Raw genomic sequence first — 57,671 nt, 5'->3', positions numbered from 1 at the left:
CGGAACAGGTAACGGGAGACTTTTAGCGTAGTGCGAAAGGAGACAAGATATTTCAAATTGAGCCTGGTCGTGGAAATTGCAAAACTTTGGATGCCGTTAAGGTAGCCGCAAAAATGGCAGCCCGCAACGGCAAAGAAAGAACCAGCAATTTGCTGGTGGTTACTCAGCCTGGATGACTCCAGGCATGAAGCAAAACAATCAGAACTTTTCGATAACCTTGAAGTGCATCAGCACCAGTGTCATATCTGGTGAGAACAGATCGTACTCTTCAAAAAAGCGTTTATGTTCAGTGCGCCAGTAAGCCAGCGTCCGGTCACCCTCACCTTCTGCCAAAGCATGAGCTTCATTTACCTGCTCAAAAGTGGTCATTTCCACCGTGGTCAGTTCTATCGAACAAACCGGCTTATTCTTGCCATCCACCACCACAAAGATGTCACCCGGCTGTGCAATCCCTTCACCATCAAGGTTGGCACAGGTAGCCGTTTTCACACCATCCAACACCAATTTGACCAGTTCATCTGCCTGTTGCTCTGTATCACCGAACGCCCAGCGTTCTACATCTTCATACTTCTCAGGAATTGCCATTGTTTCGCCTTATTAATTGAGCTTTAAATTCACCAGACCTGTATTCACCAGAATAGTACAGGGTATTAAAATACAAAACGCCCGATGCAATGCATCAGGCGTTTTTTAGGGTTGAAAGTGTCAACCTTTGCGACAACGAGTCATATCAAACCACAAATTCGGATTATTCGTCCGCTTCGTCGTCTGCTGCATCGTCGGTATTGTCATCACTTTCTGCTTCAGGTGCAATTTCGTCATCACCTTCAGCAACGGTGCCGTCGATGGCATCCAGTTCTTCTTCATCAACCGGTTCTGCAACACGTTGCAGACCCACAACGTTTTCATCTTCCGCAGTACGGATGAGGATAACGCCCTGAGTGTTACGGCCAACGACACTCACTTCGGAAACGCGAGTACGAACCAGAGTACCGGCATCGGTAATCATCATAATCTGGTCGGTGTCTTCCACCTGCACCGCACCAACGACACTGCCGTTACGTTCGGTAACTTTGATGGAGATAACGCCCTGAGTCGCACGCGACTTAGTCGGATACTCTTCAGCCGCAGTACGTTTACCATAACCATTCTGCGTTACGGTCAGGATAGAACCTTCACCGCGTGGAATGATCAGGGAAACAACTTTGTCTTCACCCGCCAGTTTGATACCGCGAACACCAGTTGCAGTACGACCCATGGTACGAACGGCATCTTCTTTGAAGCGCACCACTTTACCCGCAGCCGAGAACAACATGGCTTCGTTGCTACCGTCGGTCAAATCAACACCAATCAGCTCGTCACCCTCGTTGAGGTTAACGGCGATGATGCCCGCAGAACGTGGACGGCTGAAATCAGTTAACGCAGTTTTCTTCACGGTACCGCTGGCGGTAGCCATAAACACGTTAACGCCTTCGGCATATTCACGCACTGGCAGAATCGCAGTAATACGTTCGTTAGCTTCCAGTGGCAGCAAGTTCACAATTGGACGGCCACGCGCACCACGGCTCGCTTCCGGTAACTGATAAACTTTCATCCAATACAGACGGCCACGGCTGGAGAACAGCAAAATGGTATCGTGGGTATTGGCGACCAGCAGACGGTCGATGAAATCTTCTTCTTTAATACGTGCTGCAGATTTACCTTTACCACCACGACGTTGTGCTTCGTAGTCAGTTAGCGGCTGATATTTCACATAGCCCTGGTGGGACAGAGTCACAACCACATCTTCGCGGTTGATCAAATCTTCAATGTTGATATCAGAGGTATTTGCGGTGATCTCAGTACGACGTTTGTCGCCAAACTGATCGCGCATGGCTTCCAGTTCTTCGCGGATCACTTCCATCAGACGCTCAGCACTGCCCAAAATGTGCAGCAATTCAGCAATCTGTTCCAGCAACTCTTTGTACTCGTCGAGCAGTTTTTCGTGCTCAAGGCCGGTCAGTTTCTGCAAACGCAGATCCAGAATCGCCTGTGCTTGTTGCTCGGTCAGGAAATATTGGCCGTCACGAATACCGAACTCAGGTTCCAGCCATTCAGGACGCGCAGCGTCATCGCCTGCACGTTCCAGCATCGCGGAAACATTGCCCAGATCCCAAGAACGGGCGATCAGGCCAGCTTTCGCTTCTGCTGCGTTTGGAGAATGACGAATCAGTTCGATGATCGGGTCGATGTTCGCCAGAGCGATCGCCAGACCTTCAAGAATGTGCGCACGATCACGCGCTTTACGCAGTTCGAAAATGGTACGGCGCGTAACGACTTCACGACGGTGACGCACGAACGCAGAAAGAATGTCTTTCAGGTTCATGATCTTCGGTTGGCCCTGGTGCAGCGCAACCATGTTAATACCGAAGGAGGTCTGAAGCTGAGTCTGAGAATAAAGATTATTCAGGACCACTTCGCCCACTGCATCGCGTTTGATTTCGATGACAATGCGCATCCCGTCTTTGTCAGATTCATCGCGCAGGGCACTGATGCCCTCAACGCGTTTCTCTTTGACCAGTTCGGCGATTTTTTCGATCAGACGCGCTTTGTTGACCTGATATGGGAGTTCGTGAACGATGATGGTTTCACGACCCGTTTTAGCATCGGCTTCGACTTCTGCACGCGAACGGATATAAATTTTTCCGCGACCGGTACGGTACGCTTCTTCAATGCCACGACGGCCATTGATGATTGCCGCAGTTGGGAAGTCCGGGCCTGGGATGTATTCCATCAGCCCTTCAACGGTAATGTCTTCGTCTTCAATAAACGCAAGGCAGCCGTTGATCACTTCAGTAATGTTATGAGGCGGGATGTTAGTTGCCATACCTACTGCGATACCGGACGAACCGTTTATCAGCAGGTTAGGAATTTTGGTTGGCATAACATCAGGAATGCGCTCGGTGCCGTCGTAGTTATCGACAAAGTCTACCGTGTCTTTTTCGAGATCAGCCATCAGCTCATGCGCGATTTTGGACATACGGATTTCCGTATAACGCATCGCAGCGGCGGAGTCACCGTCTACAGAGCCGAAGTTACCCTGGCCATCTACCAACATGTAACGCAATGAGAATGGCTGCGCCATACGCACGATAGTGTCATAGACAGCAGTATCACCATGCGGGTGATATTTACCGATTACGTCACCAACAACACGGGCGGATTTTTTGTACGCTTTATTCCAGTCATTGCCCAATACGTTCATGGCGTAAAGTACGCGACGGTGTACCGGCTTGAGTCCATCGCGGACATCTGGCAGTGCGCGGCCGACAATAACCGACATCGCGTAATCCAGATATGAGCTCTTAAGCTCTTCCTCAATGTTGACCGGTGTAATTTCTCTGGCAAGGTCGCTCATGTATCCGCTATCCCTCTACTGTGTCCCGGATTCAAAGGTCGCAAATTATAACACAATCGCCCTACTGTGGGGAAACCAGAACACATTTGCGAATAGCTTTATTCGTCGGAATTGGCTGATATACTCCCGCCACGAAACGAGCAAGGAGTAAGTAGCCCCATGAATGCCGAAAACCAACCGGTAATCCACAACGTCGACCATGATGAAATCGCCAAATTTGAAGCCGTTGCTTCACGCTGGTGGGATTTAGAAGGCGAGTTTAAACCTCTACACCGTATTAACCCGCTGCGTTTGGGTTATATCACCCAACGTGCCGATGGTCTGTTCGGTAAAACGGTGCTTGATGTCGGCTGTGGCGGCGGGATTTTGGCAGAAAGCATGGCACGCGAAGGTGCCAATGTCACCGGGCTGGATATGGGTTTCGAACCATTACAGGTGGCGAAGCTTCATGCACTGGAAAGCGGTATTCAGGTGGATTACGTTCAGGAAACCGTTGAACAGCACGCGGAAAAATTTGCCGGAAAGTACGACGTGGTGACATGTATGGAAATGCTTGAGCATGTGCCCGACCCGAAATCGGTCGTCACCGCTTGTGCAAAATTAGTAAAACCGGGCGGCCACGTCTTTTTCTCCACTCTCAACCGTAACGGCAAGTCATGGTTGATGGCGGTGGTCGGTGCGGAATATATTCTGCGCATGGTGCCAAAAGGCACGCATGACGTGAAGAAATTTATCAAACCCGCTGAGTTACTGGCCTGGGTTGATGATACACAACTGCGCGAACGTCATATGACTGGGTTGCATTTCAACCCACTGACTAACAAGTTTAAACTCGCTCCCGGCGTTGATGTTAACTATATGTTGCACACCCAAGGTTAATTCAGAGTTTGTCATAAGCGAATTTGATGAAAATTGCGTGGTATCAAACCACGCTCTTATCAATGAAGTTTAAGAAATCAGCACTCGATCAAAAATATCATTTTTTTTGCATCCCATTGACAATTGTCACAAGCCTTACGTGGCGTGGACTTAGCGAAAACTGCATTGTCACAACCTCAATTCTGTCACGAAATCAATACTTGTTCTCAAGCGATTAGTTACTAGAATACTCACCATATAGTGATTAAGTAATCCACAACCCCCTACATATAGTATTTATCCACAAAGTTAGCCACAAGAGGCTGGCTGTGGATAAATGGGGCTTTTTTAATTTCACGGACAGGTACAAACGCACATGAATCAGAGTCTGCTGGTTACAAAACGTGACGGTCGCACTGAACGTATCGATCTGGATAAAATCCATCGAGTTCTGGATTGGGCCGCCGAAGGCTTAAATAACGTATCCGTATCACAGGTTGAACTGCGCTCGCACATCCAGTTTTACGACGGCATCAAGACTTCTGACATTCATGAAACCATCATCAAAGCGGCGGCAGATTTAATCTCTCGCGAAGCGCCTGATTATCAATATCTGGCTGCACGCCTGGCCGTTTTCCATCTGCGTAAAAAAGCTTACGGTGAGTTCGAACCACCTAAACTTTATAACCATGTTGTGAAAATGGTTGAGATGGGTAAATACGATCAACATCTGCTGGAAGACTACACGGAAGAAGAGTTCAAGCAGATGGACGATTACATCGACCATGATCGTGACATGAGCTTCTCATACGCGGCTGTAAAACAGCTTGAAGGCAAGTACCTGGTTCAAAACCGTGTCACCGGTGAAATCTACGAAAGCGCACAGTTCCTCTATATTCTGGTCGCTGCGTGTCTGTTCTCCGGCTACCCGCGTGAAACCCGTCTGAGCTACGTGAAGCGTTTTTATGATGCAGTTTCCACATTCAAAATTTCTTTGCCTACGCCGATTATGTCTGGCGTGCGTACCCCAACTCGCCAGTTCAGCTCTTGTGTACTGATCGAATGCGGCGACAGCCTGGACTCCATCAACGCCACGTCCAGCGCGATTGTAAAATACGTTTCCCAACGTGCCGGGATCGGTATCAACGCCGGTCGTATCCGTGCACTGGGCAGCCCAATTCGCGGTGGTGAAGCGTTCCACACCGGTTGTATTCCGTTCTACAAACACTTCCAGACCGCAGTGAAATCCTGCTCTCAGGGCGGTGTACGCGGCGGTGCAGCAACGTTGTTCTATCCAATGTGGCATCTGGAAGTTGAAAGCCTGTTGGTGCTGAAAAACAACCGTGGTGTTGAAGGCAACCGCGTGCGTCATATGGATTACGGCGTGCAAATCAACAAACTGATGTACACCCGTTTGCTGAAAGGCGAAGACATCACGCTGTTCAGCCCGTCTGACGTTCCAGGTCTGTATGATGCATTTTTTGCTGACCAGGAAAAATTTGAGCAGCTGTACACCAAATACGAAAAAGACGACAGCATCCGTAAACAACGTGTGAAAGCCGTTGAGTTGTTCTCGTTGATGATGCAGGAACGTGCTTCAACTGGCCGTATCTATATTCAGAACGTTGACCACTGCAATACCCACAGCCCGTTTGACCCAGCTATCGCGCCAGTGCGCCAGTCCAACCTCTGTCTGGAAATCGCGCTGCCGACCAAACCAATGAATGACATCAACGACGAAGACGGTGAAATTGCACTGTGTACGTTGTCTGCATTCAATCTTGGCGCAATCAAGAGCCTGGATGAGCTGGAAGAACTGGCGATTCTTGCGGTACGTGCTCTGGATGCGTTGCTGGATTACCAGGACTACCCAATGGTTGCCGCTAAACGCGGTGCAATGGGTCGCCGCACCTTGGGTGTTGGCGTGATTAACTTCGCTTACTACCTGGCGAAGAATGGCGTTCGTTACTCCGATGGCAGCGCCAATAACCTGACGCACAAAACCTTCGAAGCAATCCAGTACTACCTGTTGAAAGCCTCGAACGAGTTGGCAAAAGAGCAAGGCCCATGCCTGTGGTTCAACGAAACCACCTACGCTAAAGGCATCTTGCCAATCGACACTTACAAGAAAGACCTGGATGTCATCAGCAACGAACCATTGCATCTCGACTGGGAAACGCTGCGTGAATCCATCAAAACTCACGGTCTGCGTAACTCCACGCTTTCTGCTTTGATGCCGTCTGAAACTTCGTCGCAAATTTCCAACGCGACCAACGGTATCGAGCCACCGCGTGGACATATCAGCATTAAAGCGTCGAAAGACGGTATCCTGCGCCAGGTCGTGCCGGATTACGAAACACTGAAAGATAGCTACGAGCTGCTGTGGGAGCTGCCAAACAATGACGGTTACCTGCAATTAGTGGGCCTGATGCAGAAATTTATCGACCAGTCGATATCTGCAAACACCAACTACGACCCATCACGCTTCCCGTCAGGAAAAGTGCCGATGCAACAGTTGCTCAAAGATTTGCTCACCGCCTATAAATTTGGTGTCAAAACGCTTTATTATCAGAACACCCGCGACGGTGCGGAAGATGCGCAAGACGACCTGGCGCCTTCAATCCAGGACGATGGCTGCGAAAGCGGCGCATGTAAAATCTAACTTAAAATCCCCTCACTTAGCTGAGGGGATTTTTTCGACGTATTACAGGATTTGACCTCATGGCTTACACCACTTTTTCACAGACGAAAAACGATCAACTTGCTGAGCCAATGTTCTTTGGCCAGCCGGTTAACGTGGCACGCTACGATCAGCAAAAATATGACATCTTCGAAAAACTGATCGAAAAGCAACTTTCCTTCTTCTGGCGCCCAGAAGAAGTGGACGTCTCCCGTGACCGTATTGACTATCAGGCCCTGCCCGATCACGAAAAACACATCTTCATCAGTAACCTGAAATACCAGACATTGCTGGACTCCATTCAGGGCCGTAGCCCGAACGTGGCATTGCTGCCGCTGATCTCTATCCCTGAACTGGAAACTTGGGTTGAAACATGGGCGTTTTCCGAAACGATTCACTCACGCTCTTACACCCATATCATCCGTAATATCGTTAACGATCCAGCGATTGTTTTTGACGACATTGTGGAAAACGAAGAGATCCTCAAACGTGCCAAAGATATCTCTGGCTATTACGACGATCTGATCAAGATGACCAGCTACTGGCATCTGTTGGGTGAAGGTACGCATAGCGTGAACGGTAAAAACGTTACCGTTAACCTGCGCGCGCTAAAAAAACAGCTTTATATCTGCCTGATGAGCGTTAACGCACTGGAAGCAATTCGCTTTTACGTCAGCTTCGCCTGCTCTTTCGCCTTCGCCGAGCGCGAACTGATGGAAGGCAACGCGAAAATCATCAAGTTGATTGCCCGTGACGAAGCGCTGCACCTGACCGGCACTCAGCACATGCTGAATCTGATGCGCTCCGGTGAAGACGATCCTGAAATGGCTGAAATCGCACTGGAATGCCGACAGGAATGCTACGACTTGTTCGTGCTGGCAGCCGAGCAAGAAAAAGAGTGGGCAAGCTACCTGTTCCGCGACGGTTCGATGATCGGTCTGAATAAAGATATTCTTTGCCAGTATGTTGATTACATCACCAACATTCGTATGCAGGCGGTCGGCCTTGATTTGCCATTCAAAACGCGTTCAAACCCAATCCCATGGATCAACGCATGGCTGGTGTCCGATAACGTGCAGGTTGCGCCACAAGAAGTGGAAGTGAGTTCTTATCTGGTGGGTCAGATTGACTCAAACGTTAATACCGATGATTTAAGCGACTTCCAGCTGTAATTTATGAGCCGCGTTACGTTACGAATCACAGGGGCGCAGCTTCTGTGTAAAGAAGACCATCCTTCCTTACTGGCAACACTTGAGTCTCATCAGGTTGCCGTAGAATACCAATGTCGGGAAGGTTATTGCGGCTCATGCCGTACACGTCTGATTTCCGGACAGGTTAAGTGGCTCACTGAGCCACTGGCATTTATCCAACCCGGTGAAATATTACCTTGTTGCTGCCAGGCTCAAGGTGATATTGAAATAGAGATGTAAAAAAACAAAAACCTCCCGTGGGAGGTTTTTTAGTATCTAGTTCTGACCTTCTCTGGCTTTCATTTGTTGATGGTGTTTGTTCTCACTCACCATCACCACCAGCAACAGAACAACCGCCAGCACGCCGCCGCCAATCATCACCATAAAACCGCCGTCCCAGCCAAAGAAGTCAACGGTGTAGCCGACAATTGCGCTCGCCGCGACCGAGCCGCCAAGATAACCGAAGAGCCCGGTGAATCCTGCTGCGGTTCCGGCTGCTTTTTTCGGTGCCAGTTCCAGCGCATGCAGACCAATCAACATGACCGGCCCATAAATCAAGAAGCCGATGATAATCATGCACGCCATATCAACACCAGGATTACCCGGTGGGTTCAACCAGTAAACCACGGTCGCAATCGTTACCAGAATCATAAAGAACACACCGGTTGCACCACGATTCCCTCTGAATACTTTGTCCGACATCCAGCCGCAAAGTAGCGTTCCTGGGATACCTGCATATTCATAGAGGAAGTAGGCCCACGAAGACTTATCCAGCGTGAAGTGTTTCACTTCTTTCAGATACGTTGGTGACCAGTCGAGGATGCCGTAACGCAGTAAATAAACGAAAACGTTAGCAATGGCGATGTACCACAACAGACGGTTAGGGAAAACGTACTGCATGAAGATCTGTTTGGCTGTCAGCTCTTCTTCTGCCTTTTCGCTATAGTCGTCAGGATAATCGTTTTTGTATTCTTCAATTGACGGCAACCCGCAAGACTGCGGTGTATCGCGCATTAACGCAAAAGCAATCAACGCCACGAGTATCGCCGCAAACGCAGGCATATACAGAGCGGCATGCCAGTCGTTGAACCACGCCATTCCCAACAGGAACAGCAATGGCGGAAGGCCACCACCCACGTTATGCGCGCAGTTCCAGATGGAAACAATTCCTCCACGCTCTTTCTGTGACCACCAGTGCACCATGGTGCGCCCACACGGCGGCCACCCCATCCCCTGGAACCAGCCACAGAGGAACAGCAGCACAAACATCACTGCAATGCTTGATGTTGCCCATGGAACAAATCCCATAAACAGCATGACTAACGCCGCCAGAATCAAACCAGCAGGTAAGAAAACACGCGGATTAGAGCGGTCAGAAACTGACCCCATAATGAATTTTGAAAAACCGTAAGCGATGGAAATTCCTGAAAGTGCAAAGCCCAGGTCCCCACGGGAAAAGCCCTGATCCACCAGATATGGCATTGCAAGCGTGAAGTTTTTACGCACCAGATAATAGGCTGCGTAACCAAAGAAAATCCCCATAAAGATTTGCCAGCGCAGGCGCCGATAAGTTGGGTCGATGTGCTCGCTCTTCAGCCGTGGCTGGTGTGGGGTGGGTTTGAAAATGCTCAGCATAAATGCCTCCGTGGCAGGGTTTTATCAGGCAATGTTCTTTTGCGAGCGCATGTTAAGGATTATCGTGCTTAGTTAGTGTGAAACACCCCACAACATATTACATTTTTATTACAAATTATCGAAATAGTGCATGAAGTCACATTTCACTTTCGATTTATGCTCGAATTTGCTCGATATCAAACATTTAAAAAGTTATATGTGGCTGAATAGTGTTCACGCGGATCTTTCCTGGAGAAGAGCATGACAGCGGGACGCAAAGAAATGGATGTCATTATTATCGGTGGTGGAGCAACGGGCGCGGGAATTGCCAGAGACTGTGCACGGCGCGGGTTAAAAACTTTGTTGCTGGAAAGGCATGATATTGCCACCGGGGCAACCGGACGCAATCATGGATTACTCCATAGCGGTGCGCGATACGCCATGACAGATGGTGAATCTGCCAGGGAGTGTATTGAAGAAAACCGTATTCTTAAACGCATTGCTCACCATTGTATTGAACGAACAGATGGCTTGTTTATCACGCTTCCTGAAGATGATTTAGCCGTACAAAGCACGTTTATCATCTCTTGTCAGAACGCTGGGATTGACGCGCAGATACTTTCCCCCAAAGAAGCCTTACATCTGGAACCCGCCGCCAATCCTGAACTTATAGGTGCCGTTCGTGTACCCGATGGCACTGTCGATCCTTTCCGCCTTACCGCTGCCAATATGCTGGATGCCAGAGAGCATGGCGCAGAAATTTTCACCGGCCAGGAAGTTACAGGACTTATCCGTAGCGGGTCTCGGGTAACCGGTGTTCGGGTCTATAACCACAAAACCCGGCAACATCACGATTTGTACGCCAATATGGTGGTAAACGCCGCCGGGATCTGGGGACAACACATTGCAGAATATGCCGATTTGCGTGTTCGAATGCTGCCCGCCAAAGGCTCATTGCTGATACTCGGGCATCGCATCAATAACATGGTGATTAACCGCTGCCGTAAACCCGCTGATGCAGATATTTTAGTCCCCGGCGATACCATTTCGCTGATTGGTACTACCTCAACACCAATCGAGTACGATCAGATCGATAACATGCGCGTCACGCCGCAGGAGGTCGATATTCTGATTCGTGAAGGCGCGAAGCTTGCCCCAAAACTTGCTACAACCCGTATTCTGCGTGCGTATGCTGGTGTCCGCCCATTGGTGGCAAGCGATAACGATCCGACAGGAAGAAATGCCAGCCGCGGTATCGTGTTGTTGGATCATGCACTGCGCGACGGAATGGACGGTTTTATCACCATCACCGGTGGCAAACTGATGACTTATCGCCTGATGGCTGAATGGGCGACCAATTCCATATGTGAAAAACTCGGTAACACCCACCCCTGCACCACAGCAACTTCCCCGCTACCAGGTTCCGGTAGCTCGCAAGAAGAAACACTCAGTAAAGTCATCTCACTGCCGCCAACAATTAGACGTTCTGCGGTCTGGAGACATGGCGATCGTGCCGGGCAACTTCTGGCTGGTGACCGACTAAGCAATAGCCTGGTTTGCGAGTGCGAAGCCGTCACCGCAGGTGAAGTTCGCTACGCGGCCAACAATCTTGCAGTCAGCAATCTTGGCGATTTACGCCGCCGTACTCGCGTTGGTATGGGCACTTGTCAGGGCGAGCTTTGCGCCTGTCGGGCGGCAGGGTTATTACAGCGCTTTAACTCCTCGTCGTCTGCACAATCGCTCGACGAACTTTCTATTTTTCTCAACGAGCGTTGGAAAGGAATCCGACCCATTGCCTGGGACGATGCACTGCGGGAAAGCGAATTCACCGCCTGGGTTTATCAGGGATTGTGTGGATTAAAAAAAGGAACGCCACAATGAAATTCGACAACCTGATTATTGGCGGTGGCTTAGCCGGGTTAGTATGCGGTATCCGTCTGGCGGAAGCGGGTCAACGTTGTGCCATCATCAGCCGAGGGCAAAGTGCACTGCATTTTTCATCCGGCTCACTGGACTTGCTGGCGGAATTGCCCGACGGCAGCCCGGTGAATTTCCCTTTGCAGGCACTGGAAGCATTGAAACAACAAGCACCCGAGCACCCTTACAGCTTGATGGGAGCAGATAATGTATCTCGTTATGCCGCAGATAGCGAAGCGCTGCTTGCTCGTTGCAATATCACGCTACAAGGAAGCTATCAGCAAAATCATCAGCGCATTACGCCGCTTGGTACGCAACGCGCAACGTGGCTCAGCCCAGAAGAAATTCCCACCGCCCCGCTCCCCTGGAAACACATAACAGTGGTGGGCATCGCTGGGTTTCTCGATTTTCAGCCCGAACTGGTTGCCGGTTCACTGGCAGAAAACAATATCGCGGTACAAACCGCCGAGCTTACGCTCCCCGCATTAGACACCCTTCGTAATAACCCCAGCGAGTTTCGCGCCGCCAACATCGCCCGCTTATTGGATATGCCCGAGCAGCAGTTGCTACTGATTAAAGAACTTAAAGCGCTGGCGAACAAAACTGACGCCCTGTTCCTTCCCGCTTGTCTGGGAAGTCATGATGAGAAAATCTGGCAGACAATAAGTCGCGAATTACCGTGCCAGCTTCGCCTATTACCCACACTGCCACCATCAGTGCTTGGTATGAGGATGTACCATCAATTGCATCGCCGCTTCCAGCAGCTCAAAGGGATAATGATGCCTGGCGATGCGGTGCTTAACACAAAAATGGGCCAGAACAATGTCAGCGCCATTTTCACGCGCAATCACGCAGAAATCCCGCTGCGAGCCACGAGCTATATCCTTGCCAGCGGTAGCTTTTTCAGTAACGGTCTGGAAGCGAAATTTAGCGGGATACGAGAGCCAATTTTCGGCCTTGATATTCGTGGCCCATTGCTGCGTGAAGAATGGTGTAAAGAAGACTTTTTCTGCCCTCAACCATACCTACAGGCAGGCGTCGGCATAGATGAATATTTTCACCCAACACTCGCTGGGCAGCGCATCGAAAATCTTTATGCCATCGGTTCTGTACTTGCCGGATTTGACCCGCTACAGCAAGGCTGCGGTGCCGGGGTATCCATGACTGGCGCATTGCATGTCGCACAACAAATTCTTGATTCTAAGGGGGCTGGCGCATGAATCTGCTCGATGAAACTGGTTTTGAAAACTGTATTAAATGCACCGTTTGCACCACCGTCTGCCCGGTAAGCCGGGTTAATCCCGATTATCCAGGCCCAAAGCAGTCCGGGCCAGATGGCGAACGCCTACGTCTGAAAGATAGCGCGCTTTACGATGATGCCCTTAAATATTGCACCAACTGCAAACGTTGCGAAGTGGCCTGCCCGTCTGATGTGAAAATTGGCGATATTATCCAGCGCGCTAAAGCCCGCTTCGGCAAATCACCTTTCAACTTAAGAGACACCATTCTCAGCCACACCGATTTGATGGGAACGCTTTCAACGCCATTTGCACCACTGGTGAATACAGCAACGTCACTAAAACCGGTGAGAAGCTTGCTCGATAAAACCTTGGGCATCGACAGCCATCGCGAATTACCCAAATATTCAGCCGGAACTTTTCGCCGTTGGTATCGAAACCAGGCGAGCCAGCAGCAAGATTTTGCGCAACAAGTCGCGTTTTTCCACGGTTGCTACGTGAACTACAATCATCCACAACTAGGTAAAGATCTGCTGTGCGTAATGAATGCCATGGGAGTCGGCGTGCAATTGCTGGAGCGAGAAAAATGCTGCGGTGTGCCATTGATTGCTAACGGTTTTATTGATAAAGCCAAAAAGCAGGCGAATATTAATGCGGATTCCCTGCGCAAGGCCGTATTGGAACGTAATCTTCCGGTTATCGCCACCTCGTCGACCTGCACCTTTACCCTGCGCGATGAATACCCGCAAGTACTGGATATCGACACTCGTCCAATGCGCGACCATATCGAACTGGCAACACGGTTTATCTGGAAATTACTGGAAGAGGGTCGAGAGCTAAAACTAAAAGCGTTACCACTGCGTATTGCCTATCACACACCCTGCCATATGGAGAAAATGGGATGGTCATTGTATACGCTTGATCTATTGCGTCGTCTGCCGGGAGTCGAGCTGGTAATGCTGGATTCTCAATGCTGCGGAATTGCCGGAACGTATGGATTTAAAAAGGAAAACTATCAAACTTCGCAGAGTATCGGCGCACCATTATTCCAGCAAATAGAGGAAAGTGGTGTTGATTTGGTGGTAACGGATTGTGAAACATGTAAATGGCAGATTGAGATGTCCACCAGTAAAAAATGCGAGCACCCGATTACTCTGTTGGCTCAGGCACTCGCGTAATACTTAAATTTCTACGGATTCAACAACATTAATCCAGCCATGTTCTGCAGCGACATCCCAGCCATTGAGCCAGCGACGCAGCATGTTTAATGCCATCATCGCGCAGACTTCCTGGCATGTACGAAGGGCATGGCGATTAACACTGAATTTCACATGCAGGCCGTAAGTGCCTGTCGGCGTGTGCAATGCGAAATTAAGATGTTCATCATCCAGACTTCCCACCACCAGCGTTAACGCACTCCCTGCAAGTTGCGCGAAATTGCGCGCGCGCGCGGTAAGCTGCGCCAGTGTTTCAGGGCGTGATGAGAGAACTTCGCTATTGCCAAGCGGGGCTTGTGCGCTTGAAAGTTGCAAACACAGCAAACCGGCAGTGAATTGCTCGCTGACTGCAATGTTGAGTGATTGTGCTCTCAGGCGCTCGGCCAATTGCGCAGGTAGTCCTTCCGTTCCTTCAAATATCGCACTCTCACCCGCCACACGCTGCACTCGCGGCCATACAGCCTCCATTGCTTCGCGTTGACTGGCAGGCCCAGTCAGTTTCAGTTCAATAATTGGCATTGATGAGCGGTAGCCCATCACCGCACCTTCCGGTAACGGCAGCGGATCCAGGCTTTGAGCCAGCTCACTTTCAGAACGCCCGAAAGTGGTCAGACGTAGGCAAACTGGCGGTTCTGGCAGCACGAAGCGCTCACGCAGACGCGGCATGATTTGCCTATCAACCATCACTTTAAATTCTGAAGGCACTCCGGGTGTGAAGAACATCAAACAGCGGTTAAGTTGCAAAGCAAACCCGCACGCAGTGCCGACCGGGTTATCAACCATTTCGCTGGTAGCGGGAATTAATGCTTGTTTGCGATTGCTGGGAGCCATTTCGCGCCCGCGCTCTGCAAAGAAACGTTCCATGTGTGCGAGCCATTCCTGATGCATCACAAGCTCAACGCCTGCTGCGGTAGCGGCTGCTAGCGCACTAAGATCATCGCTGGTTGGCCCAAGTCCGCCGTTCACAATCAGAATATCGGCATGCTCGCTACGTTCTTTGAGCACCGCGATTAAATCATCAAGACTGTCACCCACCGTATTGCGGCGCGACATCGGTAAACCCTGGTTAAAAAAGTAATCAGCAAGCCAGGCTGCATTGGTGTCAATAATTTGGCCATGCAGAACTTCGTCGCCGGTAGACAGCATTTCCACTTTTATCATCGTTGTACTCCGCGGGAAGGGAACAGCTCACTATAACCTATACGAAATGGAAATGGATTGGGGGGCAAATAGATAGGCCGTAGCGGGCGCTACGGCCAGACGATATTAGAAACGCGCGCTCACACCTACATATGGGCCATCAGCGATGGTGTTATTACGATCGCCGTCTTTACCTTCAACGCCAATGTAACGATAACCCGCTTCAATGCTAACTGGGCGAAGAATAGCCCAACGCGCACCTGCGCTGCCTTCCTGGTAGTTTTTCACGCCACTGGACAGTGAATCCGGGGAGTAATAGTAATCACCAAACACGGTGAAGCTTTCAAAAATCGGCCAGCTCAGACCGCCACCTACAGCAACCGCATAACCTTCTTTGCTGTCGTTCGGGTTCAGATAAACCGCGCGACCACCCACAGTTGCCATCATCGGCCCCAATGGAACATTCAGACCTAAGCCAAGACCGACAGTATCGCCATCGTCATCGTTGTGCGCATAGTTACCGGTGACAGCAATACCGGCTGATTCCGTACCAAAACCAACGCCAACGTTAGTATATTTTTCACCCGCTTCACCGCTGACACTGATGGCGCTTGCAGATGCTGAAACGAGGGCTAAACCAGCAACACCCGCCATTAATAATTTGTTCATGCTTTCGATCCTTAGCAAAAAAAGGGAGATCCTTTAAAAAAGGCCGATTCTACAGCCACTAATCATTCAATCAATGCGTTAGAGATGCTTTTTGTTATTCGTTTGTAAGAAAATGAAAAAAACTGGCAATCTCGTGACAGGATCAATGAATGGCAGCGATAGAAAGTGCCAAATTGCTCATAGGCCATAACTTCCCCATAAATAAACAGAACACCTCGATCCGCTTTTGGCCGCAATTCACATTGATACATGGAGACAACAATGAGCAAGAAAGGATTAACGACTGCATCCGGGGCTCCAGTAGCCCACAATAATAATGTCGCAACCGCTGGCCCCCGTGGCCCAATGCTACTACAGGACGTATGGTTTCTAGAGAAACTCGCCCACTTTGACCGTGAAGTTATTCCGGAGCGTCGTATGCACGCCAAAGGCTCTGGTGCATTTGGTACGTTTACTGTCACACACGATATTACACAGTTCACCCGTGCAAAGATCTTCTCTGAGATTGGCAAAAAAACCGAGCTGTTCCTTCGTTTCTCAACCGTAGCAGGCGAACGTGGCGCCGCAGATGCCGAGCGTGATATTCGCGGCTTCTCCATGAAATTTTATACCGAAGAAGGCAACTGGGATTTAGTCGGCAACAACACCCCCGTGTTCTATCTTCGCGACCCGCTAAAATTCCCTGATTTAAACCACGTAGTGAAGCGCGACCCACGTACCAACCTGCGTAACGCCACCTACAAATGGGATTTCTTCTCACAGCTTCCTGAATCTGTGCACCAGTTAACCATCGACTTTAGCGACCGCGGCCTGCCACGTTCTTACCGTCATATCCATGGTTTTGGTAGCCACACCTTCAGCTTTATCAATAGCGACAACGAGCGTTTCTGGGTGAAATTCCACCTGAAAACACAGCAGCAAATCGCCAACCTGATGGACGATGAAGCAGCAGCAATTATCGCAAATGACCGTGAAAGCTCACAGCGCGACTTGTTTGATTCCATTGAAGGCGGTGATTTCCCACGCTGGAAATTCTACGTGCAAATCATGCCGGAAGCGGAAGCCTCGCAGACTTCATACAACCCGTTTGACCTGACAAAAGTCTGGCCACACGGTGATTATCCGCTGATTGAAGTGGGTGAACTTGAACTGAACCGTAACCCAGACAACTACTTTGCCGATGTTGAGCAAGTGGCAATGTCTCCGGCGAACGTGGTACCAGGCATTGGTTTCTCTCCAGACCGTATGCTGCAAGGCCGCCTGTTCTCTTACGGTGATGCGCACCGCTACCGTTTGGGTGTTAACCATCATCAAATCCCGGTTAACGCACCGAAATGCCCGTTCCATAACTACCACCGTGATGGCGCGATGCGTATTGATGGAAACAGCGGCAATGGCCCAACCTATGAGCCAAACAGCTTTAATGTGTTCCAGGAGCAGCCTGATTTCAGCGAACCGCCGTTAAGTCTGGAAGGCGCGGCGGATCACTGGAACCATCGTGAAGATACTGACTACTTCACGCAGCCACGCGCGCTGTATAACCTGTTGAGTAATGAAGAGCACCAACGCATGTTTAACCGTATTGCCGGTGATATGAAAGATGTTCCAGAGTTTATTCAGGAGCGCCAGATTGCTCTGTTTAACCAGGTGCATCCGGAGTATGGCGCGGGTGTAGCGGCAGCACTTAACGAATTGAAATAACACGTATTGTGGCGGGGTGTATCCCCGCCTTTTTAAATCGCAGCCAATTTAACTCTGACCAGTAACCCACCCAATGCTGAACGTAACAATTCAGGCCGTGTCCGATGATAACGCGCAATATCATTCACCAGTGCCAATCCAATTCCTGCGCCACTTTGCTCTGCACTGTTATCTAAACGGTGGAACGGCATCAGCGCGTGGCGAACCTGCCCGTTTTCAATGCCGGGGCCGTTGTCCTCAATCTCAAGCCATACAATTTGCGATTCATCGCGGGTCACACGAATGGTGACAATACCGTTATCTGGCGTGTATTTGAGGGCATTATCCAGCAGGTTCATGCACATTTCCCCCAGCAAAACTGGCTCGCCGGTTATCCAGGCCGTGGGCAACCCTTCATAACCCAAATCGATATTTTTGCTTCTTGCCTGCGCAAGGCTTGAGAAACAACACGCCTGCGCGATTTTCACCAAATCAACCGCTTCCATTGCCTGCCCGTCTGTCTGGTCAAGCCGGCTAAGGCGTGAGAGCTGTAATAATTGCTCGGTCAAATGAATGGTGTTATCGAGTGTGCTTTGCATCGCTACCAGGCTTTCTCGCCACTGCATTGGGTCAGAACTGCTGAGCGCTACGGATGCCTGAGTTTTTAGCACCGTTAACGGTGTGCGAAGCTGGTGAGACGCATCGGCGCTGAATCGCGCCTGGCGAGCAACCAGGCTACGCAATCGGTCGATATAACGGTTAAACGAGACAATCAGCAAGCGTGTTTCCGACCACGGTAGTAAATCCGGCAGCGGCGTTAAGTCACCTGAGTCGCGTCGGGCCATCTGCACCGAAAGCTGGCGCATCGGTTTAAGCACTCGTCTCAAAAGTAGCCAGGCAAGCGTCAGTGTCAGCAAAACCAGACCGCCTTGCGTGAGTGCTGCTGACATTAACAACCGCACCGCCAGATAGCGCCGCGACTGAATAGTTTCAGCGACAATAATTTGTGCCATGCCATTCACTCCACCCTCGTTAACGGGCTGAAGCAAACGCGCAACGCGCAACGTTTGTCCTCGATATTCGGCGTCATAGAACCATGCCAGTGCCGGATACAACTCCGTGCCCGGCGTATTTTTTGGCATATCAGGCAGGTCGTCGTATCCCGAGATAACGTTGCCGTGCGTATCAGTGACTTTGTAATACAATCTGTCGTCCATGTTGCGCTCAAAGCTATCGAGCACCACCCACGGAACATCAACCGCAAGCTTTCCGTCATGCACCACGAGCTGCTCCGCAACGGTACGCGTCGAGGCAAGCAATGTGCGATCGTAAGCTTGAGTGGCAGCATTCATGGCACTTAAATAACTACTAGCCGCCGAAAAACCCCACAAAATAAATAACGGTAAACCGAGGAAAAGCAGCAGTTGCCCAAACAAAGACTTCGGTTTAAAGGTGCGCATCACTGCACTCCAGCACGTAACCAAGCCCGCGTAGCGTGGTGATTTGTACATTACTGGTGGCTAATTTTTTGCGTAGACGATGGATATAAAGCTCGATAGATTCCGGGCTAGCTTCGTCGCTTAAACTGAACACTTGTTCATACAATTGCTGCTTGGGTACCGGACGCGTGCGGCGATACATCAACACCGTCAAAATGGCGTGTTCACGCGGCGTTAATGCCAACGGTTTGTTTTCCAGTAAGAAGTAACCTTCATCATGAAGCGTAAGCTGCCCTAATTGTTGTTGCTCGTGAATTTGGCCTTCGCTGCGCCGCACCAGTGCCCGCAGCCGCGCATCCAGTTCCTCGAGATCAAACGGTTTGGGCAGATAGTCATCGGCCCCCGTATTCAGCCCTTTAACGCGGTCACTCACTGTGCTGTGCGCTGTCAGTAACAGCACTGGCAACGTCTGCCCGCGCTTACGCAAACGCTGTAACACTTCAAGACCATCCATTCTTGGCATCCCGATATCCATTACCGCGACCGCATAGCGTTCGTTTTGTAAGAGATGGTCGGCGGCCTGGCCGTCAAACACACAATCCACAGCAAAGCCTGCTTGTATCAGGGCTTTTTCCAGCCAGTGAGCCAGCTCACGGTTATCTTCTGCGAGTAAGAGACGCATATCACATCCTGTAAAGTTTCTGCTGCCGTGAAAGGTAAATGAAAGGTTAATGCTTTAACAATCACGCAACCGAGCTACTGCAAGGCGGTTCACATAATGCGAAACATCTACCGGCTTTTTTGACGTGAGGATGAAGATAAGAATGAAACGTACTCTACTTTCTGGTTTTACCGCTTCAGCGTTGTTATTAACCGCTTTCAATACACTGGCAGCAGAAGTGCCATCGCGCACTGAATGCATCGCCCCGGCTAAGCCTGGAGGCGGTTTTGATCTGACCTGCAAACTGATTCAGGTCAGCCTGCAAGAAACCGGTGTGCTTGAGAAACCCATGCGTGTCACCTACATGCCTGGCGGCGTTGGGGCTGTTGCGTACAATGCGATTGTTGCCCAGCGTCCTGCTGAAGCCGGCACCGTTGTAGCCTTCTCCGGTGGTTCGTTATTGAACCTGTCGCAAGGCAAGTTTGGCCGTTATGGCGTGGACGATGTGCGCTGGCTGGCGAGCGTCGGCACCGACTACGGAATGATTGCCGTGCGTGCTGATTCACCCTGGACCGATCTGAAGTCCCTGCTTGCTGCGATGGAAAAAGACCCTAACAGCGTGGTGATTGGTGCCGGAGCATCTATCGGCAGCCAGGACTGGATGAAAACCGCGTTGCTGGCGCAAAAAGCCAATGTTGATCCTCACAAGATGCGTTACGTCGCCTTTGAAGGCGGCGGCGAACCAGTTACAGCACTGATGGGCAACCACGTGCAGGCGGTTTCTGGTGACCTGAGCGAAATGGTGCCTTATCTCAATGGCGACAAACTGCGCGTGCTGGCGGTGTTCTCAAACGAACGTTTACCAGGCGAGCTGGCAAAAATCCCTACCGCTAAAGAGCAAGGTTTTGATCTGGTCTGGCCGATTATTCGTGGCTTCTACGTTGGCCCGAAAGTCAGCGATGCGGAATACCAGTGGTGGGTCGAAACCTTCAACAAACTCCAGCAAACCGAAGATTTTAAAAAGCAGCGCGATCTCCGTGGCCTATTCGAATTCAACATGACAGGCCAGGAGCTGGATGCTTACGTGAAGAAGCAGGTCACTGGCTACCGCGAACAAGCCAAAGCATTTGGCCTGGCTAAGTAACCGGAGGCAATGATGAGCGATCGTATTTTTGCCGGGATCTGGATTGCTCTGTGTATTGCTGGCCTGTTTGTCGGCTGGCAAATCCAAAGCGAATACAGTTACGAACCCTTAGGGCCACGCCCGTTTCCTTTAGCCATTATTGGCCTGATGTTGATGTGCGCAGTGTTGCTGATACTGCGCCACCCAGACGTGGTGGAGTGGCCACATCGCCGGACGCTACAACGTTTGGCGGTTATGGTCATCAGCCTTGCTCTTTATGCATGGGCGTTTGAATGGCTCGGCTTCCCACTGGCAACGACGCTCCTCACCGCCAGCATTGGTCTGCTGTTTGGCGCAACAATTCCGGCTGCATTAATTTCCGGTGCCGTCATGGGCGGGGTGTTGTTCTACTCCTTTGACCGCCTGCTGGACGTCACGCTTCCTCTCGGTGTTTGGCTGAGCTAACGGAGAATTTATGGATACCTGGTTCTACTTATCACAAGGGTTCGCCGTTGCTCTGACGCCGGAAAACTTGATGATTGCCCTGATTGGTTGCTTTGTCGGCACCATCGTCGGATTACTGCCGGGCCTTGGCCCAATTAACGGAGTGGCGATTTTACTGCCGCTCGCATTCGCTCTTAAATTACCGCCGGAGTCAGCGCTGATTTTGCTGGCTACGGTTTACATCGGATGCGAATACGGGGGACGCATCTCGTCGATATTGCTTAACGTTCCGGGAGATGCAGCCGCCATTATGACCGCGCTCGACGGTTATCCAATGGCGAAACAAGGTCGTGGCGGCGTAGCATTATCCATTTCCGCGGTGAGTTCCTTTATCGGCTCACTGCTGGCCATTATCGGTATCATTCTTTTTGCACCGGCACTCGCGCAGTGGTCACTGGCTTTCGGACCCGCCGAATATTTTGCACTAATGGTCTTTGCCATTGCCTGCCTCGGTAGCATGATGGCGCAAAACCCGCTTAAATCTTTCCTTGCAGCGTTGATTGGTCTGGGTCTTGCCACTGTCGGAGTGGATGCCAACACCGGGGTATATCGCTTCACATTTGATAGCGTTCACCTCTCCGACGGTGTGCAATTTATTGTTGTCGTGATTGGTCTTTTCTCGGTTTCTGAAATTCTGCTCATGCTGGAAAGCACCAGCAGCGGTCAGGTACTGGTGCGTAAAACCGGGCGCATGATGTTTAACATGAAAGAAGCCGCACAGTGTTCTGGCGTGGCACTGCGATCTTCTGTTATCGGCTTCTTTGTGGGGATTTTACCTGGTGCTGGTGCCACCATTGCCTCCGCCATCGCCTACATGACCGAGAAGAAAATCAGTGGCAATAGCGAGACATTCGGGAAAGGCGATATTCGTGGCGTGGCCGCACCGGAAGCGGCAAATAACGCTTCTGCGTGTGGGTCGTTTATCCCAATGCTAACGCTTGGCGTACCGGGTTCAGGCACCACAGCGGTGATGATGGGAGCGCTGACCCTTTATAACATCACACCGGGTCCGGCAATGTTTACCGAACAGCCAGATATCGTTTGGGGGTTGATTGCTTCACTACTGATTGCCAACGTCATGCTGCTTATCATGAACATCCCGTTAATCGGTTTCTTCACCAAGATGCTGAGCATTCCGTTGTGGTTCCTGGTGCCTGCGATTGCCGCTGTTTCTGCGGTTGGTGTTTACGCGGTACACAGCACCACCTTCGATTTGTTGCTGATGGTTGGACTGGGTGTGCTGGGCTATATTTTGCGCAAAATGCACTTCCCAATGTCACCATTAATTCTGGGCTTCGTTTTGGGTGAAATGTTGGAGCAAAACCTGCGTCGCGCGCTGTCTATCAGCAACGGTGGGTTGAGCATTCTGTGGGAAAGTGGTGTGGCGAAAGGTCTGCTGATTATGGCGATTGTCGTGATTACCGTACCACCGGTTTTGCGATTGATTCGTCGTCAGCGTAAAGCGACTGTAGACGTGGCATAAAATTTACCGCCCTATTTATAGGGCGGTAACCCACTGAGTTAACTGCAAGCGTGAAATTTTAATCCCGCCTTGTTTTAATTCATCAGGCAAACGTAACCAACGCACCGGTTGCTGAAAACGGGCAATCTTCCCTTCCAGCCAGCCGGCAAGCAATGTGATATCAAAATCTGGTGCGGCTTCAACTACCGCTACCGGGCGCTGGCCAAATTCAGCATCATCAATCGGCACGACAAATGCTTGTTTAACCGCCGGATGTTTTTCGATAACGCGCTCGATCTCTTCAGGCTGTACCCCTTCCCCGCCGCTAAAAAACAGGTTATCGAGACGGCCAATAATCGTCAGCCGCTTCCCGTTTAACACACCGCGATCGCGAGTGGCAAACCAACCTTCAGAATTTAATAACGGCAGCACTTTCCCGGCTTTCCAGTATCCCGACGCCAGGCTACTTGCGCGTACCCACACTTCTTCGTCAATGATTGAAACTTCTCGCCCAGGCAGCGCTTCTCCGACATCAGGCAAGCCATCAGCCCGTTTAGCGCAAACTGTGGAAGCAAGTTCCGTTAACCCATAACCGCACCAGCAGTTTATGCCTTTTTCCTGCGCGGCTTGCGTAAGCTCGACAGGAATGGCCGCGCCACCCAACAGCACTTCACGCAAAGTTAACGGCGGTGATTGCTCCAGCAAACGCCAGAGCTGTGTTGGCACAAGCGATGCGTGAGTACAACCTTGCAGTGCATCACATAAAGGATGTAAATCACGCACCACAAGGCTACCGCCCGCCAATAACCAACGCCACAAAATGCCCTGGCCTGAAACGTGAAACAACGGTAGCGAAAGCAACCAACTGTCATTCGCGCCATAATTCATTACCGCAAGCACGCCTGCGGCACTCGCCAGATGTGCGTTGCAGGTATGAACCGCCGCTTTGGGTAAACCGGTGGAGCCCGAGGTCAGCGTCATCGACGCATACCGTGAAGGCTCCCAGGCAATCTTAAAATGTTCACCTTTCAACATGGTTAACGGATTGATATCCGCGATGGAGAGCGATGAACCAAAAGTTAGGCCGTGGCTGATAGTCAGATCGGGTAACAGCTGTTCGAGCAGCGATTCAGGCAACTGCGGATTGAGCGGTAAAACACGCGCACCACATTGCCACAACGCAAGAATCGCCAATAACATTTCGGGGCAGTTTTTAGAGCGCAGCGCAACACCTTGCCCTTCACGCACACCTTGTTGATAAAAGCCGCCTGCCAGTACGTCAACCTGCTGGCTTAACTCTCGCCAGCTCAAACTTCTATCACCTAAAGTAAGAGCTGGCTCTGTACCCCGAATTTGCGCCCAGTGCTGCCAGGGAAAATCTTGAAAACTCATAACACTCGCTCAAGCGATTCCAAAGACCAGCACGGCAATGGACTGTCTGGCCATTCGCGAACCAGTTGTGCCTGCATCAACGACAGCGTATCAAGCCCAGGTAAAGTTTGCGGAGTCAACCACGCAGCAATTCGCGCCAGTTGTGTCAAACCGAGGCTGGACTCAATTGACGAGCTGATGACCGCCGTCAAACCCAACGAATGAGCCTGTTCTACCTGCTGGCGAACTTTGGCGAGGCTTCCGGTCAACGTTGGCTTGATAACAACCGCGCTTAGGCCAGACTCGGCGACAAACTCAAAATCCGGCTCGCGCAAGCTTTCATCCCAGGCAATCGCAATTCCCGTTTCACGGGCAAACTCGCGAGATTGTTCACGGGTTTTGCACGGTTCTTCGATAAACGCGATACGCGGGCGGAAGTCTGGGTTGACGTATTTGGCAAACTGTTGTGCTTTGAGCGGCGTCCATCCGCGGTTTGCATCAAGACGCAAACGTAAATCTGGCATCGCTTCCAGTAAGAGGTTGACCACCATTCCATCACGCACTGCTTCGTACAAGCCCACTTTCACCTTAGCGATTTTCTCGCCTGGGATTGCGGCAAGCATGCCGAACAGTTCGTCGGGATCGCCCGTACACAGCGGGGCGGTACGGTAATCTGCCGCCTGTGGCAATTCACCGCTGATTTCCGCCAGGGCACAACTCAGACCAAAGGCGACTGAGGGCATTTCAGGTAACTCGCCACAACCGCCCGCTTGCCAGGCTTGCAACCAAACTTGTGCCGTCTGTTGGGCATCATCGACGGTTTCAGCGCTAAATCCAGGCAACGGAGAAATTTCACCGAAGCCTTGTTTATCACCATCAGTCAGACGCACCAGAAGCCCATCGCGTGTTTTCAGGCGCCGCTCGCGCAGCACCACTCCCGCATCCATTGGCACCTGAAAGCGCCATAGTTCGACGCTACGCATTACGGATTCCGTTTAAATTTGCTGAAGTCTGGCTGGCGTTTTTGGTTGAACGCGTTGCGGCCTTCCTGACCTTCCTCAGTCATATAGAACAGCATCGTGGCGTTACCTGCCAGTTCCTGCAAACCTGCCTGCCCATCACAATCAGCATTCAGTGCGGCTTTCAGGCAACGCAGTGCCATTGGGCTGTTTTGCAGCATTTCACGGCACCAGCGAACGGTTTCTTTTTCAAGATCAGCATTAGGTACAACAGTGTTCACCAGACCCATATCCAGCGCTTCTTTCGCGTCGTACTGGCGACACAGGAACCAGATTTCACGTGCTTTTTTCTGGCCGACAATACGCGCCATGTAAGATGCTCCCCAGCCGCCATCGAATGAACCCACTTTCGGGCCAGTCTGGCCAAAGACTGCGTTTTCAGCAGCGATTGTCAGGTCACACATCATATGCAGCACATGACCGCCACCGATGGAGTAACCCGCAACCATCGCCACAACAGGTTTTGGGCAAGTACGGATCTGGCGCTGGAAATCCAGCACATTCAGGTGATGGGTACCGCTCGCATCCTGATAGCCGCCGTAATCGCCACGCACTTTTTGGTCACCGCCTGCGCAGAACGCTTTTTCGCCTTCGCCAGTCAGAATGATGGTACCGATATTGTCGTCGTAGCGGGCATCAGCCAGCGCGTTGATCATCTCTTTCACGGTCAACGGACGGAAAGCATTGCGCACTTCAGGGCGGTTGATAGTGATTTTAGCGATGCCATCGGCAGATTTGTGATAACGGATATCGGCGTAACCTTCCGAGCAATCCTGCCATTCAATCGGGGCATAGAGCATTTTTTCATCTGGGTAAATCATGGTGTATCCTCGATAGGTTTTCGCAATAAGTTGAGCACACAGGCACTGAATGCAGCAGGGTTTTCCCGGTGCGCATTGTGGCCTGCGTCAGTAATAAGATGCGGTGACAAGCCTAAGCTTTGTGCCACGGCACGGAATTTTTCATCCCGTTCACCGCAAAGATAGTAAAAAGGCAATGGCAATTGTTTTAGCCTTGCCTGCAAATCAGGCTGATTGCCCAGTGATGTGGCCTCAAGCATGGTGGCGAGAGTCAGTGCATTATTCTGACTACGCACTGCGATAAGCGCGCTGCGTTGCTCGTCGCTTAACGACTGAAATACCGCTTGTTGATACCAGTCATGCAGCACGTCTTTTAGCGGTTCAGTACGCAAGCGCTGCGCCCAAAGATGGTCATTGGCTTGCCGCTCACGACGGGCATTTTCATCAATAAGTCCCGGATGGCTGCCTTCGACAATCAGTCCGCACATACCCGCATTCTCACCCTGACAAGCATGGTACATCGCCACACGTCCACCAAGGGAATAGCCGATCATCCAGTAATTTAGAATGTTGTAACTAAGCAGCGTATCGTGCAGTAGTTTTTCGAACTGCGAAAAATTAGTCGCCGTGATATCTGCTGATTTTCCGTGACCGGGCAAATCGATGCGCAGTTGCGGCCAGTCAGTGAAATGTTCGCTAACCACTTCCCACTCCTGCTGACTGCCTAAGAAACCATGCAACCAGACCAGGCATGGCAAGTTTGCATCGCGCCCTTCGCGGAAAATTGCATGCAAAATCATGCCTGGCTAACCTGCGCCAACAAATTCTGCAAAGTTTGTGCGCCATCAGTTTCAGCAACCGTTAGCTCTATAATGGTCGCTTGCGGGCTCCGCCAGGCATTATTAACGGCTTCCTGTAATGCTTCCCAGCTTGTGGGGTTGTGATACGCGAGGCTAAACATCGCTGCTGCGTGGGAAAAATTAACGTTCTGCGGCATGGTGTAGAAGCGTTCGCGTTCCGTTGCAGGCGTCGGCAATAGAGAGAAAATTTGCCCACCGTTATTATTGACGATCAGCAGAACAAACGGCGCAGAAACCTGGCGTAATAATGCCAGCGAGTTGATGTCATACAGTGCGGAGAGATCGCCGACAATTGCCAGCGTCGTGCGTGCGGTAGCCCGTTGCACACCTGCGGCCGTTGAAAGCAAACCATCAATACCGCTGGCACCGCGGTTACTAAACACCGGATAACCCGCAGGCATTTGCGCAAAGGCATCGACCAGGCGAACAATCAGGCTATTACCGACAAACAGTTGCCCGGCGTCCGGTAACAGCTCTGGCAGACGAGCAGCAACCTGCCCCTCGCCAAATTCGGTAGTGCCTTTTTTCACTGCCTGCTGTGCGATTTTTGCTAGTGTGGTTAATTTCTCAGCCCAAACCCCACGCTTTTCAGCGGGATGAAGCTCCAGCCACAGAGAAATATCACAAGATAAACGACGACCGCGATGATTAGCAGGATCAAGCCGGTTTGGCAGGTTATCCACCAGCCAGTATTCTTCCGGTTCGCATGTCGCCTGCCATTGCAGTACACGTTTCCCCGTAAGGCTGCTGCCAAACTGGATAATAATTTGCGCTTCGGCAAGTTCAGTGACCGCCTGGCTGTTACTTAGCCATAGATCAGCGCATGGCAGCGGCTGCCCGGTTTGCGATAGCACATCGCCAATCAGCGGCCAACCCAATGTTTTTGCCCATTCAGCGACCTGTTTACCTTCATCCGCACTCAAACGTCCTGCAACAACTACGCCGCGTTTTTGCCGCCAGAAAAACCAGTCTCGCTGTTTAATGGCTTCCTGAACTGAGCCTGTGCGCAGCCAGGGTTTATCGCCTTGCCACCAGTCACCCAGTGCCATAAGCCAGTTCATGCCGGTTTCATCTTGCTCGCCATATAACGGCTCAGCAAATGGACAATTAATGTGAACTGCACCAGCCGTTTGTTGCCCCAGCGCGTTATCAATAGTCGAAACTAACCAACGTGCAGGTATATCCTGCGTCGGACGCGGTAAATTGACGGACTGAGTGGGATGGGAACTGAATATTCCTTGCTGGCGAATCGCCTGATTAGCACCGCAATCAATAAGCTCAGGTGGACGATCGGCTGTGAGCACGACCAGCTTTTCGCCCGTGAGACCCGCTTCAATGATTGCCGGATAAAGGTTTGCGACAGCGGTACCCGAAGTAACAATAATCGCAACCGGAGCCCGACTGGCTTTTGCCAGGCCTAATGCCAGGTGCCCTAAACCACGCTCATCAAAGTGCGTATGACAAATAAAGGCCCTGTTTTCAGCCGCTGAAAGGGTAAGCGGTGTAGAACGCGAACCGGGAGCGATACACACATGGCGTATCCCGTGGCGGGTTAGCGCTTCAAGAATTACCGTAGCCCAACGGCGGTTAAATGAGCTTATCGACATGATTAGGTCCTGAGTCAATTTTGCTGACTCATTATAAATATTGCTGGAACGGTTATTTTGATATGGGTCGGTAATGTAAGAATCAGAATGTTGTTTTCATCAGCAACGTACGCAACCCGGCGGCTTTATTTTCTATTTCTTGCCATTCTTCTGCCGCGTCAGAGCCTGCGACAATCCCTGCGCCTGCGTACAGGCGCACAATATTATTGGTTACTTTTGCCGAGCGTAATGCGACGCAGAACTCAGCCTGGCGTTGTGACAAATATCCAGCGGAACCGGCATACCATTCGCGTTCAAAAGGTTCATTTCGGGCGATGAAATCACGTGCTACATCACGCGGCAAACCCGCAACAGCCGCGGTAGGCTGTAACATTGCGAGGCATGCGGCATCGTCAGGTTGAACTAAGTCAGTCCAAATACAGCGCCGCAAATGTTGTACTTTTCGCAACCGAACGATTTGCGGCGGCAGCACGTCAATAGCGCCCACCGTTTTATGCAAACGCTGGCAAATATCTTCAACAACCAACATGTTTTCACGTTGATTTTTATCATCTTTCAGTAACCACTGCCCCAGTGACCAGGCACGATGATCATCAGGATGGTTGGCCACCGTTCCTGCCAGCGCTTCAGTACGTAAAGCGGTACCAATACGCCGCCACAAACGTTCCGGGCTTGAACCAAGGAACGCATGGTTTGCATCAAACACCATCAAAAAATGATAGCAATTTAGATTCACCCGACGACTGGCAGCCATAAAACCTGCAGCAGAAACCGCAGCGGTAAATTGCAGATCGGTTGCTCTTGCTAACACGACTTTATCCAGTTCGTGTTTCTCGATTGCTGTTGTTGCACGCTCAACCATCCGCTGCCATTCAGGTTCAGCCGGAATGTGCTGTTCGCCCACGCAATTTAAACGCTGGAGTGGCAATTGCTTCGTAGGCAGTAGCTGTTCCAGAAACTGGTGGGCAGCAAGAGCATCTTCTTGTAAGGAAGATTCGCTAAACAGATTAAGGAAGATAAGTGCTTCACCGCCAGAGCGTCTCCATTCGAGGCGTGGAAGAAACAAAAAACTCGTTGTTGGCGAAAACGCATTCACGCCAGCGATACGCACCGTTGGCTTCCTGGCATAATCGTCAAGAAATGCTCTGGCGGCATCCAGGGTCTCGAACTGACGCACTGCGCCAAGGGCCGCGATTTCGTCGTGGCCATTGCGCTGTTGCCAGTAAAACTGGGGGTAAAGATGTTGGCTGGTCAACCATGCGAGGGCATCTGAGGCATCACTCAGGCTGATGGCAAAAGATAATTGCTGTAAGCCCGGCGCATCCGCAAATTCTGCGTTCAATGCATGCTGTAATTGTTGCAGCGCGACGACAACTGAATTCACGTTTACCTCACCTTCCCTGAAAACCCTTGATTATACGTGGTCATGACGGCAAAAAAAAATCCCACCCAATAGGTAAGATTTCTCTTTAATCGGCATAAGACGAATCTATACGCCGATATCACCTAGCGTCTGGCTAATAAAAGCCCTAACACTAAGCCTGCGGCCGCGCCAACACCAATGCCTTGCCATGGTTTTTCACGTACATAATCATCGGCACGATAAACGGCTTTTTTCGCACGATAGTAATAGTTATCTGACGCGTGACTAACCCGGGCTTTAACTTCACTGAGCGCAAGTTCTGCACGTTCTTTCAGCTCAATGTATTTTTGGTCAGCAGGGTCGCCTGAGGAACGCAGCACTTCTTCCAACGTTTCACTCAGCAGAGTTAAATCATCATCAAGACGAGATTCATACGGTTGCATCACTGTTCTCCGTGTTTAAAAAAATACTCGTCCGCTAACTATAGACAAGACTAATACTTTTCGCCTGAAGACTAACGATTAGCCATACCAATATGAGGGATACCATCTTCGTCATACACGTTGGTGACTGGGATAAAACCGAAGTGTGTATAGAACGATTGCAGATGCGCTTGCGCACCTAAATAAACCGTTTTTTCCGGCCAGTATTGTTGGCAGGAAGCCATCGCTTGCTCCATTAATTGATACCCGAGTTTTTCCCCGCGCACGCTTTTATCAATAATCACACGGCCAATCACTACAGGTTCAAATTCGTCGTCGCTTTTAAGGATGCGGGCATAGGCCACCAGCGTTCCCTCTAGCCTGCCGAGGATATGCCGATTCTCACCGACTAAATCGTCACCATCAATATCCTGATAAGGGCAGTTTTGCTCGACCACAAACACCGCATTGCGCAGTGCCAAAAGAGTATAGAGATCTGTCACGCTCAATTCTGAATGATGTAAATCTTGCCAAATCAACATGTTCTGCCCCTTTAACGTTACTCATGTGGTTATCTTCACGCATAAAAAAACCGCCAGCAAGTGGCGGTTTTCATTATCTGTCAGCAAACTCAGTAAAAATCACCGGATGCGGCTTCGGCTTGCGCCATCCAAACAGGTTTTTCACTGGTTTTAGACCATACGCGGTGCAGGTAGCTGTAAAAACGGGAGCGATCTTTCCAAAACAGCATCACGGGCAGGGCCAAAACACCTGCCAATACAACAAATGTGCGACGCAGGAAGACCTGATGCGCAGGGTAATCTTTATATAAAGTCATAGGCTTCTCCCTTTTTTGTGACCGGTAGCAAACACCGGGAAATTAGAACTTGTTATCTGGCTAAAATAGTATCGTATCGCCTGAAAGTTTACTACTCCTCCGACCACTCAAAGACACTTTTTGCCACTAATTTACAATCCACCGTGTAATTAAGTTACAAAATAGTTAAATAAATACTAACCATTAGTTAATTAATGGCTTTTGCCATTTTTATACTTTTTTTACACCCTGCCCCCGGACTTTTACGACATCTTTGCACCTGATTTCTTACTCTCTGTCCATATCCTTAACACCCCTGGAGGTGGATTGTGAGTGCAGGACTGATTGCTGGCGTGGTGCTGGTTTTTGTGCTGTTGGGTTATTTGATTTATGCCCTGATTAATGCGGAGGCATTCTGATGGCCGCTTCTGGATTTTTGCTGATTGCCAGTTTCCTGCTGGTACTTTTCGTACTGGCAAAACCGCTGGGCAACGTACTAACGCGTTTAATAGAAGGCGAGTCGCTACCCATCGTGCGGGGAATCGATTCGCTGTTGTGGAAAGTACTGGGGAGCGGCGCTACAACCGAAATGAGCTGGAAGCGTTATCTGGCTGCAATCCTGGCCTTTAACGTTTTGGGGTTGCTGGCGCTGTTCATCATCTTATTAACACAAGGACAGCTGCCGCTCAACCCACAACAATTACCTGGCCTTTCCTGGCACCTGGCGCTGAACACAGCAGTGAGCTTTGTCTCCAATACTAACTGGCAGTCTTATAGCGGCGAAACCACGCTCAGCTATTTCAGCCAGATGGTCGGCCTGACAGTACAAAACTTCTTGTCAGCCGCAACAGGCATTGCAGTAGTTTTTGCGCTGATCCGCGCATTCTCTCGCCAAAGTACCACCACACTCGGTAACGCGTGGGTCGATTTGACTCGTATCACGCTCTATATCTTGCTGCCGATTGCACTACTGATTGCGCTGTTTTTTATCAGCCAGGGAACGTTGCAGAATATCTCGGCTTACCAGCCTTTCACATCACTTGAAGGTGTGCAGAACGTCCTACCGATGGGTCCTGTTGCTTCGCAAGAAGCTATCAAAATGTTGGGCACCAACGGCGGCGGCTTCTTTAATGCTAACTCCTCGCATCCTTTCGAGAATCCAACGGCTCTAACCAACTTTGTACAGATGCTGGCGATCTTTTTGATACCCACCGCTCTGTGCTTTGCGTTTGGTGAAGCGGTACGAGACAGACGCCAGGGCCGCGCCATTTTATGGGCAATGACTGTGATTTTTGTTATCTGCGTGGTGGTAGTGATGTGGGCTGAAACGCGAGGAAACACGCATTTCAGCCTGCTCGGTGCTGACAGCAATATCAATATGGAAGGTAAAGAGAGCCGCTTCGGGATCCTGGCCACTAGCCTGTTTTCAGTGGTCACCACCGCCGCTTCCTGCGGGGCGGTCAACGCGATGCATGACTCCTTTACGGCGTTAGGCGGCATGATCCCAATGTGGTTGATGCAGATTGGTGAGGTAGTGTTCGGCGGCGTCGGCTCTGGCCTGTACGGCATGTTGCTGTTCGTTCTGCTGACGGTATTTATCGCCGGATTGATGATTGGCCGCACGCCAGAGTATCTGGGTAAAAAAATCGACGTGGCGGAAATGAAAATGACTGCGATGGCGATACTGGTGACGCCGACACTGGTTCTTCTCGGCACGGCGCTGGCTATGATGACCGACGCAGGCCGCGCAGGGATTTTCAACCCCGGAATTCATGGTTTTAGCGAAGTGCTCTACGCGGTTTCTTCGGCCGCAAACAACAACGGCAGCGCATTTGCCGGGTTAAGTGCCAACTCTCCTTTCTGGAACGTGCTTCTGGCGGTTTGTATGTGGTTCGGTCGCTTTGCCGTAATCGTGCCAGTAATGGCCATTGCCGGTTCGCTTGTGACGAAAAAATCGCAAGCCGCAGGCGTCGGCACACTTCCCACTCACGGCCCGCTGTTTATCGGCTTGCTGATTGGCACCGTGTTGTTAGTCGGTGCACTGACCTTTATTCCCGCCCTCGCATTAGGCCCGGTTGCGGAACATCTTTCCTTAGTGAATTTGTGATTAAGAGGCTTCCATGAGTCGCAAGCAACAGGCGCTATTTGAACCATCGCTGATTCGTCAGGCGCTAATAGATTCATTCAAAAAGCTAACGCCGCAGGTGCAGTGGCGTAACCCGGTGATGTTTATCGTATGGGTTGGCAGCGTAATGACCACTGTTCTGGCCATTGCCATGTTCAGTGGAAAACTTCAGGGTGACGCACCGTTTACTACTGCTATCAGTGTCTGGCTGTGGTTTACCGTGCTGTTTGCAAACTTTGCCGAAGCGCTGGCAGAAGGCCGCAGCAAAGCACAAGCCAATAGTCTGAAAGGTGTGAAGAAAACCAGTTGGGCTCGCAAACTGCGTGCCCCACAACATGATGCGCCAATGGACCACATACCCGCTGCTGATTTGCGTAAAGGCGACATTGTGCTGGTTGAAGCTGGCGATATTATCCCGTGCGATGGTGAAGTACTGGAAGGCGGCGCTTCGGTAGATGAGAGTGCGATTACGGGTGAATCTGCACCGGTTATTCGTGAATCTGGCGGGGACTTTGCCTCGGTGACTGGCGGGACGCGCATCCTCTCCGACTGGCTGGTTATTCAGTGCAGCGTAAACCCAGGCGAGACTTTCCTCGACCGCATGATTGCGATGGTAGAAAGTGCACAACGTCGCAAAACACCGAACGAAATCGCGCTGACTATTTTGCTGGTGGCATTGACGATTGTCTTCTTACTGGCAACCGCCACACTTTGGCCTTTCTCGCAATATGGTGGCGTTGCGGTCAGTGTCACGGTGTTGATTGCACTGCTGGTCTGCTTGATTCCGACCACCATCGGCGGGCTTCTTTCTGCTATTGGTGTTGCCGGAATGAGCCGGATGCTGGGCGCAAACGTTATTGCCACCAGCGGGCGAGCCGTGGAAGCCGCGGGTGATATCGATGTTTTGCTTTTAGATAAAACCGGCACCATTACGTTGGGTAATCGTCAGGCATCTGAATTTTTACCCGCTCCAGGGATTGAAGAAAAAACCCTGGCCGATGCGGCACAGCTTTCATCACTTGCCGATGAAACACCGGAAGGTCGCAGCATTGTGGTGCTGGCAAAACAGCGCTTTAACCTGCGCGAGCGCGATGTGCAAAACCTGCACGCTACCTTTGTGCCTTTTACAGCTCAAACCCGCATGAGCGGTATCAACATTCAGGACCGCATGATTCGCAAAGGCTCTGTTGATGCCATTCGCCGCCACGTTGAAGCCAACGGCGGCCACTTCCCACCACAGATCGATATGCTGGTAGAAGGTGTTGCTCGCACGGGTGGAACGCCGCTGGTGGTTGCTGAAGGTGCAAATGTGCTGGGCGTTATCGCCCTAAAAGACATCGTTAAGGGCGGTATTAAAGAACGCTTTGCTCAACTGCGCCAAATGGGCATTAAAACCATCATGATCACGGGTGACAACCGTCTGACAGCTGCGGCAATCGCCGCTGAGGCGGGGGTGGATGATTTCCTGTCAGAAGCGACTCCTGAAGCCAAACTGGCATTGATTCGTCAGTATCAGGCTGAAGGTCGTTTAGTTGCTATGACAGGCGACGGCACCAACGATGCTCCAGCTCTGGCGCAGGCGGATGTGGCTGTTGCCATGAACTCCGGTACACAGGCGGCGAAAGAAGCGGGCAACATGGTGGACCTTGATTCCAACCCCACCAAGCTGATTGAAGTTGTGCATATCGGCAAACAGATGCTGATGACTCGTGGCTCGCTGACCACTTTCAGTATTGCCAACGACGTGGCGAAGTATTTCGCAATTATCCCCGCCGCGTTTGCTGCCACTTACCCGCAGCTCAATGCGCTGAACGTGATGCACCTGCACTCCCCTGCTTCGGCCATTTTAAGTGCAGTCATTTTTAACGCACTGATCATTATCTTCCTGATCCCACTTGCGTTACGCGGCGTGAGTTACAAGCCGTTAAGTGCCGCAGCCATGTTACGTCGCAACCTGTGGATTTACGGTCTGGGCGGATTAATTGTGCCGTTCATTGGTATTAAAGCTATCGATCTGTTCCTGACCGTCTGCGGACTGGTTTAAGAGGAAAAACAAATGACTATCTTACGTCCCGCTATACTGTTACTGATTTTACTCACCCTGATTACCGGGGGGCTTTATCCGCTGTTGACAACATTGTTAGGTCAATGGTGGTTCCCGAGCCAGGCCAATGGTTCGTTGATTATTGATACCGATGTGGTACGTGGCTCAAGCCTGATTGGGCAAAACTTTACCCAGGCGAAGTATTTACAAGGTCGCCCTTCTGCTACGGCAGAAACCCCATATAATCCAATGGCCTCAGGCGGCAGTAATCTGGCCGGAAGCAATCCTGAGTTAGATAAAGTGATAACAGAGCGTGTGGTTGCATTAAGACAGGCCAACCCGCATGCCAATCCTGCGGTTCCCGTTGAGCTGGTCACAGCATCTGCCAGCGGCCTTGACGGGCAGATTTCCCCACAAGCGGCAGCCTGGCAAATCCCGCGTATCGCGGCAGCACGAAATTTGCCCGTTGAACAAATCCAACGGCTGATAGCCAAAAGCACCACGCAGCCGCTGGTGAATTTTATTGGTAAACCGGTAGTCAATGTATTGCTGGTCAATCGGGCGTTGGACGCTCTTCAGGCACCATAAAGGAATCGTTATGACCGAGGAACCGCTGCGCCCTAATCCAGATAAATTGCTGGAGCAGGTCAATCGCCCGACACGTGGAAAGCTGAAAATCTTTTTCGGTGCCTGTGCGGGCGTGGGGAAAACCTACGCCATGCTTCAGGAAGCTCAACGCCTGCGGGCGCAGGGGCTGGATATCCTGGTGGGCGTGGTGGAAACTCATGGTCGTAAAGAGACTGCCGCACTGCTGAACGGTCTGGCAATCCAGCCAGCAAAACGTATGCATCATCGTGGCCGCTGGGTACAGGAGTTCGATCTGGATGCAGCCCTTGCGCGCAACCCCGCACTTATCCTGATGGACGAACTGGCGCACAGTAACGCGCCCGGTTCTCGCCACCCTAAGCGCTGGCAAGATGTTGACGAATTGCTCGACGCAGGGATTGATGTTTTTACTACCGTCAACGTGCAGCATCTCGAGAGCCTGAATGACATCGTCGGCGGCGTTACCGGTATTCAGGTACGCGAAACAGTTCCCGACCCTATCTTTGATGCCGCCGACGAAATAGTACTAGTCGATTTGCCACCTGACGATTTGCGCCAACGCTTGCACGAAGGAAAAGTGTATATCTCCGGCCAGGCCGAGCGCGCCATCGAACACTTTTTCCGTAAAGGGAATTTGATTGCCTTGCGCGAACTGGCGTTACGCCGCACTGCTGACCGCGTTGACGACCAAATGCGCGCCTGGCGAGACAACCAGGGTCAGGAAAAAGTCTGGCACACGCGCGACGCTATTTTGCTGTGCATCGGCTACAGTTCTGGCAATGAAAAACTGGTGCGCACAGCGGCACGCCTGGCGGCAAAACTGGGTAGCACCTGGCATGCAGTCTATGTCGAAACCCCGCAACTTCACCGCTTACCGGAACATCAACGTCGCGCGATTCTCAGCGCGCTGCGCCTGGCACAAGAATTGGGCGCAGAAACCGCCACGCTTGCCGACCCTGCGGAAGACAAAGCCATTTTGCGTTACGCGCGGGAACATAATCTCGGAAAGATAATTATTGGCAGGCGTACGAAGCGGCGCTGGTGGAGCCGTGAATCCTTTGCTGACCGACTCGCGCGCCGCGCGCCCGACCTTGATTTGGTGATTGTAGCACTGGATAGCAAGCCTTCAGTTTCATCCCCTTACGCGCCGGACACCCGCAGCTTTACCGATAAATGGCGGGTTCAATTACACGGCTGTGGTGCAGCCATTGCCCTTTGCGCGGTAACCACGTTTATCGCCAATCAGTGGTTAATAGGGTTTGATGCCGCGAACCTGGTGATGCTCTATTTGCTGGGCGTGGTTATCGTGGCGCTCTTCTATGGCCGTTGGCCTTCAGTTCTGGCGACCGTCATCAGCGTGCTCAGTTTCGATCTCTTCTTTATTGCTCCACACGGCACACTGGCGGTTTCTGATATCCAGTATCTATTAACGTTTGCCGTAATGCTCACAGTCGGCCTGCTCATCGGGAATCTTACCGCGGGTGTGCGCTATCAGGCGCGTATTGCTCGTTATCGGGAACAGCGCACACGCCATCTTTATGAAATGTCAAAAGCCCTCGCAGCAGAACGTACTCCACAGGATATTGCCGCCACCAGCGAGCTGTTTATCAATAACAGTTTCCATGCTCATGCGCGGTTATTACTACCAGATGAAAATGGCATCTTAACGCGCGTTAATGCACAGGGCGAATCACAAAACTGGGACGAAGCCATCGCCCGCTGGAGTTTTGATAAAGGCCAGCCCGCCGGGGCAGGAACAGATACATTGCCCGGCGTACCCTATCAAATTCTGCCGCTCAAAACGCCGGAAAAAACGCTCGGGCTGCTGATTGTCGAACCGAGTAATTTGCGCCAGTTGATGATTCCGGAGCAACAACGCCTGCTGGAAACCTTCACATTGCTGGCAGCCACTGCGCTTGAGCGATTGCAGCTGACAGCAAGTGAAGAACAAGCAAGGATTACCAGTGAACGTGAGCAAGTGCGCAACTCTTTGCTCGCCGCACTTTCACACGATTTGCGTACCCCGCTGACTGTGCTGTTCGGCCAGGCAGAAATTTTGACTCTGGATTTGGCGTCTGAAGGTTCAAAACATGCCCCGCAGGCCAATGACATTCGCCAGCATGTTCTCAATACCACACGCCTGGTGAATAACTTACTGGATATGGCACGTATTCAATCTGGTGGGTTTAATCTGCGCAAAGAGTGGTTAACGTTGGAAGAAGTGGTTGGTAGCGCATTGAAGATGCTGGAACCGAGCTTGGGTGGGCGGCATATTATGCTGCAATTGCCCGACCCGCTGTTGCTGATTCACGTTGATGGCCCGCTATTTGAGCGAGTGTTGATAAACTTGTTGGAAAACGCCGTGAAGTACGCAGGTTTTCAGGCAAACATTGGCATTCGTGCTCAAGCATTGGCTGATAAACTGGATCTAGAGGTTTGGGACAGCGGCCCGGGGATCCCCACAGGCCAGGAACGAAATATTTTTGATAAATTTTCCCGTGGTAACAAAGAGTCAGCCATTCCCGGCGTTGGTTTAGGCCTTGCGATTTGTCAGGCCATTGTTGAAGTTCACGACGGGAAAATTATTGCCGCCAATCGACCAGAGGGCGGGGCAAGTTTTCATGTTATTTTACCTCTTCCCCCGCAACCCGAGCTGGCTGAAATGAACGAGGCTTTGTGATATCAGTTCTGATTGTTGAAGATGAAAAAGAGATCCGCCGCTTTCTGCGCACCGCGCTGGAAGCCGAGTCATTACGTGTGCATGAAGCCGAAACGCTACAACGTGGTTTACTGGAAGCCGCTACGCGTAAACCTGACTTAGTGATTCTTGACCTTGGTTTACCGGATGGCGATGGCATTGATTTTATCCGCGATTTTCGCCAATGGAGCCAAACACCGATTGTAGTGCTTTCCGCACGCAGCGATGAACAAGTAAAGATTGATGCGCTGGACGCTGGGGCCGATGACTATCTCAGCAAACCTTTTGGCATTGGTGAATTACAAGCGCGTCTGCGTGTGGTGCTGCGTCGCCATGCAAGCCTTGCCCAGCCCGATCCAGTTTACCAGTTTTCCAACATCACCGTTGATCTTGCCACACGTCGCATTACGCGTGATGGCGCGGAAATCCATTTGACGCCCATTGAGTTTCGCTTGCTGGCCACCCTTCTGAACAACCACGGTAAAGTGCTAACCCAGCGCCAGTTGCTCAACCAGGTTTGGGGGCCGAATGCGGTGGAACACAGCCACTATCTGCGTATTTATATGGGGCATTTGCGCCAGAAGCTGGAAAACGACCCCGCACGTCCATGCCATCTGTTGACTGAGACCGGAATCGGCTACCGTTTTATGCTCTAAAGGCGTAATGTCCGACAGGTTCAAATGGAGGTTTCAATGAGCGCCTGGTTGGTTTATGCATTACTTTCCGCGGCTACCGCTGCGTTGGTGGCAATTTTCGGCAAGATTGGTTTACAACATTTAGACGCAAATACCGCAACGGCAATTCGCGCAGTCGTGATGGCGTTGTTTTTGGTAGGCGTAGTCGTGGTTCAGGGGAAACTCAATCTCATTGGTACTGTATTAGCCGATAAAAAAGCGTTGCTTTTTATCCTGTTAAGCGGCATTGCTGGAGCGTTATCCTGGCTGTTTTATTTTATGGCGATTAAAAGCGGCGATGTTTCCCGCGTGGCACCCATCGATAAACTCAGCGTAGTGTTCGCAGTAATTCTTGCTGTAATTTTATTTGGTGAAAAGCTGTCGCTAATTGCGGGAATTGGCGTGGTGCTGATTTCTTGCGGCGCGTTGATGGTCGCACTCGGTTAAGCTTTAGACACAAAAAAAGGCGCCCTGCGGCGCCTTTTTAATTTGATATCTTACTTCGCACTTGAAAGCACTTCGCTAACAATATCAACCGCTTCTTTCTCAATTTTCTGGCGATGCTCAGCGCCTAAGAAACTTTCACAGTAGATTTTGTATGCATCTTCCGTACCGGAAGGACGAGCTGCAAACCAGCCGTTTTCGGTCATCACTTTCAGACCACCAATGGATGCACCGTTACCTGGAGCCGCTGTTAAGCGTGCGGTAATCGGGTCGCCCGCCAGTGTGCTTGCACTAACCATTTCCGGGGAAAGTTTAGAAAGTGCTGCTTTCTGCGCGGAGGTAGCAGGTGCTTGTATACGGTTGTAGCTTGGCGCACCGAAACGGGCAGCCAGTTCGTCATAATGCTGCTGCGGGTTCTTACCGGTTACGGCGGTAATCTCAGCTGCCAGCAAACACATGATGATGCCGTCTTTGTCAGTGGACCATGGGGTGCCGTCAAAGCGCAGGAATGATGCCCCAGCACTTTCTTCACCGCCAAAGCCAAAACTGCCATCAAACAGACCGTCGACAAACCATTTAAAACCGACCGGCACTTCTACCAGTTTACGGCCCAAATCGTTAACCACACGGTCAATCATTGCAGATGAAACCAGGGTTTTACCCACGGCGACATCTTTGCCCCACTGCGGACGATGCTGGAACAGGTAATTAATCGCGACGGCCAGATAATGGTTCGGGTTCATCAAACCTGCTGGTGTGACGATGCCGTGGCGGTCGTAATCCGGGTCATTGGCAAATGCCAGATCAAATTTGTCACGCAGCGCCAGCAGACCAGCCATTGCACACTCGGAGGAGCAATCCATACGGATAGCACCATCTTTATCGAGATGCATAAAGCGGAAGGTTTGATCAACGTGATCGTTAACAATCGTCAGATCCAGATTGTAGTGCTTCGCGATGCGCTGCCAGTATTCGATACCGGAACCACCGAGCGGATCAACACCCAGTTTCAGGCCCGCTTTCTGGATAGCGGCCATATCAACAATGTCCACCAGCCCTTCGATAAATGGCTGTACCAGATCTTGTTCCTGTACGTGGCCGCTTGCCCAAGCCTTATCAAGAGAAATACGTTTCACGTCTTTCAGGCCAGCAGTCAGCAGTGCATTAGCGCGGTCTTCGACGACTTTGGTGACATTAGTATCAGCAGGGCCACCGTTTGGTGGATTGTATTTAATACCGCCGTCATCAGGCGGGTTGTGCGAAGGCGTAATAACGATACCGTCCGCCAGTGCGCCGCCTTTTTTGTTATGCGTCAGAATGGCATGAGAGATAGCAGGTGTTGGCGTGTAGCCGTTTGCCTGTTGCACAATGACATCCACACCGTTTGCCGCCAGAACTTCCAACACCGAGATAAACGCAGGTTCAGATAACGCGTGGGTATCTTTACCAATGTAGCACGGCCCGGTAATGCCATTTTTCGCACGATCTTCTGCAATCGCCTGAGCAATCGCCAAAATGTGAGGTTCGTTGAAACTATGACGCGCCGCACTACCACGGTGGCCGGAAGTCCCAAACTTAACCGCGTGTTCGCTATTCCCCACTTCTGGCTTCAGCACGTAATACTGAGCCGTCAGTTGGGCTACGTTAATCAAATCGCTCTGTTGTGCCGGTTGTCCTGCACGAGGGTGGTTAGCCATTGACCTTTCCTTCTGACGCGAGGTGTTAGATTGTGCCGCAAACCTTTTCAATCAATTCCGCCGGGAACTGCATTGATTGCATGATGTGTTCGATCATGCTGCATTTACGACCCGTATTAGTGTTAGTAATGACCCAGTATGGCGTGCCTGGAACATGCTTAGGCTTGGTCTGGTTACCGTTTTGCAGCAGCGTTTGCTCGTTACCTGCAAAATAGATACGCGTACGACCATGCAGCGACTCGGTCGCTTCACCAAAAGCATGAGCATCAAGGGTATATAAAGTAGAAAGCACCATCATGAAACGATTAACTGCTTTCTTTTGCTCCGCATATTCATCGGAAAGCAGCAACTCACGAACCGCACGAACACGATCGCGTGATTTGTTTACTGGTTTGGCTTCTGGTGCAACAGCAACAGTTGCTGCCTGGCCGGTAGTTGCTGGTGTAGCAGGAGTTTGACCGGCGGTAAATTTCAACATGCGCCGTAAAATATCGGACGCGCTTTCACCAATGTGCTGCGTATGGCTGGCAATATAGCGATAGAGCTCGTCATCAACTTCAATTGTTTTCATCTTAATCCAGTGCGATATCTTTTCTGAATACAAGTTGTTGGGATTATAAGGACAAATCCCAACCTCGGGTAGCGCCAAACTTTTGTCACACCACAAAGTCAGACTATACCCTAAATAATTCAAGTGGCAGGAAGGCGGCAACGCAGTGAGTCCCCGGGAACTTACTTGAGTAAGTGACTGGGGTGAGCGAGAAAAGCCAACGCACATGCAACTTGAAGTATGACGGGTATAACTGGAAATTTGCGGCACTAAGGCAGAATGCCGTTATGATACCCTAACCACACGAAGTAAAAAAAAAGAACTTTGCCATGAAATTGAATGCTCGCCTGCAAACTGCGCAACAATCGACTAGTAATTCCCCCATTGTCCTTATTCACGGTCTTTTTGGTAGCCTTGATAATCTTGGCGTGCTGGCCCGTGACCTCGGGCAGGATCATACGTTGCTGCAAATCGATCTTCGCAACCACGGATTATCACCCCGCAGCTCTGAGATGAGCTACTCCGCAATGGCGCAAGACGTTGTTGAAACGCTTGAAGAATATGGCTTTGAAAAAGCTATTATCATTGGTCATTCAATGGGCGGCAAAGTAGCGATGGCGCTTACGGCAATTGCGCCCCAGCACATCGACAAATTGGTGCTGATTGATATCGCACCTGTGGATTATCAGGTTCGTCGCCATGAAGAGATTTTTGCAGCAATAAATGCGGTTAGCGCCGCTGGCGTTAAAACACGCCAACAGGCTGCAATTATTATGCGCGAGTACCTTAAAGAAGAAGGTGTGATTCAATTTTTGCTTAAGTCTTTTGCCGATGGTGAATGGAAATTCAATGTACCGGTGTTGTGGGAACAATATGAGAACATTGTCGGCTGGCAAAGCATCCCCGCGTGGAACGAACCTTCGCTGTTTATCCGCGGTGGCGCATCGCCTTATGTAGATGAATCGCATCGCAGCCAACTGCTTGCTCAGTTCCCTCAGGCTCGCGCTCATGTAATTGCGGGTGCCGGGCACTGGGTTCACGCCGAAAAACCTGATGCTGTTTTGCGCGCAATCCATCGTTTTATCGACTGAATGCCCGCAAACTGATTAAAAAAAAACCGACTGGCCACAAGATACGGCTAACGCGTTGGCGCGCAAGCCATGCTGATGTATGATTGCGCGCTAAATTGCGCCAGAGCACCCCGCTCCGTGCCACCTGAATTCCCTGTCAGTAGTCTAATCATGGCAAAAGAACAAACGGACCGTACTACATTAGATCTGTTCGCGGACGAGCGTCGCCCGGGGCGGCCAAAAACCAATCCGCTAACGCGTGATGAGCAGTTGCGTATCAACAAACGCAATCAGCTCAAGCGCGATAAAGTACGCGGCTTGAAGCGAGTAGAGCTAAAGCTAAATAACGATGCGGTGGATGCTCTCAATCAACTGGCTGAAGCGCGCAATATCAGCCGAAGTGAATTGATTGAAGAGATACTGCTTGAACAACTGAAGCAACATCTCAGTTAGAGAAATGTTAAACCATTTTGCAGTCTGTGCACCCTTGGGTGATAGCAGTTTCCGCACCACGAAGTGTTCTGCTATGATTGCCCTATCTGTGGCTAAATAGCAGCCACCATACCATTAAGTATCAAGAGGTTATTTTACTCATGGCAATCGTAGGCATTTTTTTCGGCAGCGACACTGGTAATACCGAAAATATCGCGAAAATGATTCAAAAACAGCTCGGTAAAGACGTTGCTGAGGTGCATGACATTGCTAAGAGCAGCAAAGAAGACCTGGAAGGCTTCGATATTCTGCTTCTCGGCATTCCAACATGGTACTACGGCGAAGCGCAATGTGACTGGGATGATTTTTTCCCAACGCTGGAAGAAGTTGATTTCAATGGAAAATTGGTTGCCATTTTCGGTTGTGGTGACCAGGAAGACTACGCAGAATACTTCTGTGATGCATTAGGCACAATTCGCGACATCATTGAACCGCGCGGTGCAGCTATCGTGGGTCATTGGCCAACTGCGGGTTACCATTTCGAAGCGTCTAAAGGCCTTGCAGACGACGATCACTTTGTTGGTCTGGCTATAGACGAAGATCGTCAACCAGAACTGACTGCTGAACGTGTTCAGAAGTGGGTCAAACAGGTTTCTGAAGAACTGAATCTGGCTGATATCCTCAACGCGTGATGCTAAATGTGACGCGGCTAAATGGCCGTGTCACATTGATAGATATTTCCGATTAAAATAATTGCTACAAATTTGTAACTTTTCAGTTTGTCCCTGTACAATGAGTTCCTGGAAAATAGCTAGTAAGGCAAGCAAATCGCGACTCAGCCGCAGTTTCTAGCTTGATTATGCATAATACTTGCGGTTCCCATTTAGAAGTGGCAGTTCTATAATGAGACGCATTCATCTTAACGCTCACCCTGAGTCCGAGCGATTCGTAAGCAACAGGACAATTTCCGCATGACTGACAACAATACCGCATTAAAGAAGGCCGGCCTGAAAGTCACGCTTCCGCGATTAAAAATCCTTGAAGTGTTGCAGGGGCCGGTGAATCATCACGTCAGTGCGGAAGACTTATATAAGCGTCTGATTGATATGGGCGAAGAGATTGGCCTCGCCACAGTTTATCGTGTACTAAATCAGTTTGATGATGCAGGCATTGTGACCCGTCATAATTTCGAAGGCGGCAAATCCGTGTTCGAATTGACGCAACAGCATCATCACGACCATTTGATTTGCCTGGATTGTGGCAAAGTCATTGAATTCAGTGATGATTCAATTGAAATCCGTCAGCGTGAAATCGCTTCCCGTCATGGTATTCGTCTGACTAACCACAGCTTGTACCTCTACGGTCATTGTGCTGAAGGTGATTGCCGTACCGACGAGAATGCACACGAAATCAGCGAAAAGTAATCCGCATATCCTGACACCCCTAACCCAGATGTCAGATGTAAAAAAACCGGTGAGGAAACTCACCGGTTTTTTTATTACCAGAATACGGCGACTACTGATTGTTAGCGCGAATCTCTTGCCAGATTTTATCGCATTTAGCTTTAACCGCCTGGTCGTTACCGGTGCGAGTTGCCTGAATGCAGTTCTGATAATCAAGTGTGCGAACAGTTTCTTTCTTCGCAAATTCTTGATGCTCTTTTTCCTGACCCAGTATATTTAACACGCTTTGGCAAGCCTGAATTTTATCCGGATTCCCTTCAGCTGTATTAATACAGGCACTATATGCAGCTTTCAGCTTTGTATCTTCCGGAGCCGTTTTAGGTTGTGCACATGCGCTCAGACCTAACGCCATCACCGTAACCATAATGATTTTTTTCATGTTTGATATCCTTAAGAAAACCGGGCGTTATTAGCACCCGGAATCAAATCAAAAGATGGTGAACGGTGCGATAACGATGAATTTCACGTCGCGCTCATCCTGGAAGATGTTGCCGTAACCACCGCCCCAGCTTGGAATGTCGGAGTGGTTGTCGTACTGAGTGAAGTGCAGTTTGAACAGAGTTCCTTTCGCACGGCCATCCTGAATGGTGTACAAGGCATCAAGGCTATACGCAGATTCTTTCAAACGACGGTCAGCTTCATAGAAGCCGTCAGTAGTTGGTTTAGAGCTTGGTTTAGCATCCCATGCATACACATAAGAAGCACCCACAGCCCAACCCGCCAGGTTCCAGTTGCTCAGGTCATACATTGCGCCTGCGAATAAAGCTTTTTCACCGTTGGCGTTGAAGTCAGAGCGGTTATCCCACCACACATCAAGACGGCCGTTTGAAGAAGCGTAAGTTGGGGTCATACGTTGTAGGAAGTAGCCCTGCTGGCCGTCTGCCTTAACCATGGTTCCTTCAAGACGCATGTCAACCTGGCCGACTCTGTAGCCCAGGGTTAATGCCTGCAACCATGCGGTGCCGTCATAGAGATCGTTGACGCTGCCGTCGGATACTTTGTCACGCGTACCGTAGAATTGATAGCTGGTAGTCAACGGGCTTCCAGCGATATCAAATTTGTAACTTGCTTTGGTGAAGTACTGGTCAACATAGCCTTCAGCCTGACCAAATGCCGCTTCAAGGATCAGGTCATTTTTGAAGTCGTACTTCGCGCCCACAGAGTGTAAGTAATCAACTTTGGTGTTCTTATCATTTTGATAGAACTTGTCCATTTCCAGGTGCCATGGAGCTTTGTACTCGTTGGTCCACATGTAGGAGAAGCTCAGAGCACCGGAATCACCATAGTCAAAGTTCGCCCCCGCTTCTGCACCCTGGTATGTACCAGGCATGAAGCTCCAGTGTGGCGCTAACAGTGTTTGACCCGTTGGCTGGATGTAACCTGCACGAGCCCAGACTGGACCATATTTGAATTTAGCTGCTGCTTTATAAAGACTGATACCGCTCTTATCGCCGGAATAATCTTCATCATAAGCTTTGTTTATTGAAGAGAATGCGATTTCGTTCGGGTGGCCGCTGTCGCCATTTTCAGCCATTTCGATCGCTGTAAATGCGGCAATATCCAGGCCGAACATATCAGCAGCAAAACCAGACTGGAAGTCCAGGTTGGCGTTCCAGGTGGCGTGAGCCAGGTTTGTTTCGTATTTATCCGTCGTAACGTCTTTACGGTCACGTTCACGCTGCCAGTAATAAACACCACCGGTCAGTGTTGAATCATCAACAAAACCTGCTGCACTTGCCTGAGGGATAACAACCAGTCCTGAAAGAGCCGTGACACCTGCGATTGCAAGCGCCAGCGCACTACGTTTGCCACTAAACGTACGCATATAAAATTCCTCTTTGACGTATAAATAATCGCTGGACGTTTAAAGACGTCGTGTAGCGAAAAAAAGTAAAAATGCCTAACGGCTAAAGCGGTTATGAATATTTTCCCGCATTACTGCTGTCCATAAGACTATTTTTCGCGACGCGAATTATCAATGACTTTGTAAGAGTTCATTCCGATATTATGACAGAGAGCACATAATTTATGAGTATTTGTAACAAATAGCGACACAAGCATTTTATATGGGTAATTACGTTTATTTACATGCAAAACTCTACATGAGAGCGCTCACACACTTAAACTAAGAATTTATTATGTTCTTAAATTGACCAGACAAGGGATACAGAAAGGGCGGCAGAAAAGACTCTAAATAACATTAATTCGCAACGCGAATGTTAATGAGTGTTTAAATGAATGATTACAAAGCTAAAAAAAACGCCGCTGTTAGCGGCGTTTTTGTGAAGATTTAACGCATATATCCTGGAGACTACTCGCCCATTTTGGCCCAGGTATCACGCAAACCAACGGTGCGGTTAAACACCAATTTTTCAGCGGTCGTATAACGGCTATCGAGGCAGAAATAACCTTCGCGCTCGAACTGATACGCTTTACCTTTCTCGGCATTTTGCAGACTTGGCTCAACGAAACCTTGCTTGATAACCAAAGAATCTGGGTTAATTGTCGCAAGGAAATCTTCCGCCGCACCTGGGTTCGCAACACTGAACAGACGATCGTAAAGGCGAATTTCAACCGGCAGCGCATGTTCAGCACTTACCCAATGAATAACACCTTTTACTTTACGACCATCAGCCGGGTCTTTGCTTAATGTATCCGGATCGTAAGAGCAATGCAGTGTGGTGATATTCCCTGCGTCATCTTTCTCAACACGATCGGCTTTAATCACATAAGCATTGCGCAGGCGAACTTCTTTGCCCAGTACCAGACGTTTGTACTGTTTATTGGCTTCTTCACGGAAGTCAGCACGATCGATGTAGATCTCACGGCTAAACGGGACCTGCCGGCTACCCATTTCTGGCTTGTTTGGATGATTAGGCATTGTCACCATTTCAACTTCGCCCTGAGGGAAGTTTTCAATGATAACTTTCACCGGATCGAGTACTGCCATCGCACGCGGTGCATTCTCGTTCAGGTCATCACGAATACAAGACTCCAGTGAAGCCATTTCAACGGTATTGTCTTGCTTAGTCACACCAATGCGCTTACAGAATTCACGAATAGACGCAGCGGTATAACCACGACGGCGCAGACCAGAAATAGTCGGCATACGTGGGTCATCCCAACCCTCTACAACCTTCTCAGTCACCAACAGGTTCAGCTTACGCTTAGACATGATGGAGTATTCGAGATTCAGGCGTGAGAACTCGTACTGACGTGGATGTGCAGGAATGGTGATGTTATCCAACACCCAATCGTATAGACGACGGTTGTCCTGGAATTCCAGAGTACAAAGTGAGTGCGTAATACCTTCCAACGCATCGGAAATGCAGTGCGTGAAGTCATACATCGGGTAGATGCACCACTTGTTGCCAGTCTGGTGATGTTCAGCAAATTTAATGCGATACAGCACTGGGTCGCGCATGACGATAAATGGCGATGCCATATCGATTTTCGCACGCAAACACGCAGTCCCTTCGGCAAATTCACCGTTACGCATTCTCTCGAACAGCGCGAGGTTTTCTTCAACGCTGCGATCGCGGAATGGGCTGTTTTTCCCAGGGGATGTCAATGAGCCGCGATATTCACGGATCTGCTCAGGAGTCAGCTCATCAACGTACGCCAGACCTTTATTGATCAGCTCAACGGCATAGTTGAACAACTGATCGAAATAATTGGAGGAATAACGCACGTCGCCAGACCAATGAAAACCTAGCCACTCGACATCTTGCTTAATGGATTCTACGTATTCGATGTCTTCTTTTACCGGGTTTGTATCATCGAAACGCAGGTTGCACTGACCTTGATAATCTTGCGCGATACCAAAGTTCAGGCAGATGGATTTTGCATGACCGATATGCAGATAGCCGTTTGGCTCTGGCGGGAAACGGGTGCAAATGCTGTTGTGCTTACCATTGGCCAAATCTTCATCAATAATCTGGCGAATAAAGTTTGTTGGGCGGGCTTCAGCCTCACTCATCGCGGGTTCCTCAGTGCAAAAACTTTCGTTAACGGCACATGATCTAATAAGCAGGCGTTGGAAACAACCTTTAGTTGCATAAATAAGGGGGTTACCGCCGAGCGGTTAAAATACGAGGTGATTTGAATCGCAATAAAAAAGCGGCTGGAGAAAAACTCTCCAGCCGCTAAAGGCACAATCTATGACTCAGGAGCGATTATTTGCCTTTAATTTCGTACAGAGGCGTTTGTCCTGCAACAACTGAACCTTGCGCCTGGATAACCAGACCGCTGTAGTCGTCGATGTTGCTGCAAACTACTGGGCTAATCATGGAGCGAGCATTCGCGTTCAGGAAATCAAGATCCATTTCCAGAATAGGCTGGCCTGCAACCACAACAGCCCCCTCTTCTACCAGCCGAGTAAAGCCCTGGCCGTTCAGTGCGACGGTATCAATGCCCATATGGACAACGATCTCAGCACCTTTTTCGGTTTCAAGACAGAACGCATGGTTGGTATTAAAGATTTTTACGATAGTACCAGCTGCTGGTGCGACAACAGTTTTGCCTGTTGGCTTAACAGCAACACCATCACCAACCGCTTTGCTCGCAAAGGCTTCATCAGGAACCTGCTCCAGTGCGACCACATCACCCGTTACTGGTGAAACCAATGCAGCGATAGTAACTGCATTTGGTACAGCCTGTGGTTTTGTAGCAGCGGCAGCTGGTGTGGCTGCAACGCTTACAGGTGCTGCGGCAACATCACCTACTGTTTTCATTGCGTTAGCAATTTTCTCAGCGACAAAGCCGACGATGATTTGCACACTCGTTTTGTTCAGACGGATAACACCGGTAGCACCCAGGCGTTTAGCCAGAGATTCGTTAACCAGTGAAGAATCCTTCACGTTCAAACGCAGACGAGTGATACAAGCATCAATCCCCGTCAGGTTAGCTGAACCACCCACCGCTGCGATGTACTGACGAGCCAGCTCAGAAACATCTTGCTTAGTATTGGCGCTAACATTCACGTCCTGGCCATCAGCCTCATCACCTGCAACCGCCAGTTCACGACCCGGAGTCAACAGATTGAATTTGGTGATAGTGAAACGGAACACTACGTAGTAAATCACGAAGAACACGAGGCCTTGCGGGATCAGCATCCACCAGTGAGTTGCCAGTGGGTTACGGGAAGAAAGCACCATATCCACCAGACCTGCGCTGAAGCCGAAACCTGCAATCCAATGCATACTTGCCGCGATGAAGACAGAGACACCGGTCAGCACTGCGTGGATCAAATACAGTACTGGAGCAACGAACATGAAGGAGAATTCCAACGGCTCGGTGATACCAGTAAAGAAGGCAGCAAACGCACCCGCCATCATAATACCCAATACTTTGGCTTTATTTTCAGGACGCGCGCAATGGTAGATTGCAAGCGCAGCACCTGGCAGGCCGAACATCATGATTGGGAAGAAGCCAGCCTGATAACGACCAGTAATACCAACGATACCAGTACCTTCAGCGATAGATTTAGCACCGCCGAGGAACTTAGGAATGTCGTTGATGCCAGCAACATCAAACCAGAACACAGAGTTCAAAGCATGATGCAGACCGACTGGAATCAGCAAACGGTTGAAGAACGCATAAACACCTGCGCCAACAGAACCCAATTTCTGAATGTGTTCACCGAAGTTCACCAGGCCACTAAATACGATTGGCCAGATAAACATCATGATGAATGCCACAGCGATCATCACAAAGGATGTGATGATCGGCACCAGTCGGCGCCCGCTAAAGAAGGACAACGCTTTCGGCAACTCGACGCTGCTGAAACGGTTGTACAGCTCTGCGGAAATAATCCCGACCAGAATGCCCACAAATTGGTTTTGAATTTTAGAAAACGCGAATGGAACCTGATCCAGCGGAATATGCTTGATCATAGAAACAGCCGCTGGCGAGCAAAGCGTTGTTAATACCAGAAAACCGACAAAACCGGTTAGTGCAGCAGCACCATCTTTATCTTTGGACATACCATAAGCCACACCAATGGCAAACAGCACTCCCATATTATCAATAATTGCAGCACCAGATTTGATGAACAACGCAGCTAATGCGCTATCACCACCCCAGCTAACCGGGTCAATCCAGTAACCAACACCCATTAATATGGCTGCGGCTGGTAGCGTGGCTACCGGCACCATCAGCGCGCGGCCAACCTTTTGCATATAACCTAGAATACTCACGTTAATTCCCCCTATGAGACCCCGTTAAGGCTCGTTTAAAGCAGTTTTATTATTGTTTAACAAACCTTGAAATCATGGCGATGACTCACCAACTTTATGAGTGTGTGAAAAATTAATTCGTATCGCAAATTAAACACCCTTTTTTTGTGATTAAAATCACCAAATATTGTTATTCACCTCCCCTTAGACTGGCTATCGACTAAAACTTATTTTATCATCCAAAAAATCAAGGCGGATTGATCCTGTAATGACTAGCTTAAAACTGGTTTACCCTTAGAGGGTTTGGACAATCAATCTGGCTATATCTGTTTTCTATTAACTTATGAGGTGAATGATGAGACTGATTCCCCTGGCTACCCCAGCGCAAGTTGGCAAATGGGCAGCACGCCATATCGTTAAGCGTATCAATGCGTTTAACCCGACAGCAGATCGTCCTTTCGTGCTGGGCCTGCCAACTGGCGGTACTCCTCTCGAAGCGTATAAAGCGCTGGTAGAGATGCACAAAGCGGGCCAGGTTAGCTTTAAAAACGTCGTCACCTTTAATATGGATGAATACGTTGGTCTGCCAAAAGAGCACCCAGAAAGCTATCATACGTTCATGCACCGTAACTTCTTTGATCACGTTGATATCCCAGCAGAAAACATCAACCTGCTGAATGGCAATGCCGAAGATGTTGATGCAGAGTGCCGCCGTTATGAAGAGAAAATTCGTTCATACGGCAAAATTCACCTGTTTATGGGTGGTGTGGGTAACGATGGTCACATCGCGTTCAACGAACCAGCATCTTCCCTGGCATCTCGTACCCGTATCAAAACACTGACTCATGACACTCGTGTAGCAAACTCCCGCTTCTTCGATGGTGATGTTTCTCAAGTCCCTAAATTCGCGCTGACTGTTGGCGTGGGTACCCTGCTTGATGCAGAAGAAGTGATGATTCTGGTTATTGGTCATTTGAAAGCGCAAGCTCTGCAAGCGGCGGTTGAAGGTAATGTGAACCACATGTGGACCATTAGCTGTCTGCAACTGCATCCAAAAGCAGTAGTTGTGTGTGATGAACCGTCCACCATGGAACTCAAAGTGAAGACGCTGAAGTACTTCAATGAGCTCGAAGCTGAAAACATCAAAGGTCTTTAAGCATTAATTTTCACCGGGGGTAACTATGTTTGCACTAACTCACGGTCGGATTTATACCGGCCATGAAATTCTTGATGATCACGCGGTTATTATCGCGAACGGCCTGATTGAACGCGTTTGCCCGCGCTCAGATCTCCCTGCGGGTATTGAGACTCGTGATGTGGGTGGTGCAATCATCGCCCCCGGTTTTATTGATGTGCAGCTTAACGGTTGTGGTGGCGTGCAGTTCAACGATTCCGCCGACGCGGTGACTGTTGAAACTCTGGAAATCATGCAGAAAGCCAATGAGCGTTCTGGCTGCACCAGCTACTTACCGACGCTTATCACCAGCAGCGATGAGCTGATGAAGCAAGGTGTGAAAGTGATGCGTGAGTACCTGGCGAAGTATCAGCACCAGGCGCTCGGTCTGCATCTTGAAGGCCCATGGCTGAACATGGTGAAAAAAGGAACTCACAACCCGAGTTTCGTGCGTAAACCTGATGCAGAACTGGTCGATTTCCTGTGCCAAAACGCAGATGTGATCACCAAAGTGACTCTGGCACCAGAAATGGTTGAGCCTGAAGTGATTAGCAAACTGGTTGCTTCCGGCATTATCGTTTCTGCCGGGCACTCTAACGCCACAGCAAAAGAAGCTAAAATTGGCTTCCGAGCAGGTATTACCTTCGCAACACACCTTTTCAACGCGATGCCATACATTACTGGCCGTGAACCGGGTCTTGCGGGTGCAATTTTTGATGAGCCAGATGTTTACTGCGGTATCATTGCCGATGGTTTACATGTGGACTATGCCAATATTCGTACTGCGAAGAAGGTCAAGGGCGATAAACTCTGCCTGGTCACCGATGCAACCGCTCCTGCGGGCGCAAATATCGATGAGTTCATTTTCGCAGGAAAAACAATATACTACCGTGATGGTTTATGTGTAGATGAGAACGGCACTCTGAGCGGTTCCGCCCTGACAATGATTGAAGGGGTACGCAATCTGGTCGAACATGCTGGCATCGCATTAGACGAAGTCTTACGTATGGCTGCACTCTACCCTGCCCGTGCAATGGGTGTAGAGCAGCATTTAGGTACAATTGAAGCAGGGAAAGTCGCCAACCTGACGACCTTTACCCGCGATTTTAAAATCACCAAGACCTTTGTTAATGGTAACGAGGTCGTAACTGAGTAATTAAGGCATGACGACTGGCGGACAAGCTCAAATTGGTAATGTCGACCTGGTAAAGCAGCTGAATAGCGCGGCGGTGTATCGCCTGATTGACCAACATGGTCCAATCTCTCGTATTCAGATTGCCGAACAGAGCCAGCTAGCACCTGCCAGCGTCACGAAAATTACTCGTCAGCTAATTGAGCGCGGACTGATCAAAGAAGTCGATCAGCAGGCTTCCACCGGGGGCCGCCGCGCTATCTCAATTATCACTGAAACCCGCAATTTCCATGCAATTGGTGTGCGTCTTGGCCGCCATGACGCAACTATCACCTTGTTTGATCTGAGCGCTAAACCTCTTGCCGAAGAACATTACGCCCTTCCTGAACGAACTCAGGAAACCCTTGAGCACGCTCTGCTCAACGCTATCGAACAGTTTCTCGAACAAAATCTGCGCAAAATACGTGAGCTAATTGCTATCTCCGTGATCCTACCAGGTCTTGTGGATCCAGAAAGTGGCGTTATTCGTTACATGCCGCATATCCAGGTCAATAACTGGTCACTGGTCGACAGTCTTGAAAAAAGATTCAAAGTGACCTGTTATGTCGGTCACGATATCCGTAGCCTGGCGCTAGCCGAGCACTACTTTGGTGCAACACACGATTGCGATGACTCCATTTTGGTGCGTGTGCACCGCGGTACTGGCGCGGGGATTCTGTCTAATGGACGCATTTTTATCGGACGCAACGGCAACGTAGGCGAAATTGGACATATTCAGGTCGACCCGTTAGGCGAACGTTGCCATTGCGGAAACTTTGGCTGCCTGGAAACGATTGCCGCCAACGCTGCAATCGAACACCGCGTTCGCCATTTGCTTGAACAGGGTTATAACAGCCGCCTGACACTTGAAGACTGTGGCATTACCGCTATCTGCAAAGCAGCAAATAAAGGTGATGCGCTGGCTTGCGAAGTGATTGAGCACGTTGGTCGCCATTTGGGTAAAGCAATTGCCATTGCGATTAACCTGTTTAATCCGCAAAAAGTAGTGATTGCCGGGGAAATCATTGAAGCTGAGAAAGTTCTTCTTCCCGCCATTGAAGGCTGCATCAATACTCAAGTTCTGAAAGCATTCCGCAAAAATCTGCCTGTGGTGCGCTCAAAATTGGATGACCGTTCCGCAATTGGTGCGTTTGCTCTGGTAAAGCGATCAATGCTAAATGGCGTGCTGCTTCAGCGCTTGCTGGAAAGTTAACCCAGTCATTCTCCTTTTTACGCTATAGTTACGCCTTCCTTTCAGGTGAGCCCGAGTAGTCGATGACCATTCAGAATGTAATTTGTGATATTGACGGCGTGCTGATGCACGACAACGTCGCCGTACCAGGCGCTAATGAATTCCTGGCCCGCATCATGGAAAAGGGTATGCCACTGGTCTTGCTGACCAACTATCCGTCGCAAACCGGCCAGGATCTGGCAAACCGCTTTGCTTCCGCAGGTATTGATGTTCCTGATAGTGTCTTTTATACCTCAGCGATGGCAACCGCCGATTTCCTGCGTCGCCAGGAAGGGAAAAAAGCCTACGTTGTGGGCGAAGGTGCATTAATTCACGAACTGTATAAAGCAGGCTTCACGATAACCGATATCAACCCTGACTTTGTTATCGTCGGGGAAACACGCTCCTATAACTGGGAAATGATGCATAAAGCCGCCTATTTCGTAGCAAACGGTGCCCGCTTTATTGCCACCAACCCAGACACTCACGGCCACGGTTACTATCCTGCCTGTGGTGCGCTGTGCGCGGGGATCGAAAAAATTTCAGGTCGCAAACCTTTCTGCGTTGGCAAACCAAGCCCGTGGATTATCCGCGCTGCGCTTAACAAGATGCAGGCCCATTCCGAGCACACGGTGATTGTTGGCGATAACCTGCGCACCGATATTCTCGCCGGATTCCAGGCCGGCTTAGAAACGATTCTGGTACTGTCAGGTGTTTCGACCTTAAACGACATCGATGCCATGCCGTTCCGCCCTTCGTGGATATATCCGTCGGTAGCTGAAGTCGATATCATTTAAATAGTCATTCGCCTGGTTTTCTCCGGGCGTTTTACTGATTCAACAATCTTTTCCCCTCTCACTGAATGCCAACCTGGCGATTTTGATAAAAATTGCCGATCCGCTAATAATTCCGCTTATTTCTTTATCATTTTTCAGTAATCAACAATCGCCATTGAACTATTTACCCCTTAAAGACTAAAGGGCTTGCATTCCCGTCAATGATTGCGCATTTTCATAATCATGCAACGCAACATAACAATTTAATGGCTCAAAGAAGCATTACGGAGAGAGTTCTATGTGTTCAATTTTTGGTGTTCTGGATATCAAGACCGATGCGGTCGAATTGCGTAAGAAAGCGCTCGAGTTATCTCGCCTGATGCGCCACCGTGGCCCTGACTGGTCTGGTGTTTATGCTAACGATAAAGCCATTCTTTCTCACGAACGTCTCTCAATTGTTGACGTTAATGCTGGTGCTCAGCCGCTGTACAACAAAGCAAAAACTCACGCACTGGCTGTGAACGGTGAAATCTACAACCACCAGGCTCTACGTGCAGAATACGGTGATCGCTACGAATTCCAGACAGGTTCAGACTGCGAAGTCATCCTCGCGCTTTACCAGGAAAAAGGCCCAGAGTTCCTCGACGATCTGCAAGGCATGTTTGCGTTCATTCTGTATGACGAAACACAAGATGCATACCTGATTGGCCGCGACCATATCGGCATCATCCCTTTGTATATGGGTTATGACGAGCACGGTAATATGTACGTTGCTTCAGAAATGAAAGCGCTGGTACCTGTTTGCCGCACCATTAAAGAATTCCCGGCAGGCAGCTACCTGTGGAGCAAAGACGGTGAAATCCGCAGTTACTATCAACGTGACTGGTTCGAATACGATGCGGTAAAAGATAACGTTACAGATAAAAACGAATTACGTCAGGCACTGGAAGATGCCGTGAAAAGCCACTTGATGTCTGATGTGCCATACGGTGTGCTGCTGTCTGGTGGTCTGGATTCATCTGTTATATCTGCTATCACTAAGAAATTTGCTGCTCGTCGTGTAGAAGATGAAGAGCGTTCTGAAGCCTGGTGGCCGCAGTTGCACTCTTTCGCTGTCGGTTTAGTTGGCTCTCCTGATCTGAAAGCTGCACAAGAAGTAGCAAATCACTTAGGTACCGTTCACCACGAAATCCATTTCACGGTGCAAGAAGGCCTGGATGCAATTCGTGATGTCATCTATCACATTGAAACTTATGATGTAACAACGATTCGCGCATCAACCCCAATGTATTTGATGTCGCGTAAAATCAAGGCCATGGGCATCAAAATGGTGCTGTCTGGTGAAGGTTCTGACGAAGTGTTTGGTGGTTATCTGTACTTCCATAAAGCGCCAAATGATAAAGAACTGCACGAAGAGACTGTTCGTAAGTTACAAGCGCTGCACATGTTTGACTGTGCTCGTGCGAACAAAGCCATGTCAGCCTGGGGTGTGGAAGCGCGTGTTCCGTTCCTGGACAAAAAATTCCTTGATGTCGCCATGCGTATCAATCCAAAAGATAAAATGTGCGGCAACGGCAAAATGGAAAAACATGTCCTGCGTGAATGTTTTGAATCCTATCTGCCAGCAAGCGTTGCATGGCGCCAGAAAGAGCAATTCTCCGATGGTGTAGGTTATAGCTGGATTGACACCTTAAAAGAAGTTGCTGCCGGCCAAGTGACCGATCAACAACTAGAAACTGCGAGCTATCGTTTCCCGTACAACACACCTGGTTCTAAAGAAGCGTATTTGTATCGTGAAATCTTTGAAGAATTATTCCCACTGCCAAGCGCTGCACAATGTGTTCCAGGCGGCCCATCTGTTGCCTGTTCTTCGGCTAAGGCCATTGAATGGGATGAAGCGTTCAAAACAATGAATGATCCATCAGGCCGTGCAGTAGGCGTTCACCAGTCTGCTTACAAATAAGCGAACAAAATTAAACACACGGGCCTGCGGGCCCGTTTTTGTTTCTACAATATTCCCCACTCTCTATTAGGGGTTTTGCTTCAGTTAAAACGACGAAATAACCGATAATTGACGAATATTGCAGCAAGCTGTTCGTAAGCTGGTCAAACAGACAATTTACGCCACTTTTCGGGAAAAAATTTGTTGACGCCCAAAGGCCAACTACGCATAATGCGCCCCGCAACGCCGATAAGGTTACGCAGAAAAAAGAAGGCTACTTAGCTCAGCTGGTTAGAGCACATCACTCATAATGATGGGGTCACAGGTTCGATTCCCGTAGTAGCCACCAT

The 57,671-nt window shown here is 50.1% G+C and carries 50 protein-coding genes and 1 tRNA gene (1 of these 51 running past the window's edge); 28 read left to right on the top strand and 23 right to left on the bottom strand.

The annotated features are described in order from the left end of the window. From rcsC to gyrA, 3 genes are all read right to left on the bottom strand, one after another. Positions 1–56, bottom strand: the 5' portion of a protein-coding gene (gene rcsC, locus FH968_RS05260) for a two-component system sensor histidine kinase RcsC (protein WP_139878098.1). Its footprint begins 2,794 nt before the window's first position; only the first 56 of its 2,850 coding nucleotides appear in the window; the start codon lies at positions 54–56; the stop codon falls past the left edge of the window. A gap of 142 nt (positions 57–198) precedes the next feature. Then, positions 199–585, bottom strand: coding sequence for an ASCH domain-containing protein (locus FH968_RS05255; protein WP_139878097.1), 387 nt, complete (start codon positions 583–585; stop codon positions 199–201). 163 nt (positions 586–748) lie between these two features. Continuing rightward, positions 749–3,397 (bottom strand): DNA topoisomerase (ATP-hydrolyzing) subunit A, encoded by a 2,649-nt coding sequence (gene gyrA / locus FH968_RS05250; RefSeq protein WP_139878096.1) that lies wholly within the window; start codon positions 3,395–3,397, stop codon positions 749–751. 159 nt (positions 3,398–3,556) lie between these two features. Here gyrA and ubiG point away from each other — a divergent pair, with 159 nt between their 5' ends. The 4 genes from ubiG to yfaE all read left to right on the top strand — a co-directional run bounded on the left by ubiG (position 3,557) and on the right by yfaE (position 8,365). Then, positions 3,557–4,276 (top strand): bifunctional 2-polyprenyl-6-hydroxyphenol methylase/3-demethylubiquinol 3-O-methyltransferase UbiG, encoded by a 720-nt coding sequence (ubiG, locus tag FH968_RS05245; protein WP_139878095.1) that lies wholly within the window; start codon positions 3,557–3,559, stop codon positions 4,274–4,276. 355 nt (positions 4,277–4,631) lie between these two features. After that, the gene (nrdA, locus tag FH968_RS05240) at positions 4,632–6,917 is read left to right on the top strand and encodes a class 1a ribonucleoside-diphosphate reductase subunit alpha (RefSeq protein ID WP_139878094.1); all 2,286 of its coding nucleotides are present in this window, start codon (positions 4,632–4,634) and stop codon (positions 6,915–6,917) included. 59 nt (positions 6,918–6,976) lie between these two features. Next, positions 6,977–8,107: a class Ia ribonucleoside-diphosphate reductase subunit beta gene (gene nrdB, locus FH968_RS05235; protein ID WP_139878093.1), complete on the top strand. Its 1,131-nt coding sequence runs from the start codon at positions 6,977–6,979 to the stop codon at positions 8,105–8,107. Between the two features lie 3 nt (positions 8,108–8,110). Further along, complete coding sequence (gene yfaE / locus FH968_RS05230) at positions 8,111–8,365, top strand: class I ribonucleotide reductase maintenance protein YfaE (RefSeq protein ID WP_139878092.1); 255 nt, start codon at positions 8,111–8,113, stop codon at positions 8,363–8,365. A 36-nt stretch (positions 8,366–8,401) separates the two neighbouring features. Here yfaE and glpT read toward each other — a convergent pair whose 3' ends face one another. Beyond that, positions 8,402–9,760, bottom strand: coding sequence for a glycerol-3-phosphate transporter (gene glpT, locus FH968_RS05225; protein ID WP_139878091.1), 1,359 nt, complete (start codon positions 9,758–9,760; stop codon positions 8,402–8,404). Positions 9,761–10,000: 240 nt separating this feature from the next. Between glpT and glpA the strand changes: the two genes are divergently transcribed. Genes glpA through glpC form a run of 3 tightly spaced genes read left to right on the top strand, consistent with a single transcriptional unit; the run spans position 10,001 to position 14,072 of the window. Continuing rightward, a complete protein-coding gene (glpA, locus tag FH968_RS05220) occupies positions 10,001–11,620 on the top strand; it encodes an anaerobic glycerol-3-phosphate dehydrogenase subunit A (RefSeq protein ID WP_139878090.1) in 1,620 nt (539 codons plus the stop codon). Beyond that, on the top strand, positions 11,617–12,876 hold the full coding sequence (glpB, locus tag FH968_RS05215; RefSeq protein ID WP_139878089.1) for a glycerol-3-phosphate dehydrogenase subunit GlpB: 1,260 nt from the start codon (positions 11,617–11,619) through the stop codon (positions 12,874–12,876). The genes glpA and glpB overlap by 4 nt, the downstream gene beginning before the upstream one ends. Beyond that, complete coding sequence (gene glpC / locus FH968_RS05210) at positions 12,873–14,072, top strand: anaerobic glycerol-3-phosphate dehydrogenase subunit GlpC (RefSeq protein ID WP_139878088.1); 1,200 nt, start codon at positions 12,873–12,875, stop codon at positions 14,070–14,072. The genes glpB and glpC overlap by 4 nt, the downstream gene beginning before the upstream one ends. 3 nt (positions 14,073–14,075) lie before the next feature. Here the strand turns inward: glpC and FH968_RS05205 are convergent, their stop codons facing one another. Both FH968_RS05205 and FH968_RS05200 read right to left on the bottom strand, forming a co-directional pair. Then, positions 14,076–15,272 carry a nicotinamide mononucleotide deamidase-related protein YfaY gene (locus FH968_RS05205; protein ID WP_139878087.1) on the bottom strand — a complete coding sequence of 399 codons (1,197 nt, stop codon included), beginning with the start codon at positions 15,270–15,272 and terminating at the stop codon, positions 14,076–14,078. A gap of 105 nt (positions 15,273–15,377) precedes the next feature. After that, entirely contained in the window at positions 15,378–15,920 is a 543-nt protein-coding gene (locus FH968_RS05200; protein WP_139878086.1) for a YfaZ family outer membrane protein, read from the bottom strand. Positions 15,921–16,181: 261 nt separating this feature from the next. On the opposite strand from FH968_RS05200, the gene katA reads away from it, so the two are divergent. Then, entirely contained in the window at positions 16,182–17,621 is a 1,440-nt protein-coding gene (katA, locus tag FH968_RS05195; protein WP_139878085.1) for a catalase KatA, read from the top strand. Positions 17,622–17,653: 32 nt separating this feature from the next. On the opposite strand, the gene FH968_RS05190 is transcribed toward katA, so the two are convergent. Both FH968_RS05190 and tctD read right to left on the bottom strand, forming a co-directional pair. Beyond that, positions 17,654–19,060 carry a sensor histidine kinase gene (locus tag FH968_RS05190; protein ID WP_139878084.1) on the bottom strand — a complete coding sequence of 469 codons (1,407 nt, stop codon included), beginning with the start codon at positions 19,058–19,060 and terminating at the stop codon, positions 17,654–17,656. After that, positions 19,047–19,721 (bottom strand): transcriptional regulator TctD, encoded by a 675-nt coding sequence (gene tctD / locus FH968_RS05185; RefSeq protein WP_139878083.1) that lies wholly within the window; start codon positions 19,719–19,721, stop codon positions 19,047–19,049. Before tctD ends, FH968_RS05190 begins: the two co-directional genes overlap by 14 nt. A 142-nt stretch (positions 19,722–19,863) precedes the next feature. Between tctD and FH968_RS05180 the strand changes: the two genes are divergently transcribed. From FH968_RS05180 to FH968_RS05170, 3 genes are read left to right on the top strand one after another with little or no spacing between them, the layout of a single operon-like run. Next, positions 19,864–20,844 (top strand): tripartite tricarboxylate transporter substrate binding protein, encoded by a 981-nt coding sequence (locus tag FH968_RS05180; protein WP_139878082.1) that lies wholly within the window; start codon positions 19,864–19,866, stop codon positions 20,842–20,844. A 9-nt stretch (positions 20,845–20,853) separates the two neighbouring features. Beyond that, a complete protein-coding gene (locus FH968_RS05175; RefSeq protein ID WP_139878081.1) occupies positions 20,854–21,288 on the top strand; it encodes a tripartite tricarboxylate transporter TctB family protein in 435 nt (144 codons plus the stop codon). Between the two features lie 10 nt (positions 21,289–21,298). Then, the gene (locus FH968_RS05170; RefSeq protein WP_139878080.1) at positions 21,299–22,810 is read left to right on the top strand and encodes a tripartite tricarboxylate transporter permease; all 1,512 of its coding nucleotides are present in this window, start codon (positions 21,299–21,301) and stop codon (positions 22,808–22,810) included. A gap of 15 nt (positions 22,811–22,825) precedes the next feature. Here the strand turns inward: FH968_RS05170 and menE are convergent, their stop codons facing one another. The 9 genes from menE to FH968_RS05125 all read right to left on the bottom strand — a co-directional run bounded on the left by menE (position 22,826) and on the right by FH968_RS05125 (position 31,069). Beyond that, on the bottom strand, positions 22,826–24,181 hold the full coding sequence (gene menE, locus FH968_RS05165; protein WP_139878079.1) for an o-succinylbenzoate--CoA ligase: 1,356 nt from the start codon (positions 24,179–24,181) through the stop codon (positions 22,826–22,828). Then, positions 24,178–25,143 (bottom strand): o-succinylbenzoate synthase, encoded by a 966-nt coding sequence (menC, locus tag FH968_RS05160; protein ID WP_139878078.1) that lies wholly within the window; start codon positions 25,141–25,143, stop codon positions 24,178–24,180. Before menC ends, menE begins: the two co-directional genes overlap by 4 nt. Next, complete coding sequence (gene menB, locus FH968_RS05155) at positions 25,143–26,000, bottom strand: 1,4-dihydroxy-2-naphthoyl-CoA synthase (RefSeq protein ID WP_139878077.1); 858 nt, start codon at positions 25,998–26,000, stop codon at positions 25,143–25,145. The genes menC and menB overlap by 1 nt, the downstream gene beginning before the upstream one ends. Then, complete coding sequence (menH, locus tag FH968_RS05150; protein ID WP_139878076.1) at positions 25,997–26,779, bottom strand: 2-succinyl-6-hydroxy-2,4-cyclohexadiene-1-carboxylate synthase; 783 nt, start codon at positions 26,777–26,779, stop codon at positions 25,997–25,999. The genes menB and menH overlap by 4 nt, the downstream gene beginning before the upstream one ends. Beyond that, the gene (gene menD, locus FH968_RS05145; RefSeq protein ID WP_139878075.1) at positions 26,776–28,446 is read right to left on the bottom strand and encodes a 2-succinyl-5-enolpyruvyl-6-hydroxy-3-cyclohexene-1-carboxylic-acid synthase; all 1,671 of its coding nucleotides are present in this window, start codon (positions 28,444–28,446) and stop codon (positions 26,776–26,778) included. Before menD ends, menH begins: the two co-directional genes overlap by 4 nt. Positions 28,447–28,528: 82 nt before the next feature. Then, a complete protein-coding gene (gene menF, locus FH968_RS05140; RefSeq protein WP_139878074.1) occupies positions 28,529–29,830 on the bottom strand; it encodes an isochorismate synthase MenF in 1,302 nt (433 codons plus the stop codon). 122 nt (positions 29,831–29,952) lie between these two features. Next, on the bottom strand, positions 29,953–30,252 hold the full coding sequence (gene elaB, locus FH968_RS05135; protein ID WP_139878073.1) for a stress response protein ElaB: 300 nt from the start codon (positions 30,250–30,252) through the stop codon (positions 29,953–29,955). Positions 30,253–30,323: 71 nt separating this feature from the next. Then, a complete protein-coding gene (locus tag FH968_RS05130; RefSeq protein WP_139878072.1) occupies positions 30,324–30,773 on the bottom strand; it encodes a GNAT family N-acetyltransferase in 450 nt (149 codons plus the stop codon). An 89-nt stretch (positions 30,774–30,862) separates the two neighbouring features. Next, positions 30,863–31,069, bottom strand: coding sequence for a YbfA family protein (locus FH968_RS05125; RefSeq protein WP_139878071.1), 207 nt, complete (start codon positions 31,067–31,069; stop codon positions 30,863–30,865). Positions 31,070–31,377: 308 nt separating this feature from the next. Here FH968_RS05125 and kdpF point away from each other — a divergent pair, with 308 nt between their 5' ends. From kdpF to FH968_RS05090, 7 genes are read left to right on the top strand one after another with little or no spacing between them, the layout of a single operon-like run. Then, a complete protein-coding gene (gene kdpF, locus FH968_RS05120) occupies positions 31,378–31,467 on the top strand; it encodes a K(+)-transporting ATPase subunit F (protein WP_139878070.1) in 90 nt (29 codons plus the stop codon). Beyond that, complete coding sequence (kdpA, locus tag FH968_RS05115) at positions 31,467–33,155, top strand: potassium-transporting ATPase subunit KdpA (RefSeq protein ID WP_139878069.1); 1,689 nt, start codon at positions 31,467–31,469, stop codon at positions 33,153–33,155. Before kdpF ends, kdpA begins: the two co-directional genes overlap by 1 nt. 13 nt (positions 33,156–33,168) lie before the next feature. Then, positions 33,169–35,217, top strand: a complete 2,049-nt coding sequence (gene kdpB / locus FH968_RS05110; RefSeq protein WP_139878068.1) for a potassium-transporting ATPase subunit KdpB — start codon at positions 33,169–33,171, stop codon at positions 35,215–35,217. Between the two features lie 12 nt (positions 35,218–35,229). Then, on the top strand, positions 35,230–35,805 hold the full coding sequence (gene kdpC, locus FH968_RS05105; protein WP_139878067.1) for a potassium-transporting ATPase subunit KdpC: 576 nt from the start codon (positions 35,230–35,232) through the stop codon (positions 35,803–35,805). A 10-nt stretch (positions 35,806–35,815) separates the two neighbouring features. Then, positions 35,816–38,503, top strand: coding sequence for a two-component system sensor histidine kinase KdpD (kdpD, locus tag FH968_RS05100; protein ID WP_139878066.1), 2,688 nt, complete (start codon positions 35,816–35,818; stop codon positions 38,501–38,503). Further along, entirely contained in the window at positions 38,500–39,177 is a 678-nt protein-coding gene (gene kdpE, locus FH968_RS05095) for a two-component system response regulator KdpE (protein ID WP_139878065.1), read from the top strand. The genes kdpD and kdpE overlap by 4 nt, the downstream gene beginning before the upstream one ends. Positions 39,178–39,213: 36 nt before the next feature. Further along, the gene (locus FH968_RS05090) at positions 39,214–39,642 is read left to right on the top strand and encodes an EamA family transporter (RefSeq protein ID WP_139878064.1); all 429 of its coding nucleotides are present in this window, start codon (positions 39,214–39,216) and stop codon (positions 39,640–39,642) included. Between the two features lie 50 nt (positions 39,643–39,692). Here the strand turns inward: FH968_RS05090 and pgm are convergent, their stop codons facing one another. Next, entirely contained in the window at positions 39,693–41,336 is a 1,644-nt protein-coding gene (gene pgm, locus FH968_RS05085) for a phosphoglucomutase (alpha-D-glucose-1,6-bisphosphate-dependent) (RefSeq protein WP_139878063.1), read from the bottom strand. 25 nt (positions 41,337–41,361) lie between these two features. Continuing rightward, positions 41,362–41,907, bottom strand: coding sequence for a replication initiation negative regulator SeqA (seqA, locus tag FH968_RS05080; protein WP_139878062.1), 546 nt, complete (start codon positions 41,905–41,907; stop codon positions 41,362–41,364). A 308-nt stretch (positions 41,908–42,215) separates the two neighbouring features. On the opposite strand from seqA, the gene ybfF reads away from it, so the two are divergent. From ybfF to fur, 4 genes are all read left to right on the top strand, one after another. Then, a complete protein-coding gene (ybfF, locus tag FH968_RS05075) occupies positions 42,216–42,977 on the top strand; it encodes an esterase (protein ID WP_139878061.1) in 762 nt (253 codons plus the stop codon). Positions 42,978–43,127: 150 nt separating this feature from the next. After that, on the top strand, positions 43,128–43,409 hold the full coding sequence (ybfE, locus tag FH968_RS05070; protein ID WP_064517087.1) for a LexA regulated protein: 282 nt from the start codon (positions 43,128–43,130) through the stop codon (positions 43,407–43,409). Between the two features lie 140 nt (positions 43,410–43,549). Further along, entirely contained in the window at positions 43,550–44,080 is a 531-nt protein-coding gene (gene fldA, locus FH968_RS05065) for a flavodoxin FldA (RefSeq protein WP_139878060.1), read from the top strand. Positions 44,081–44,359: 279 nt separating this feature from the next. Continuing rightward, positions 44,360–44,812, top strand: a complete 453-nt coding sequence (gene fur / locus FH968_RS05060) for a ferric iron uptake transcriptional regulator (protein WP_139878059.1) — start codon at positions 44,360–44,362, stop codon at positions 44,810–44,812. 91 nt (positions 44,813–44,903) lie between these two features. On the opposite strand, the gene chiQ is transcribed toward fur, so the two are convergent. From chiQ to nagE, 4 genes are all read right to left on the bottom strand, one after another. Continuing rightward, positions 44,904–45,230: a ChiQ/YbfN family lipoprotein gene (gene chiQ, locus FH968_RS05055; protein ID WP_139878058.1), complete on the bottom strand. Its 327-nt coding sequence runs from the start codon at positions 45,228–45,230 to the stop codon at positions 44,904–44,906. 48 nt (positions 45,231–45,278) lie between these two features. Continuing rightward, on the bottom strand, positions 45,279–46,676 hold the full coding sequence (gene chiP, locus FH968_RS05050) for a chitoporin (protein WP_139878057.1): 1,398 nt from the start codon (positions 46,674–46,676) through the stop codon (positions 45,279–45,281). 486 nt (positions 46,677–47,162) lie between these two features. Next, positions 47,163–48,830, bottom strand: coding sequence for a glutamine--tRNA ligase (gene glnS, locus FH968_RS05045; RefSeq protein ID WP_139878056.1), 1,668 nt, complete (start codon positions 48,828–48,830; stop codon positions 47,163–47,165). 196 nt (positions 48,831–49,026) lie between these two features. Then, on the bottom strand, positions 49,027–51,048 hold the full coding sequence (nagE, locus tag FH968_RS05040; RefSeq protein ID WP_139878055.1) for an N-acetylglucosamine-specific PTS transporter subunit IIBC: 2,022 nt from the start codon (positions 51,046–51,048) through the stop codon (positions 49,027–49,029). 334 nt (positions 51,049–51,382) lie between these two features. Here nagE and nagB point away from each other — a divergent pair, with 334 nt between their 5' ends. From nagB to FH968_RS05010, 6 genes are all read left to right on the top strand, one after another. Further along, positions 51,383–52,183, top strand: a complete 801-nt coding sequence (gene nagB, locus FH968_RS05035) for a glucosamine-6-phosphate deaminase (RefSeq protein ID WP_139878054.1) — start codon at positions 51,383–51,385, stop codon at positions 52,181–52,183. A 25-nt stretch (positions 52,184–52,208) separates the two neighbouring features. Next, the gene (gene nagA, locus FH968_RS05030; RefSeq protein WP_139878053.1) at positions 52,209–53,357 is read left to right on the top strand and encodes an N-acetylglucosamine-6-phosphate deacetylase; all 1,149 of its coding nucleotides are present in this window, start codon (positions 52,209–52,211) and stop codon (positions 53,355–53,357) included. Positions 53,358–53,364: 7 nt separating this feature from the next. Next, on the top strand, positions 53,365–54,585 hold the full coding sequence (locus FH968_RS05025; protein ID WP_139878052.1) for an N-acetylglucosamine repressor: 1,221 nt from the start codon (positions 53,365–53,367) through the stop codon (positions 54,583–54,585). A 62-nt stretch (positions 54,586–54,647) separates the two neighbouring features. Further along, on the top strand, positions 54,648–55,400 hold the full coding sequence (locus FH968_RS05020; protein WP_139878051.1) for an HAD-IIA family hydrolase: 753 nt from the start codon (positions 54,648–54,650) through the stop codon (positions 55,398–55,400). 277 nt (positions 55,401–55,677) lie between these two features. Continuing rightward, positions 55,678–57,342, top strand: coding sequence for an asparagine synthase B (asnB, locus tag FH968_RS05015; protein WP_139878050.1), 1,665 nt, complete (start codon positions 55,678–55,680; stop codon positions 57,340–57,342). Between the two features lie 251 nt (positions 57,343–57,593). Next, positions 57,594–57,670, top strand: a tRNA-Met gene (locus FH968_RS05010). Position 57,671 lies beyond the last annotated feature (1 nt).

The sequence above is a fragment of the Buttiauxella sp. B2 genome (assembly GCF_006376615.1).
GTDB lineage: Bacteria > Pseudomonadota > Gammaproteobacteria > Enterobacterales > Enterobacteriaceae > Buttiauxella.
The sequence above is the reverse complement of the archived record's forward strand: the minus strand, read 5'-3'. Positions and strand labels throughout refer to the sequence as shown.

Bases quoted from the DNA above. Each gene is read 5' to 3' on its own strand.
- nagA (WP_139878053.1), top strand. From the start codon at position 52,209: ATGTTTGCACTAACTCACGGTCGGATTTATACCGGCCATGAAATTCTT.
- katA (WP_139878085.1), top strand. From the start codon at position 16,182: ATGAGCAAGAAAGGATTAACGACTGCATCCGGGGCTCCAGTAGCCCAC.
- gyrA (WP_139878096.1), bottom strand. From the start codon at position 3,397: ATGAGCGACCTTGCCAGAGAAATTACACCGGTCAACATTGAGGAAGAG.
- menE (WP_139878079.1), bottom strand. From the start codon at position 24,181: ATGAGTTTTCAAGATTTTCCCTGGCAGCACTGGGCGCAAATTCGGGGT.
- tctD (WP_139878083.1), bottom strand. From the start codon at position 19,721: ATGCGTCTCTTACTCGCAGAAGATAACCGTGAGCTGGCTCACTGGCTG.
- kdpB (WP_139878068.1), top strand. From the start codon at position 33,169: ATGAGTCGCAAGCAACAGGCGCTATTTGAACCATCGCTGATTCGTCAG.
- kdpC (WP_139878067.1), top strand. From the start codon at position 35,230: ATGACTATCTTACGTCCCGCTATACTGTTACTGATTTTACTCACCCTG.
- menB (WP_139878077.1), bottom strand. From the start codon at position 26,000: ATGATTTACCCAGATGAAAAAATGCTCTATGCCCCGATTGAATGGCAG.
- elaB (WP_139878073.1), bottom strand. From the start codon at position 30,252: ATGCAACCGTATGAATCTCGTCTTGATGATGATTTAACTCTGCTGAGT.
- glpB (WP_139878089.1), top strand. From the start codon at position 11,617: ATGAAATTCGACAACCTGATTATTGGCGGTGGCTTAGCCGGGTTAGTA.
- FH968_RS05175 (WP_139878081.1), top strand. From the start codon at position 20,854: ATGATGAGCGATCGTATTTTTGCCGGGATCTGGATTGCTCTGTGTATT.
- nrdA (WP_139878094.1), top strand. From the start codon at position 4,632: ATGAATCAGAGTCTGCTGGTTACAAAACGTGACGGTCGCACTGAACGT.
- glpC (WP_139878088.1), top strand. From the start codon at position 12,873: ATGAATCTGCTCGATGAAACTGGTTTTGAAAACTGTATTAAATGCACC.
- ybfE (WP_064517087.1), top strand. From the start codon at position 43,128: ATGGCAAAAGAACAAACGGACCGTACTACATTAGATCTGTTCGCGGAC.
- FH968_RS05025 (WP_139878052.1), top strand. From the start codon at position 53,365: ATGACGACTGGCGGACAAGCTCAAATTGGTAATGTCGACCTGGTAAAG.
- FH968_RS05130 (WP_139878072.1), bottom strand. From the start codon at position 30,773: ATGTTGATTTGGCAAGATTTACATCATTCAGAATTGAGCGTGACAGAT.
- pgm (WP_139878063.1), bottom strand. From the start codon at position 41,336: ATGGCTAACCACCCTCGTGCAGGACAACCGGCACAACAGAGCGATTTG.
- FH968_RS05125 (WP_139878071.1), bottom strand. From the start codon at position 31,069: ATGACTTTATATAAAGATTACCCTGCGCATCAGGTCTTCCTGCGTCGC.
- fldA (WP_139878060.1), top strand. From the start codon at position 43,550: ATGGCAATCGTAGGCATTTTTTTCGGCAGCGACACTGGTAATACCGAA.
- kdpA (WP_139878069.1), top strand. From the start codon at position 31,467: ATGGCCGCTTCTGGATTTTTGCTGATTGCCAGTTTCCTGCTGGTACTT.
- FH968_RS05205 (WP_139878087.1), bottom strand. From the start codon at position 15,272: ATGATAAAAGTGGAAATGCTGTCTACCGGCGACGAAGTTCTGCATGGC.
- menD (WP_139878075.1), bottom strand. From the start codon at position 28,446: ATGTCGATAAGCTCATTTAACCGCCGTTGGGCTACGGTAATTCTTGAA.
- menH (WP_139878076.1), bottom strand. From the start codon at position 26,779: ATGATTTTGCATGCAATTTTCCGCGAAGGGCGCGATGCAAACTTGCCA.
- glpT (WP_139878091.1), bottom strand. From the start codon at position 9,760: ATGCTGAGCATTTTCAAACCCACCCCACACCAGCCACGGCTGAAGAGC.
- FH968_RS05255 (WP_139878097.1), bottom strand. From the start codon at position 585: ATGGCAATTCCTGAGAAGTATGAAGATGTAGAACGCTGGGCGTTCGGT.
- menC (WP_139878078.1), bottom strand. From the start codon at position 25,143: ATGCGTAGCGTCGAACTATGGCGCTTTCAGGTGCCAATGGATGCGGGA.
- yfaE (WP_139878092.1), top strand. From the start codon at position 8,111: ATGAGCCGCGTTACGTTACGAATCACAGGGGCGCAGCTTCTGTGTAAA.
- FH968_RS05090 (WP_139878064.1), top strand. From the start codon at position 39,214: ATGAGCGCCTGGTTGGTTTATGCATTACTTTCCGCGGCTACCGCTGCG.
- chiP (WP_139878057.1), bottom strand. From the start codon at position 46,676: ATGCGTACGTTTAGTGGCAAACGTAGTGCGCTGGCGCTTGCAATCGCA.
- glnS (WP_139878056.1), bottom strand. From the start codon at position 48,830: ATGAGTGAGGCTGAAGCCCGCCCAACAAACTTTATTCGCCAGATTATT.
- FH968_RS05190 (WP_139878084.1), bottom strand. From the start codon at position 19,060: ATGCGCACCTTTAAACCGAAGTCTTTGTTTGGGCAACTGCTGCTTTTC.
- asnB (WP_139878050.1), top strand. From the start codon at position 55,678: ATGTGTTCAATTTTTGGTGTTCTGGATATCAAGACCGATGCGGTCGAA.
- glpA (WP_139878090.1), top strand. From the start codon at position 10,001: ATGACAGCGGGACGCAAAGAAATGGATGTCATTATTATCGGTGGTGGA.
- kdpD (WP_139878066.1), top strand. From the start codon at position 35,816: ATGACCGAGGAACCGCTGCGCCCTAATCCAGATAAATTGCTGGAGCAG.
- FH968_RS05170 (WP_139878080.1), top strand. From the start codon at position 21,299: ATGGATACCTGGTTCTACTTATCACAAGGGTTCGCCGTTGCTCTGACG.
- nrdB (WP_139878093.1), top strand. From the start codon at position 6,977: ATGGCTTACACCACTTTTTCACAGACGAAAAACGATCAACTTGCTGAG.
- FH968_RS05200 (WP_139878086.1), bottom strand. From the start codon at position 15,920: ATGAACAAATTATTAATGGCGGGTGTTGCTGGTTTAGCCCTCGTTTCA.
- ybfF (WP_139878061.1), top strand. From the start codon at position 42,216: ATGAAATTGAATGCTCGCCTGCAAACTGCGCAACAATCGACTAGTAAT.
- fur (WP_139878059.1), top strand. From the start codon at position 44,360: ATGACTGACAACAATACCGCATTAAAGAAGGCCGGCCTGAAAGTCACG.
- chiQ (WP_139878058.1), bottom strand. From the start codon at position 45,230: ATGAAAAAAATCATTATGGTTACGGTGATGGCGTTAGGTCTGAGCGCA.
- FH968_RS05020 (WP_139878051.1), top strand. From the start codon at position 54,648: ATGACCATTCAGAATGTAATTTGTGATATTGACGGCGTGCTGATGCAC.
- FH968_RS05180 (WP_139878082.1), top strand. From the start codon at position 19,864: ATGAAACGTACTCTACTTTCTGGTTTTACCGCTTCAGCGTTGTTATTA.
- seqA (WP_139878062.1), bottom strand. From the start codon at position 41,907: ATGAAAACAATTGAAGTTGATGACGAGCTCTATCGCTATATTGCCAGC.
- nagB (WP_139878054.1), top strand. From the start codon at position 51,383: ATGAGACTGATTCCCCTGGCTACCCCAGCGCAAGTTGGCAAATGGGCA.
- ubiG (WP_139878095.1), top strand. From the start codon at position 3,557: ATGAATGCCGAAAACCAACCGGTAATCCACAACGTCGACCATGATGAA.